At 63.2% G+C, this 54,380-nt stretch carries 55 protein-coding genes; 23 read left to right on the top strand and 32 right to left on the bottom strand.

All coding sequences use genetic code 11. The annotated features are described in order from the left end of the window. The first annotated feature begins 315 nt into the window (after positions 1-315). From AC0L3J_RS08020 to AC0L3J_RS07980, 9 genes are all read left to right on the top strand, one after another. Entirely contained in the window at positions 316-1,464 is a 1,149-nt protein-coding gene (locus tag AC0L3J_RS08020) for an ABC transporter substrate-binding protein (RefSeq protein ID WP_027569289.1), read from the top strand. Between the two features lie 241 nt (positions 1,465-1,705). Continuing rightward, positions 1,706-2,410, top strand: a complete 705-nt coding sequence (locus tag AC0L3J_RS08015) for a GntR family transcriptional regulator (protein ID WP_473346741.1) — start codon at positions 1,706-1,708, stop codon at positions 2,408-2,410. 51 nt (positions 2,411-2,461) lie between these two features. Continuing rightward, positions 2,462-3,430 carry an ABC transporter substrate-binding protein gene (locus tag AC0L3J_RS08010; RefSeq protein ID WP_456764976.1) on the top strand — a complete coding sequence of 323 codons (969 nt, stop codon included), beginning with the start codon at positions 2,462-2,464 and terminating at the stop codon, positions 3,428-3,430. A gap of 2 nt (positions 3,431-3,432) precedes the next feature. Further along, positions 3,433-4,188 carry an ABC transporter permease gene (locus AC0L3J_RS08005; protein ID WP_027517148.1) on the top strand — a complete coding sequence of 252 codons (756 nt, stop codon included), beginning with the start codon at positions 3,433-3,435 and terminating at the stop codon, positions 4,186-4,188. Further along, positions 4,167-4,973: an ABC transporter ATP-binding protein gene (locus AC0L3J_RS08000; protein WP_456764975.1), complete on the top strand. Its 807-nt coding sequence runs from the start codon at positions 4,167-4,169 to the stop codon at positions 4,971-4,973. Before AC0L3J_RS08005 ends, AC0L3J_RS08000 begins: the two co-directional genes overlap by 22 nt. Positions 4,974-4,980: 7 nt before the next feature. Continuing rightward, positions 4,981-5,817, top strand: coding sequence for an ABC transporter permease (locus AC0L3J_RS07995; protein WP_456764974.1), 837 nt, complete (start codon positions 4,981-4,983; stop codon positions 5,815-5,817). Positions 5,818-5,828: 11 nt separating this feature from the next. Beyond that, a complete protein-coding gene (locus AC0L3J_RS07990) occupies positions 5,829-6,488 on the top strand; it encodes a polysaccharide deacetylase family protein (RefSeq protein ID WP_456764973.1) in 660 nt (219 codons plus the stop codon). A gap of 3 nt (positions 6,489-6,491) precedes the next feature. After that, positions 6,492-7,361, top strand: coding sequence for a fumarylacetoacetate hydrolase family protein (locus AC0L3J_RS07985; RefSeq protein WP_456764972.1), 870 nt, complete (start codon positions 6,492-6,494; stop codon positions 7,359-7,361). Positions 7,362-7,397: 36 nt separating this feature from the next. Then, a complete protein-coding gene (locus AC0L3J_RS07980) occupies positions 7,398-8,441 on the top strand; it encodes a uroporphyrinogen decarboxylase family protein (protein ID WP_473346740.1) in 1,044 nt (347 codons plus the stop codon). A gap of 49 nt (positions 8,442-8,490) precedes the next feature. On the opposite strand, the gene AC0L3J_RS07975 is transcribed toward AC0L3J_RS07980, so the two are convergent. Further along, entirely contained in the window at positions 8,491-9,249 is a 759-nt protein-coding gene (locus AC0L3J_RS07975; RefSeq protein WP_456764970.1) for an SDR family NAD(P)-dependent oxidoreductase, read from the bottom strand. 163 nt (positions 9,250-9,412) lie between these two features. Between AC0L3J_RS07975 and AC0L3J_RS07970 the strand changes: the two genes are divergently transcribed. Genes AC0L3J_RS07970 through AC0L3J_RS07945 form a run of 6 tightly spaced genes read left to right on the top strand, consistent with a single transcriptional unit; the run spans position 9,413 to position 15,278 of the window. Then, entirely contained in the window at positions 9,413-10,672 is a 1,260-nt protein-coding gene (locus AC0L3J_RS07970) for an extracellular solute-binding protein (protein WP_456764969.1), read from the top strand. Between the two features lie 2 nt (positions 10,673-10,674). Then, complete coding sequence (locus AC0L3J_RS07965; protein WP_456769661.1) at positions 10,675-11,616, top strand: carbohydrate ABC transporter permease; 942 nt, start codon at positions 10,675-10,677, stop codon at positions 11,614-11,616. After that, positions 11,609-12,457, top strand: a complete 849-nt coding sequence (locus AC0L3J_RS07960; RefSeq protein WP_456764968.1) for a carbohydrate ABC transporter permease — start codon at positions 11,609-11,611, stop codon at positions 12,455-12,457. Before AC0L3J_RS07965 ends, AC0L3J_RS07960 begins: the two co-directional genes overlap by 8 nt. Before the next feature lie 22 nt (positions 12,458-12,479). Then, positions 12,480-13,577 (top strand): Gfo/Idh/MocA family protein, encoded by a 1,098-nt coding sequence (locus tag AC0L3J_RS07955; protein ID WP_473346739.1) that lies wholly within the window; start codon positions 12,480-12,482, stop codon positions 13,575-13,577. 10 nt (positions 13,578-13,587) lie between these two features. Beyond that, complete coding sequence (locus AC0L3J_RS07950) at positions 13,588-14,232, top strand: ThuA domain-containing protein (RefSeq protein ID WP_027517159.1); 645 nt, start codon at positions 13,588-13,590, stop codon at positions 14,230-14,232. Beyond that, on the top strand, positions 14,229-15,278 hold the full coding sequence (locus AC0L3J_RS07945) for a LacI family DNA-binding transcriptional regulator (protein WP_473346738.1): 1,050 nt from the start codon (positions 14,229-14,231) through the stop codon (positions 15,276-15,278). The genes AC0L3J_RS07950 and AC0L3J_RS07945 overlap by 4 nt, the downstream gene beginning before the upstream one ends. Before the next feature lie 23 nt (positions 15,279-15,301). On the opposite strand, the gene AC0L3J_RS07940 is transcribed toward AC0L3J_RS07945, so the two are convergent. From AC0L3J_RS07940 to AC0L3J_RS07820, 25 genes are all read right to left on the bottom strand, one after another. Beyond that, positions 15,302-15,928, bottom strand: a complete 627-nt coding sequence (locus AC0L3J_RS07940) for an FMN-dependent NADH-azoreductase (RefSeq protein WP_473346737.1) — start codon at positions 15,926-15,928, stop codon at positions 15,302-15,304. Between the two features lie 3 nt (positions 15,929-15,931). Continuing rightward, positions 15,932-17,506, bottom strand: a complete 1,575-nt coding sequence (locus AC0L3J_RS07935) for an isochorismatase family protein (RefSeq protein ID WP_473346736.1) — start codon at positions 17,504-17,506, stop codon at positions 15,932-15,934. Between the two features lie 18 nt (positions 17,507-17,524). Beyond that, positions 17,525-18,373, bottom strand: a complete 849-nt coding sequence (locus tag AC0L3J_RS07930; protein WP_473346735.1) for an MBL fold metallo-hydrolase — start codon at positions 18,371-18,373, stop codon at positions 17,525-17,527. A gap of 42 nt (positions 18,374-18,415) precedes the next feature. Continuing rightward, entirely contained in the window at positions 18,416-19,300 is an 885-nt protein-coding gene (locus AC0L3J_RS07925; protein WP_473346734.1) for an amidohydrolase family protein, read from the bottom strand. Further along, positions 19,297-20,418 carry a vWA domain-containing protein gene (locus AC0L3J_RS07920; protein ID WP_473346733.1) on the bottom strand — a complete coding sequence of 374 codons (1,122 nt, stop codon included), beginning with the start codon at positions 20,416-20,418 and terminating at the stop codon, positions 19,297-19,299. Before AC0L3J_RS07920 ends, AC0L3J_RS07925 begins: the two co-directional genes overlap by 4 nt. After that, a complete protein-coding gene (locus tag AC0L3J_RS07915) occupies positions 20,415-21,296 on the bottom strand; it encodes an AAA family ATPase (RefSeq protein ID WP_027569309.1) in 882 nt (293 codons plus the stop codon). Before AC0L3J_RS07915 ends, AC0L3J_RS07920 begins: the two co-directional genes overlap by 4 nt. A gap of 7 nt (positions 21,297-21,303) precedes the next feature. Continuing rightward, on the bottom strand, positions 21,304-22,326 hold the full coding sequence (locus tag AC0L3J_RS07910) for a xanthine dehydrogenase family protein molybdopterin-binding subunit (RefSeq protein ID WP_007593027.1): 1,023 nt from the start codon (positions 22,324-22,326) through the stop codon (positions 21,304-21,306). A gap of 1 nt (position 22,327) precedes the next feature. Beyond that, positions 22,328-23,923 (bottom strand): xanthine dehydrogenase family protein molybdopterin-binding subunit, encoded by a 1,596-nt coding sequence (locus tag AC0L3J_RS07905; RefSeq protein ID WP_473346732.1) that lies wholly within the window; start codon positions 23,921-23,923, stop codon positions 22,328-22,330. Positions 23,924-23,934: 11 nt separating this feature from the next. Then, on the bottom strand, positions 23,935-24,411 hold the full coding sequence (locus tag AC0L3J_RS07900) for a (2Fe-2S)-binding protein (RefSeq protein WP_473346731.1): 477 nt from the start codon (positions 24,409-24,411) through the stop codon (positions 23,935-23,937). Positions 24,412-24,416: 5 nt separating this feature from the next. Further along, positions 24,417-25,235 carry an FAD binding domain-containing protein gene (locus tag AC0L3J_RS07895; RefSeq protein WP_473346730.1) on the bottom strand — a complete coding sequence of 273 codons (819 nt, stop codon included), beginning with the start codon at positions 25,233-25,235 and terminating at the stop codon, positions 24,417-24,419. Next, entirely contained in the window at positions 25,232-25,681 is a 450-nt protein-coding gene (locus AC0L3J_RS07890; protein ID WP_456764956.1) for an SRPBCC family protein, read from the bottom strand. The genes AC0L3J_RS07895 and AC0L3J_RS07890 overlap by 4 nt, the downstream gene beginning before the upstream one ends. Positions 25,682-25,686: 5 nt before the next feature. After that, positions 25,687-26,124 carry an SRPBCC family protein gene (locus AC0L3J_RS07885; RefSeq protein ID WP_007593021.1) on the bottom strand — a complete coding sequence of 146 codons (438 nt, stop codon included), beginning with the start codon at positions 26,122-26,124 and terminating at the stop codon, positions 25,687-25,689. A 9-nt stretch (positions 26,125-26,133) separates the two neighbouring features. After that, positions 26,134-29,037, bottom strand: coding sequence for a flotillin family protein (locus tag AC0L3J_RS07880; protein ID WP_473346729.1), 2,904 nt, complete (start codon positions 29,035-29,037; stop codon positions 26,134-26,136). Positions 29,038-29,062: 25 nt separating this feature from the next. Then, the gene (locus AC0L3J_RS07875) at positions 29,063-29,896 is read right to left on the bottom strand and encodes a phosphoenolpyruvate hydrolase family protein (RefSeq protein ID WP_027517172.1); all 834 of its coding nucleotides are present in this window, start codon (positions 29,894-29,896) and stop codon (positions 29,063-29,065) included. A gap of 3 nt (positions 29,897-29,899) precedes the next feature. Next, positions 29,900-32,113 carry an ABC transporter permease gene (locus tag AC0L3J_RS07870; RefSeq protein ID WP_456764953.1) on the bottom strand — a complete coding sequence of 738 codons (2,214 nt, stop codon included), beginning with the start codon at positions 32,111-32,113 and terminating at the stop codon, positions 29,900-29,902. After that, positions 32,106-32,888, bottom strand: a complete 783-nt coding sequence (locus tag AC0L3J_RS07865; protein WP_007593014.1) for an ABC transporter ATP-binding protein — start codon at positions 32,886-32,888, stop codon at positions 32,106-32,108. The genes AC0L3J_RS07870 and AC0L3J_RS07865 overlap by 8 nt, the downstream gene beginning before the upstream one ends. Then, on the bottom strand, positions 32,881-34,014 hold the full coding sequence (locus AC0L3J_RS07860) for a branched-chain amino acid ABC transporter permease (RefSeq protein WP_456764952.1): 1,134 nt from the start codon (positions 34,012-34,014) through the stop codon (positions 32,881-32,883). Before AC0L3J_RS07860 ends, AC0L3J_RS07865 begins: the two co-directional genes overlap by 8 nt. A 1-nt stretch (position 34,015) precedes the next feature. Beyond that, a complete protein-coding gene (locus tag AC0L3J_RS07855) occupies positions 34,016-35,026 on the bottom strand; it encodes a branched-chain amino acid ABC transporter permease (protein ID WP_247282348.1) in 1,011 nt (336 codons plus the stop codon). 201 nt (positions 35,027-35,227) lie between these two features. After that, positions 35,228-36,055, bottom strand: a complete 828-nt coding sequence (locus AC0L3J_RS07850; RefSeq protein ID WP_027569321.1) for an AraC family transcriptional regulator — start codon at positions 36,053-36,055, stop codon at positions 35,228-35,230. Between the two features lie 129 nt (positions 36,056-36,184). Further along, positions 36,185-37,435, bottom strand: a complete 1,251-nt coding sequence (locus AC0L3J_RS07845; protein WP_007593010.1) for an ABC transporter substrate-binding protein — start codon at positions 37,433-37,435, stop codon at positions 36,185-36,187. Positions 37,436-37,774: 339 nt separating this feature from the next. After that, positions 37,775-38,740, bottom strand: coding sequence for an ABC transporter ATP-binding protein (locus AC0L3J_RS07840; protein ID WP_473346727.1), 966 nt, complete (start codon positions 38,738-38,740; stop codon positions 37,775-37,777). Then, complete coding sequence (locus AC0L3J_RS07835) at positions 38,737-39,681, bottom strand: ABC transporter ATP-binding protein (RefSeq protein ID WP_473346767.1); 945 nt, start codon at positions 39,679-39,681, stop codon at positions 38,737-38,739. The genes AC0L3J_RS07840 and AC0L3J_RS07835 overlap by 4 nt, the downstream gene beginning before the upstream one ends. Before the next feature lie 33 nt (positions 39,682-39,714). Then, positions 39,715-40,575 (bottom strand): ABC transporter permease, encoded by an 861-nt coding sequence (locus AC0L3J_RS07830; RefSeq protein WP_473346726.1) that lies wholly within the window; start codon positions 40,573-40,575, stop codon positions 39,715-39,717. After that, complete coding sequence (locus tag AC0L3J_RS07825) at positions 40,572-41,516, bottom strand: ABC transporter permease (protein ID WP_007608695.1); 945 nt, start codon at positions 41,514-41,516, stop codon at positions 40,572-40,574. The genes AC0L3J_RS07830 and AC0L3J_RS07825 overlap by 4 nt, the downstream gene beginning before the upstream one ends. 79 nt (positions 41,517-41,595) lie before the next feature. Next, the gene (locus AC0L3J_RS07820; protein WP_473346725.1) at positions 41,596-43,137 is read right to left on the bottom strand and encodes an ABC transporter substrate-binding protein; all 1,542 of its coding nucleotides are present in this window, start codon (positions 43,135-43,137) and stop codon (positions 41,596-41,598) included. A gap of 319 nt (positions 43,138-43,456) precedes the next feature. Here AC0L3J_RS07820 and AC0L3J_RS07815 point away from each other — a divergent pair, with 319 nt between their 5' ends. After that, a complete protein-coding gene (locus tag AC0L3J_RS07815; protein ID WP_473346724.1) occupies positions 43,457-44,335 on the top strand; it encodes a MurR/RpiR family transcriptional regulator in 879 nt (292 codons plus the stop codon). A 149-nt stretch (positions 44,336-44,484) separates the two neighbouring features. Here the strand turns inward: AC0L3J_RS07815 and AC0L3J_RS07810 are convergent, their stop codons facing one another. The 4 genes from AC0L3J_RS07810 to AC0L3J_RS07795 all read right to left on the bottom strand — a co-directional run bounded on the left by AC0L3J_RS07810 (position 44,485) and on the right by AC0L3J_RS07795 (position 46,094). Further along, positions 44,485-44,760, bottom strand: coding sequence for a hypothetical protein (locus AC0L3J_RS07810; RefSeq protein WP_456764946.1), 276 nt, complete (start codon positions 44,758-44,760; stop codon positions 44,485-44,487). Positions 44,761-44,926: 166 nt separating this feature from the next. Further along, positions 44,927-45,100: a hypothetical protein gene (locus AC0L3J_RS07805; RefSeq protein WP_007609968.1), complete on the bottom strand. Its 174-nt coding sequence runs from the start codon at positions 45,098-45,100 to the stop codon at positions 44,927-44,929. 90 nt (positions 45,101-45,190) lie between these two features. Further along, positions 45,191-45,523 carry a hypothetical protein gene (locus AC0L3J_RS07800; RefSeq protein ID WP_473346722.1) on the bottom strand — a complete coding sequence of 111 codons (333 nt, stop codon included), beginning with the start codon at positions 45,521-45,523 and terminating at the stop codon, positions 45,191-45,193. A 280-nt stretch (positions 45,524-45,803) separates the two neighbouring features. Beyond that, complete coding sequence (locus tag AC0L3J_RS07795) at positions 45,804-46,094, bottom strand: hypothetical protein (protein ID WP_473287418.1); 291 nt, start codon at positions 46,092-46,094, stop codon at positions 45,804-45,806. Between the two features lie 403 nt (positions 46,095-46,497). Between AC0L3J_RS07795 and AC0L3J_RS07790 the strand changes: the two genes are divergently transcribed. The 3 genes from AC0L3J_RS07790 (at position 46,498) to AC0L3J_RS07780 (ending at position 48,583) form a co-directional block, all read left to right on the top strand. Then, positions 46,498-46,932 (top strand): hypothetical protein, encoded by a 435-nt coding sequence (locus AC0L3J_RS07790; RefSeq protein WP_473346721.1) that lies wholly within the window; start codon positions 46,498-46,500, stop codon positions 46,930-46,932. Positions 46,933-47,375: 443 nt separating this feature from the next. Beyond that, entirely contained in the window at positions 47,376-47,651 is a 276-nt protein-coding gene (locus AC0L3J_RS07785; protein WP_473346720.1) for a hypothetical protein, read from the top strand. A gap of 176 nt (positions 47,652-47,827) precedes the next feature. Further along, complete coding sequence (locus tag AC0L3J_RS07780; RefSeq protein ID WP_007592988.1) at positions 47,828-48,583, top strand: outer membrane protein; 756 nt, start codon at positions 47,828-47,830, stop codon at positions 48,581-48,583. Positions 48,584-48,897: 314 nt separating this feature from the next. Here AC0L3J_RS07780 and AC0L3J_RS07775 read toward each other — a convergent pair whose 3' ends face one another. Then, positions 48,898-49,254, bottom strand: a complete 357-nt coding sequence (locus AC0L3J_RS07775) for a hypothetical protein (protein WP_473346718.1) — start codon at positions 49,252-49,254, stop codon at positions 48,898-48,900. 438 nt (positions 49,255-49,692) lie between these two features. Here AC0L3J_RS07775 and AC0L3J_RS07770 point away from each other — a divergent pair, with 438 nt between their 5' ends. The 4 genes from AC0L3J_RS07770 (at position 49,693) to AC0L3J_RS07755 (ending at position 53,609) form a co-directional block, all read left to right on the top strand. Next, a complete protein-coding gene (locus AC0L3J_RS07770) occupies positions 49,693-50,538 on the top strand; it encodes an HD domain-containing protein (RefSeq protein ID WP_473346717.1) in 846 nt (281 codons plus the stop codon). A gap of 83 nt (positions 50,539-50,621) precedes the next feature. Next, positions 50,622-51,737, top strand: a complete 1,116-nt coding sequence (locus AC0L3J_RS07765; protein WP_473346715.1) for an AI-2E family transporter — start codon at positions 50,622-50,624, stop codon at positions 51,735-51,737. A gap of 155 nt (positions 51,738-51,892) precedes the next feature. Further along, positions 51,893-53,005, top strand: coding sequence for an acetate/propionate family kinase (locus tag AC0L3J_RS07760; protein WP_473346714.1), 1,113 nt, complete (start codon positions 51,893-51,895; stop codon positions 53,003-53,005). A 145-nt stretch (positions 53,006-53,150) separates the two neighbouring features. After that, positions 53,151-53,609 carry a potassium channel family protein gene (locus AC0L3J_RS07755; protein WP_473346713.1) on the top strand — a complete coding sequence of 153 codons (459 nt, stop codon included), beginning with the start codon at positions 53,151-53,153 and terminating at the stop codon, positions 53,607-53,609. On the opposite strand, the gene AC0L3J_RS07750 is transcribed toward AC0L3J_RS07755, so the two are convergent. After that, complete coding sequence (locus AC0L3J_RS07750) at positions 53,587-54,270, bottom strand: helix-turn-helix domain-containing protein (RefSeq protein WP_473346712.1); 684 nt, start codon at positions 54,268-54,270, stop codon at positions 53,587-53,589. The two genes, AC0L3J_RS07755 and AC0L3J_RS07750, sit on opposite strands and share 23 nt — an antisense overlap. Between the last annotated feature and the right edge of the window lie 110 nt (positions 54,271-54,380).

The raw sequence follows: 54,380 nt of genomic DNA, 5'->3' as shown, positions 1-54,380 counted from the left end.
TTTTCGCGCAGCGGACCGCGGGTGCCAGCCGGCACCCGGCCTTCCCTGCGCCCTCTTGGATTTGAGGGTGACGTGACGAAGCAAAGCTCGGGCGATTTGCGCCGCGAGGATGCGGCGGTGCGTCCGCCTACTTCTTGTCCCTAACGCTAGGGACAGACTCGTTGCTGCGATCCGCTTAGCATGATCCGCCTGGTTGCTCGGGACCGCGGGACGCCTTCTGGGCAGCGACGGCGCCTCCTGGGGAATACTGCAAGCCGAGCCGGGGCGCCCGATGTACCCGGCGGAGCCATCAAAGCGGACAGGGAGGAACAGGACATGAAGATCGGTTTCGCGCGAGCCTCGCTTCTTGTGGCATGCGTCCTTTATGGACATGCTGCTCACGCGGACATCAAAATTGGAATCGTGATTTCGGCAAGCGGCCCGGGATCCGCACTGGGCCAACCGCAGCTCAAGACGGTTGCAGCTCTTCCGAAAGAGATCGGTGGAGAGAAGGTCACCTATATCGTCCTGGACGACGAGTCGGATTCGACCAAAGGAGTCCAGAACGCACGCCGGCTGGTGATCCAGGACAAGGTCGACGTGCTGGTCGGCTCCTCTCTGACGCCGGTGACCATGCCGATGCTGGATGTCGCGCTCGAATCGAAGACGCCGCTGCTGTCGCTCGCTGCCGCTACCGCCATCGTCCAACCGATGGATGAGAAGCGCGCCTGGGCTTTCAAGGTCGTTCCCAATGACGACCTCATGGCGGCCGCCATCCTCAAGCATATCGCGACATCAGGGGTAAAGACGCTCGGCTATATCGGTGTTTCGGATGGCTACGGCGAGGGCTACTACAAGGAGGTGAGCCGCCTCGCGCCCGCGCTGGGCCTGACCGTGACCACACACGAGGTCTATGCACGCGCCGACACCAGCGTCACGGGTCAGGCGCTGAAGGTGATGTCGACCAATCCCGATGCCGTCTTCATCGCGTCCGCAGGAACTCCGGCGGTCCTGCCGCAGCAGGCGCTCCGCGAGCGCGGATACGCCGGCAAGATATTTCAGACACATGGCGTGGCCAGTGAGGAGTTCATCAAGCTCGGTGGCGCGAACGTCGAAGGTGCGGTATTCGCGGGCGAGGCTTTTACCATTGCCGCCGATCTTCCCACGGGAGATCCGTTCCGTCGCTCGACGGAGGAGTTCGTGACCGCGTATGAAGCGGCGAACGGGCAAAAGCCCAACATGTTTGCTGCTCACCTCTGGGATGTCGTCGCGCTGATCGGAAAAGCCGCGCCGGATGCGCTGAAGACGGCAAAGCCTGGCACAACCGAATTTCGCGCGGCTCTGCGGGACGCACTTGAGCGAGGGCAGAACATCTATCTCAACAATGGGCTGTCGAACATGAGCAAGGCCGATCACAACGGCTATGATGAGCGCTCGGCCTTTCTGATCAAGGTCGAAGGCGGGAAGTTCCGCCTGGCAAAGTAGCGGCGCGCCAATCCGCTTTGTACGAGCGCAGTGGGCGGGGGACACCATGCCTGCGCCCATCTGATCCGGTGGTCCGTTTTGGGCTCCAGGGATGGCTGATCGCGGATGAAGCCGCTGCATTTGCCGGGGCGTCCGACAGGGCGTGAGACAATTTCGGCCAGAAAAATCGATTTTCGATTTTCTATTGACCCCTCCGCGTTGCCTTGTCATCATTCGACCCATGGGTCCGCTTCAGTTTCATATGACCGGAAGCCCCGGGGATGGTCCGCGCAGCCTGACATCGGCATTGCACGAGCGCTTGCGCGCCGACATCCTGGCGACGCGGCTGCTTCCGGGCCAGAAGCTGCATATCGCCGGCCTCGCCAAGCAGTTTTCCGTGAGCCTCGCCGCCGTACGTGAGGCACTTTCCCGACTGGTCGCCGACGGGCTCGTGCTGGCGTCCGACCAGCGTGGCTTCCGGGTGAGCCCGGTGTCGCTCGCCGATCTCGCCGACGTGACGCAGACCCGGATCGACATCGAGGGCCTTGCGCTCCGTCGCTCGATCGAGCGGGGCGACGATGCCTGGCTTGCCTCGGTGAAATCCGCCTGGGCGGACCTGAAGGTCGTTCCCTATCGCTATCCCGACGATCCGACGGTGCATTATGAGGAGTGGGTGGTCCGCCACCGCATCTTCCATCGTGCACTGGTCAATGCCTGCGGCTCACCGTGGCTGCTCGGCTTCCGCGACGTGCTGCACGAACAAAGCGAGCGATATCGCCGCCTCTCGATCCGCAGGGAGGTCGGCAAGCCGCGCGACGTCGAGGCGGAACACAAATCGATCGTCGCTGCCGTCGTCAAACGTGACGCGGATGCGGCGGTTCGCGCCTTGGCAAAGCACTTCGGCATCACCAAAGAGTTTGTCGAGCTCGCCGCGCCTCGCATTGCGGAGGTGAACGGCGCGAACTGACGATCCGGAAAAATCCGGCAAAGAAAAACAGAGACCGGGAGGAAACAGATCATGAAAACAACTCGCCGCAAGGCGCTATTGGCGTCGCTCTTCGCAGCCGGCGTGCTCGCCGGCCCTGCCGCCGCCGCCGAAACTATCCGCGTCGGCCTGCCGACCAAGACCTACTGGCCGACGACGATCGCCGAGACGGCCGTGCGGCAGAAATTGTTCGAGAAGGAAGGCATCCAGGCCGAGCTGACAATCTACCGCAGCGGTGCAGAGACGTTCGAAGGCATGGCTGCGGGCGCGGCCGATATCATCCTCGATCCGCCCTCGCTGGTCTCCGCGGGACGCAAGAAGGGTGTGATGTCACGGATCGTGGCCAATGCCGCGATGGGAAATTTTGGCTGGCAGTTGATGGTCCCGGCCAAGTCGACGCTCGACGTCAAGGGCCTCAACGGCAAGAAGGTCGCGATCACCGCCGCCGGCTCCGGTTCCGACCTGCTCGCACTGTGGACACTCCAGGACAAGAAGATTGATTTCACGCGCGTCCCGGTTGGTGGCGGCGGTCTGGTGCCGAACCTCCTGGCAGGCAACGTCGAGGCCGCCGTGGTCTATTCGCCGCTGAGCTTCCAGATCGCGAAGTCGGGCGAAGCCAAGTCGATCCTCGATTACGCCACGGCGGTGCCGCCGAACCTCACGGCAGGCTGGATCGTGCTCGACAAATTGGCGGAGACAAAGCCTCAGCTGGTTCAGAAGGCGGTGAACGCCCTCTATGGCGCGGTTGCGTTCATGCGCGCCAATCGCGACGTGACCGTCAAGCTGATCGCCGAGCTCTACGAAATGCCGGCCGAGATCGCCGCCCTGGAATACGACAACACGATCATGAAGCTCGAGACCAGCGGCGACATGGGCACGCCTGACGTGAACGCGGCCGTGCAGCTGTCGCTGGACCTCGCCAAGCTCGGCGGGCTCAAGGACATCGTGCCGGTCGAAGACGTCATCTCGACCAGGTTCAAGCCGGTTCCAACCAAGCCGTAACGATGCAGAACTCGCTCGCCATCAAGCTCGCACGGATCGCGATCGTCATCGCGGTCCTGGCGCTATGGGAGTTGCTGTCGCGCACCGGCATCGTCAATCCGCGCCTGCTGCCCTCGGCGTCCGACACGTTTGCGACGCTAGGCGACCTCCTGCAGCGCGCGGCCGTGCGGAAAGACCTGATGGTGACGGCGACCGAAGTGCTGGCTGCGTTCGCGCTAGCCGTCCCCTTCGGCGCCGTGATCGGCTTCCTGGTTGCGGAGAACCGCTACTTCGCCGACGTGGCCAAGCCGCTGCTGTTCTTTGCCTTCAGCATCCCGAAGTCGATCTTCCTGCCGATGTTCATCCTCGTATTCGGCGTCGGCTTCGCCCAGAAGGTCGGCTTTGGCTTCTTCTCCACGATCTTCATCGTGATCATGTCGACGACCACTGCGGTGGAGTCGGTCAAGGTCGAGCATCTCACGGTGGCGCGCTCCTATGGTGCAACTCCGATGCAGACCGCGTTGCGGGTCTATCTGCCGAGCATGCTGCCGGTGCTGCTGGAGGCCCTGCGGATCTCCATGATCTTCAACCTCACCGGCGTGATCCTTGCCGAGATGTACGCCTCGCGCGACGGCATCGGCCACCAGATCGCGACCTGGGGCGAGAACTTCCAGATGAAGCAGCTCCTCGCCGGCGTCGTGATGGTCGCCGCGATCGCCATGACCTTCAACGAACTTGTCAGGTGGGTGGAAACGCGATGCAGCCATTGGCGAACGTGACCCCGTTGAAGCCTCCCGCGCGCGCCGGCGCGATCGAGGTGAAGAATGTCGGCCAGGTCTTCAAGACCAGGTCTCAGGACGTGGTCGCCCTGGAAGACGTTTCGCTCGATATCAAGCCGGGCCGCTTCGTCGTGCTGGTCGGCCCGAGCGGTTGCGGCAAGTCGACCCTTCTGATGATGATGGCGGGCCTACGCCAGCAGACCTCGGGCACGATCACGATCAATGGCGCGCCGATTCCGCAGCCCGATCCGGACAGGGTCGGCGTGGTGTTCCAGGAGGCGAGCCTGTTTCCCTGGCTGACGGCCGAAGACAATGTCGAGTTTCCGCTGGCCCTGCGTGGCGTGCCCAAGGCGGAGCGCCGCGCCAAGGCGCAGGATGCGCTCACGCTGGTCGGCCTCGACGGATTCGGCAGGCGCCATCCGCACGAGCTCTCGGGCGGCATGAAGCAGCGCGTCTCGATCGCGCGCGGGCTGGTGCAGGACCCGCCGGTGCTGCTGATGGACGAGCCGTTTGCTGCGCTCGACGAGCAGACCCGCATGACCATGGGTGACGAGCTTCTGCGCATCTGGGCGGCGACCGGCAAGACCGTGGTCTTCGTCACGCACAGCCTCACCGAAGCGGTCTATCTCGCCGACGAGGTGATCGTGATGTCGGCGCGGCCCGGCCGCATCGTCGATCATCTCCAGGTCCAGCTGCCGCGGCCCCGCACCTACGAGATGCTGAGCGGCGATGCCTTCGGGAGTTTGCGCGACCGCATCTGGCGGCATATCCGCAAATCGGCGTGAGGCGGAGATGAGCGCCGAGATGACTGCGAAGAAGATTACCCCGAAGATAAGTGCCAAGACACTGCGACATCTGATCGTGATCGGCATGATTGCGCTGTGGGAGCTGCTGCCGCGCACCGGTCTCATTCCCGAGCTGTTCCTGCCGTCGCTGTCGTCAACGCTGATGGCCGGATGGACCGAGGCACCCGAATACGGTCATGCGCTCGCGGTGACGCTTTACGAGGTCGTGGTCTCCATGGCCTTCGCCTGCGGCGGCGGCATCCTGCTCGGCGCTATCGTCGGCAGCCTGCCGCGTCCGCGCGTCCTGATCATGCCGATGGTGTCGAGCCTCTATGCGGTGCCGCTCGTGATCCTCTATCCCGTCTTCACAGTGTGGCTCGGCATCGGCTCGGAATCCAAGATCGCCTTCGCCTCGATTTACGGTTTCCTGCCAACGATGCTGGCCACCGCCGCCGGCATCCAGACCATCGACCCTCAGCTGCTGCTCGCGGCACGCAGCATGGGCGCCACGCTGAGCCAGCGGTTGGTTCGCGTCATCATTCCCGCGGCGATTCCGACCGTGCTGTCGGGGCTCCGCGTGGGAGGCGCGCTGGTCATCGTTGGCGTCGTCGTCTCGGAGATGCTGATTTCCTCGGCCGGCATCGGTTATCTGATCTCCCGCTACCGCACGATCCTCGACAGTCCGCACGTGTTCGCCGGCGTCCTCCTCGTGCTGTTCATGGCGATCGCCTTCAATGCCGCGATCCGGGGGATCGAGCGCAAGGCGGCGATCTGGCAGACCGGCACGCGCGCTGGTCAGGCCAACGATGACATCGCATCGGGCGCGATGCAGCCGGCGACCTGAGGAAACTCCGCGTGTTCGATCTGACCTTGACATTCGACAACGGCCCCGATCCCAACGTGACCCCGCGCGTGCTCGACATTCTCGGAGAGCGCGGCATCAAGTCCACGTTCTTCGTCATCGGCGAGAAGCTCGCCGATCCAGCGCGACATCGCCTTGCGATGCGTGCGCACGGGGAGGGGCACTGGATTGGCAATCACACCTTCACCCACAGCATCCCGCTCGGTGAGCAGCCGGATCGCGATACAGCAAAGAGCGAAATTGGCCGCACGCAGGCCGCGATCGGTGATCTCGCCCATCCGCAGCGCTGGTTCCGGCCGTTCGGTGGCGGCGGCAATCTTGATACGCGGCTGCTGAAACCATCCGTCGTCGACTATCTCACCCGCAACAAGCACAGCTGCGTGCTCTGGAATGCGATCCCCCGCGACTGGGACGATCCCGACGGCTGGAGCGAGCGCGCCGCTGTCCAGTGCAGCCGGCAGCTCTGGACGCTGATGGTCCTGCACGATCTTCCAACCGGTGCGATGGACCATCTGGAGCAGTTCCTCGACCGCGCGGAGGCGGCCGGTGCCCGCTTCCGCCAGGATTTCCCACCGCAATGCGTTCCGATCCGCAACGGCGCGATCGCACTCCCGATCAACGACTATGTTTCCTCCATCGAAGAGAGCATTTGACTGATGAAAATCGCAAGTTTCACGATCGCCGGCACCGCGAGCTTTGGCATTGTCACAGACAACGGCGTCATCGATGCCAGCAAGCGTCTCAAGGCCTATCCGACGCTGAAGATGCTGCTTGCCAAGGGATCGCTCGACGAACTGAAGAAGCTTGCCGGCGAGAAGCCCGACTACGCGCTGCAGGATGTCACGCTGCTGCCGACGGTCCCCGATCCCGACAAGATTTTCTGCATCGGCGTCAACTACGCCTCGCATCTCGCCGAGAGCGGCCATCCCACTCCGCCACACCCGATGATCTTCACCCGCTTCGCCAACAGCCAGGTCGGACATGGCCAGCCGATGATCCGGCCGCTCGAATCCGAGCGATTCGACTATGAGGGCGAGATGGCGGTTGTCATCGGCAAGGCCGGCCGCCGCATCTCGCGCGAAGCCGCGTTGAGCCATGTCGCCGGTTATGCCTGCTACAATGACGGCAGCATCCGCGACTGGCAGCGCCACACCTCGCAATTCGCGCCCGGCAAGAATTTCGCCGGCACAGGCGGCTTTGGGCCATGGATGGTCACGACCGACGAATTGACCGACGTCAGCAAACAGACCTTGATTACCCGGCTCAACGGCGTCGAGGTACAGAAGGCCCCGATCTCCGATCTCGTCTTCGACGTGCCGGCGCTGATTGCTTACTGCTCGACCTTCACCGAGCTCGCGCCAGGTGACGTCATCGTCACAGGTACGACAGGCGGTGTCGGCGCTTATCGCAATCCGCCGCTGTGGATGAAGGGCGGCGACGTCGTGGAGATCGAGATTTCCGGGATCGGGATTCTCCGCAATCCCGTCAAGGACGAAGTGCCGGCTAAGGCGACGCGGGCAGCCTGATTGGCTGCGCTCGATAACAAGAAGAAGGAGACCCTCATGCCGACGCCAACGCATATCCTCCCGACCACGGTGGTCGGAAGTTATCCGCAGCCGGAATGGCTGGTGAATCGCGCCATGCCGTCGAAGGTGGTGCCGCGCACGCGCCTGCACGACATGTGGCGGCTGCCAGCGGAACATCTGGAGGAGGCCCAGGACGATGCGACGATCGTCGCGATCCGCGACATGGAGCGCGCCGGCATCGACATCGTGACCGATGGCGAAATCCGCCGCGAGAGCTACTCCAACCGCTTCGCCACGGCGCTCGACGGGATCGACGGAGACAATCCCGCGATAATCGTTGCGCGCACCGGTAACACCCAGACCCCGGTGCCGCGCGTCGTCGGCCCGGTGAAACGCAAGGGACCGGTCGAGCTGCACGACATGCAGTTCCTGCGCAGGAATACCGATCGTGCAGCGAAGATCACCCTGCCGGGTCCGTTCACCATGAGCCAGCAGGCCAAGAACGAGTTCTACAAGGACGACGAAGAGCTCGCGATGGCCTTGGCGGAGGCCGTCAATGCCGAAGCGCTCGATCTGCAAAGAGCAGGCGCAGACGTGATCCAACTCGACGAGCCTTGGGTGCGGAACAATCCGGAGTCCGCCAAACGCTACGCCGTAAAGGCGATCAACCGCGCGTTGGAGGGCATCACGGTGCCGACCGTCGTGCATCTCTGTTTCGGCTACGCGGCGGTCGTGCCAGGCTCGAACAAGCCGGCCGGCTATTCGTTCCTCGCCGAGCTCGACGATACGACTGCCGACCAGATCTCGATCGAGGCGGCGCAGCCAAAACTCGATCTCGGTGTTCTGAAGGACCTCTCCTCAAAGAAAATCATGCTTGGCGTGCTCGACCTCGCAGACCCCCAGATCGAGAGCGTCGACACGGTCGCCGACCGCATTCGCAATGGCCTGAAATATGTGTCGCCCGATCGTCTCGTTCCGGCGCCCGATTGCGGCATGAAATACATGCCACGCGCCGTCGCGTTCGGGAAATTGAAGGCGATGTGCGATGCGGCGGCCAAGGTTCGGCAGGAGCTTGGTTGACGAGGTTCGAGCCGTTCGCCAGCGATTGCACGATCCAGGCTGGTTCGCCTCAGACCCAGCCGCCATCGACGATGTAGTGCTGAGCTGTGCAGGCGGAGGCCTCGTCGGAAGCGAGGAAGATGGTGAACTTCGCGACCTCGTCCGGCACGAGCTTGCGCTTCAGGCATTGTCGTTGCATCAGCTCGACCTCGCCCTGTGGCGTCATCCATTTATCGAGCTGGCGCTCGGTCATGATCCATCCCGGCGCGATTGCGTTCACGCGGATGTTGTAGGCGCCGTAATCGCGCGCCAGGGAGCGCGTGAGACCGATCACGCCTGATTTGCTGGCGGTGTAGGCGGCCATGCCGCCTTGTCCGGCGATCCACGACACCGAGCCGAAATTGATGATGGCGCCGGCGTTCGCCGCCTTCATGTCCGGCAACACGGCCTGCGCAGCAAAGAACTGGTGCTTCAAGTTGACCGCGACACGGTTGTCCCAATATTCGGGTGTCATTTCCTCGGTGCTGTGCCGCTCGTCATGCGCGGCATTGTTGACGAGGATGTTGATTGCGCCGTGCATGTTGCGCGCCTCCGCGACGCCGGCACGTAACGCGGCGATATCGGTCAAGTCGACACGCATGAAACGCGCGCTAAGACCTTGATCCGACAGCTCGCGTGCCAGGGATTGGCCCTCGTCGACTTTGATGTCGAAGAACACGACATTGGATTTCTGCTGGGCGAAGCGCCGCACGATCGCAGCGCCAATTCCGGATGCGCCCCCGGTGACGAGAACGACCTTGCCGGCGAGGTCGGAATAAACGGCAGTCATGGATATCCCTCGATTTGCGTTGGGGCAGCGCGACGCGCCGCCCGACTCTCCCGCGCACCTTAGCGATCTCCTTCGTGAGGTGCATAGATCAGAATTTCAGTTGCGTACCTCAAAAATCGAAGGCAGGATTGCACCAAGAATAAGAGCCGTTGGGAGGAATGTGATGAGACTGCTCGGGAAACTGGGACTGGCCGTTGTCGCATGCCTGTTCGGAGCGAAACTCGCTGCGGCCGATACGACGGTGAAATGGCTGCACATCGAGGCCAACCCGGCCCAGGTCAAAATCTGGGAGGAGGTCGCGCGTGCCTATGAGGGGTCGCATCCGGGCGTCAAGGTCGAGATGCAGTTCCTCGAGAACGAGGCCTACAAGGCCAAGCTGCCGACCATCCTGCAATCCAAAGATCGGCCCAATATCATCTACAGTTGGGCCGGCGGTGTCCTGAAGACGCAGATCGAGGCCGGCGTGCTCGACGACATCACCGATTCTGTGAAGGGTTACAGCGACAATCTCACACCCGCGGCACTCGCCGCCTTCACCAGCAACGGCCGGGTTTATGGTCTGCCCACGGCGCTCTCGCAGGTCGGCTTCCTCTGCAACAAGGAGCTAATGGCCAAGGCGAAGGTCGATCCTGCCGGGATCAAGAGCTGGGACGATCTGCTTGCTGCCGTGAAGGCGTTGAAATCCGCCGGCGTGACCCCGATCGTGGTCGGCGGCGCCGACAAATGGCCGCTGCACTTCTACTGGACGCATCTTGCGGTGCGCATCGGCGGCAAGGCGGCGTTCGATGCGGCGCTGCGCGGCGAGAACGGCGGCTTTGCCGGGGAAACCTTCCAGAAATCCGGCGAGCTGTTCAAGCAGCTCGTGGATCTCCAGCCGTTCCAGAATGGCTTCCTCGGTTTCAAGAACCCGCAGGCGGTCGGCTATTTCGGGGACGGCAAGGCGGCGATGACGCTCGCGATCAGCACGGTCTATCATCTGCAGCGCGCTCTCGCCGCCGACAAGGTCGGATTGACCGAGGACAAGATGTGCTGGTTCGACTTCCCGGTCGTGACCGGCGGCAAGGGTGCGCCCACCGATACGCTCGGCGGCATCACCGGTTGGCTGATTACGAAGGGCTCGCCGAAGGAGGCTGTCGATTTCCTGAAATACTTCGTCTCCAAAGAGGTGCAGACGCGGCTTGCCGCCGGCAACTTCATCATCCCGGTGGTGCAGGGCGCGGACGCAGGGCTGAACAACAGCTTCATGAAGCTGATTGCCGCCAATCTGGCGAAGTCGAACTACCACCAGAACTTCTATGACCAGAGCCTGGGTCCGTCGGTCGGCCGCGTCGTCAACGACGTCACGGCCGAAATCGCCGGCGGCAGCATGAGCCCGCAAGAGGCTGCCAAGGCGATCGAGGCGGCGTGGAAGCAGGGCAACTGACGGTGGCGCGGCGGACCGCGAGCGTGTCGGCGATCGGCGCTGCTGGCGAGATGGTGCCCCAGGTCACGGTCCGTGGCCCGAGTTGGGACGGCAGGCTGACGGTGCTCATCCTGTTCCTGCCGCCGGCGCTGCTGTTGTTCACGTTGTTCGTTGTGCTCCCGATCGGCGAAGCAGCCTGGTATTCGGGCTTCAACTGGAACGGGTTCGGCAGGCCGACCAACTGGATTGGCTTGGACAATTACCGCTTCGTGCTCGAGACCCGCGCCTTCTGGCTCGCGCTGCGTAACAACGGGCTGATCATCGCTGTTTCGCTCGCCATCCAGCTGCCGCTTGCGCTCACGCTGGCCTTAATGCTCGCCGAGCGCTTTCGCGGGGCAGTGGCGCTGCGCATGCTGTTCTTCATGCCCTATATCCTGGCGGAGATCGCGACCGGGCTGATCTTCAGCTTCGTCTATGACGGCGACTACGGCCTTGTGGCTTCGATCTGGCGCAGCTTCGGCGCCGAGCCTCCGCATCTGCTTGCCTCCACGGATACGGCCATGCTGGCGGTGCTGATCGTGATCGTCTGGAAGTACTTTGGCTTCCACATGATGCTGTTCATCGCAGCGCTCCAGGGCCTCGACAAGAGCCTGGTCGAGGCGGCGCGCATCGACGGCGCGACCCGATCGCAAGCCTTGCGGCATGTGGTCATCCCCTTGCTCTATCCAACGATAAGGCTCTCCGTGTTCTTCGCCATCGTCGGCTCGCTGCAGCTGTTCGATCTCGTCATGCCCTTGACGCGCGGCGGGCCGGCAGATTCCTCGAACACGATGGTGAGCTTCCTCTACAACAACGGCATCTCGCGCATGCGGGTCGGCTACGGCAGCGCCATCGGGGTGATCCTGTTTGCGATCTGCGTGACCTTTGCCTTCACCTACAAGCGATGGTTCATGCGCGATGAGTAACGCCAAGGCCATCCGCGCGCCGTTCGACCCCTCAATGCTGTTCAAGATGGTGTTCCTCGCCGTCGTCGCCATCATCGTGGTGGTGCCGCTGCTCGCGACCTTGTTCGGTGGCTTCAAATCGCTCGGCGAACTGCGCGTCAATCCGTTTGGCTTGCCACGTCACTGGGAGTGGCAGAACTATGCTGATATCCTGTTCTCTGCACGCTACTGGCAGCTCTTGCGCAACTCGCTGATCATCTCGACACTCACAGTGGCCTTGACCCTGATCATCGCCTCGATGGCCGCGTTCACCTTTGCCCATATCAGGTTCTATGGCAGCTCGATGCTGCTGAGCTACCTAACGCTGGGCCTGCTGTTTCCGGCCGCGACGGCGGTGCTGCCGCTCTTCATTAAGGTGCGCGATCTCGGGTTGCTCGATACATATTTTGGCGTTGCCCTGCCGCAGGCGGCCTTCAGTCTTGCGATGAGCGTGCTGCTGCTGCGGCGTTTCTTCAAGGACATCCCGTACGAACTGCTGGAGGCCGCGCTGGTCGACGGCTGCAGCTATATCAAATTCTTCCGCTATGTGACGTTGCCTTTATCCCGGCCGATCCTGGCGACCGTCGGTACCATCACCTTCGTCAACAGCTGGAACGCCTATCTGCTGCCGCTAGTGATGCTCAACACCGACGCGCTCTACCCCTGGCCGCTCGGTATCATGGTTTATCAAGGCGAGTATTCGTCCGAGTGGCATCTGATCCTGGCCTTCATCACGTTGACCATCCTGCCGACGATCATTCTCTTCCTCCTCGCGCAGAAACACATCGTTGCAGGCCTCACCGCCGGCGCGGTCAAGGGATGAACGGTACCTCACGGAGATCACAATGAGAAAAGTCGGCATCGGCATCATCGGCTGCGGCAATATCAGCACCGCTTATCTGAAGGCGGCCCAGCGCTTTCCGGTCATGGAAATCAAGGCGCTCGCCGATATGCGCAGCGATGCGGCAGAGCGGCAAGGCGCCGCCTTCGGCCTGCCGGCCATGCGGGTTGATCAACTACTCAAGCGGGACGATGTCGAGATCGTCATCAATCTCACCGTGCCACTCGCCCACACTGACATCAGCCTGGCGGTGTTGACCGCCGGCAAGCACGTTCATTCCGAGAAGCCGCTCGGCATCAACGTCACGGAAGCCCGCAAGGTGATGGACCTCGCCGCGCAAAAGAGTCTTCGCGTCGGCTGCGCGCCCGATACGTTCCTTGGTGGTGGGCACCAGACCGCGCGCAAGCTGATCGACGATGGCGCGATCGGCACGCCTGAGGCCGGCAGCGCGTTCTTCGGCTGCCCCGGCCACGAGCGTTGGCATCCGGCGCCGGGTTTCTACTATTTGCGCGGCGGCGGGCCTATGCTTGACATGGGTCCGTACTACATCACCGATCTCGTGCAGCTGCTCGGCCCCGTGTCGAGCGTGATGGGCTCGACCGCGCGTCCGAAATCCGAGCGGCTGGTCACCAGCCAGCCGATGAACGGAACGCTGATCCCGGTCGAAGTTTCGACCCACGTCGCCGGCACGCTCGAATTCCAGAGCGGGGCGGTCGTCTCGATCGCGATGAGCTTTGATGTGCCCAAGCACCGGCATGCGCCAATCGAGATCTATGGCGACAAAGGCAGCATGCTTGTGCCCGATCCGAACCGCTTCGGCGGCGAGGTGCAGGTCGCGAAGACCGGCGGCGAATGGGAGCCGGTGCCGCTGACTCACGGTCATGTCGACGGCGAGTTCCGTTCCATCGGCGTCGCCGACATGGCCTCCGCGATCCTGAACAACCGGCCGCATCGTGCCAGCGGTGCGCTCGCGTTCCACGTGCTGGAGGTGATGGAAGCGTTCCAGACCTCTGCCGACGAAGGGCGACGCGTCAAGATCGAGAGCTGCGTGGAGCGGCCGGCGATGCTGCCGGCCGGGCGTGAAACCGGACAGATCGACTAAGGACAGAAACATGCGCAAGGCAATGATTGTATGGGGCGGTTGGCCGGGGCACGATCCCGATCTCTGTGCTTCGATGATTCGTGGCTGGCTGAAGGCGGAAGGCTTCGAGGTGCGGACCGAAACCACCACCGCCGCGTTCGCCGATCCCGCGATTCACGACCTGTCGCTGATCATCCCGATCTATACCATGTCGACAATCGAGAAGGCGGAAGCGCTCAATCTCTGCGCTGCGGTCCGTAGCGGCGTCGGGCTCGCCGGCCATCATGGCGGCATGGGCGACGCGTTCCGCGATTCTGTCGACTACCAATTCCTGTGCGGCGGGCAGTGGGTTGCGCATCCCGGCAACATCATCGACTACAAGGTCGACTTGACGAAGCCGGATGATCCCATCATGAAGGGCTTGAAGAGTTTCGAGCATCGTTCCGAGCAGTACTACATGCATGTCGACCCCGCCAACGAGGTGTTGGCGACGACGACCTTCACCGGCGAGCACGCGCCCTGGATCGAGGGCGTGGTGATGCCCGTGGTCTGGAAGAAGCGATACGGCGCGGGCAGGGTGTTCTATTCCTCGCTCGGCCACCGCGCTTACGAGCTCGACGTACCGGAGATCCGGACTTTGATGACCCGTGGCATGTTGTGGGCGGCGCGCGAATGAATGCTGGGGCGACCCAGCAAATGATTCGCGCCACGCTCGAGGACGTCGCGCGCACGGCGGGTGTTTCGCTCGCCACCGTCGACCGCGTCGTCAACCGGCGCGAGGGCGTGCGCGCGAAGACCGTGGCGCGGGTCGAGGCCGCGGTTGCAAAGCTCGGCTATCGTGCCGACGTCGCGGCCGCTCGGCTTGCCCGCGGGCAGACGTTCCGCTTTGCCTTCGTGCTGCCGACCGGTAGCAACAGCTTCATGACCAACCTGACCGAGCAGGTCGAGCGCACCGCGGACTGGCTCGCCGGCCAGCGCGGCTTCATTGATATCCTCCGTGTTGACGTGTTCGATCCGGACGTACTCGCCGCCGCGCTGGAAAGTCTCTCGCCCGCCTATCAGGGCGTCGCCGTGATCGCGCTCGATCATCCCAGGGTGCGCGCGGCGATCGACGAACTCACCGCGCGCGGGGTTGCTGTGGTGACCCTCGTGTCGGACGCGCCGAGCTCGCGCCGCCTGCACTATGTCGGCATCGACAACCCGGCGGCAGGCCGCACCGCTGCAACGCTGATGGGACGGTTTCTGACCGGTCGCGAGGGGACGGTTGCCGTGATCGCAGGGTCGTTGTCGCTGCGCGATCACACCGAGCGGCAGTTCGGCTTCCACCAGATCCTGTCCAGCGAGTATCCGAACCTGCTCGCGTTGCCGGTGATCGAGGGCCGCGACGACAGCGAGCGCACCCGGGAGCTGACTGCGGCGCTGCTCGCGCGCCAGCCCGATCTGCGCGGCATATACTGCTGTGGCGCCGGGAACCGTGGCATCGCCGATGCGCTCGAGGCCTCGGGACGGGCGCGTGAGGTAGTCTGGATTGCCCACGAGCTGACTCAATACACGCGGCGTTTCCTGGTCCGCGGCACGCTCGATGCCATCATCAACCAGGATCCCGGCCACGAGGCACGGTCTGCGGCGCGAGTTCTGCTCGCGCATTGTTCGGGTGAGCCCATCAGCCCCGACCAGGAGCGCATCCGCATCGACATTTTTCTGCGGGACAATCTGCCGTAACTTCGACTCGCTTGCGGAGCGCATCAGAAGCTCGCGGCCATTGCTGCCAGGCGTTGATGGGCTCGTTCGCGGGCCGCCTCAATGGGCTCTGGCGGTCCGGTGGTTGGTCCGATTGGAATGAAACGGACATCGTTGATACCGACAAAACGCAAAATTTCGCGCAGGTAAGGCGTTGCCATGTCGATGCGCCCGCGGTTCATTCCGGTGGCGAAATCGCTGCCGCTGGCAATGATGACGATAGTCGGCCGGTCCTTCAGCAACGGGACATACCCTACCGAAGGGTCGAACCGAAAGGTGAGCCCGGGCTGGACGATGACGTCGAAGAATTGCTTGAGCTTATAGGGAATGCTGAAGTTCCACATCGGCGTCGAAATCAGCACCCGCTCGGCGAGCGCTAAGCGCACCGCCATCCGCTCGGCTTCCGCGAAACTGTCCCGCTGCGCGTCGCTAAAGGCTTGCGCCTTCATCCGTGCATATTTGGCTTCGACAATCGGGCCTGAAAATTCCGGCAGGCGCTCGCGCCAGAGATCCATGACGTCCACGTCCCAATCGGGCCGAGCTCGGCGAAAGCCATCGAGGAAAACGCGTGCGCCGGCGCTCGACCAGGAGTCGTCGCGGGGCGAGCAGGACAGGTGCAGGAGCTTCGCCACCGCTCATCCCAGCGCTTTGATGACCGCATCAGCCTTGGTCACGACGGCGACATTCTGCATGGCGAAGTTGATCGATGCAGCGTGCCAATCCGCATTCATGGTCGAGCAGCAATCCTCGGGGACGATCATGAAATAGCCCTTGTCGGCACCGGTCCGCGCCGTGTGCTCGACCGACATGTTGGTCCAGGCGCCGGTGTTGATGATCATATCGCGACCGGTGGCTTTCAGAATCGTTTCGAGCCTGGTGCCTTCCCAGGCGCTCATTCGCACCTTCTCGACGACGAAATCGCCTGGCCGTGGTTCGAGACCTGACACCGGTGCCGCCCCCCAGCTTCCGCGCACCATCGCCTTGCTGTCGACGAGACCCTCGAACAGCGGCGCATTCAGCGTCACGCCGGGCGCGCCGGGCTCGACGACGAACCAGACATGAATGATGGCGACGCCGCGCGCTCGCGCGGTTTCAGCCAGGCGGTGGACATTCTCGACGACGTGCTGCTGGCGCGCATGCCCGGGCGCGCCGGAATCGGCAAAGGCGCCACCGTCCATGATGACGTCGTTCTGGAGGTCCTGGATGATCATGGCACAGCGTCGCGGATCGATCTGCATCTCGCCGTCGGCAAGGACGGGTGCAGCGGAAGCCGCGCCGGCGGCCGCTGTGCCGCCGCCTCGCTTGCCGCTCATATAGGGCTCGTGGCGCGGTCCGACCTTGGTGGGAATGGCATAGACGGAGTGCGTCGAAGTCAGGTACAGCGTGCGGAAATCCGGCCCGCCCCAGGTAAGGTTCGCCACAAGCTCAGGAAGGCGGAGCTTGCCGAGCAGCTCGCTCCGCGGCGAATACACCCAGACCCCGCCGGGTGCCGTAACCCAGACGTTGCCGTGCTGGTCGCACTTCATGCCGTCGGGCAAGCCGGGCTCGAACTCGGAGCGGATGCCGCTCGCGAACACACGCGCACTCGACAGCGAGCCGTCGCCGTTGACGTCGAATACGCGGATCTGTGCCTGCACGGTGTCGTTGACATAGAGCAGTTTCTCGTCGGGCGAAAAGCACAGCCCGTTCGGCTGGTCGAACAGATTGCGCTCGACGACGAGCTTCGGTTCGGCGCCGGGCACCACGCGATAAACGCCTTGGAAGCCGAGCTGCCGTGGCCGCTCGACGCCATAGACCGGCATGCGGCCGTACCAGGGATCCGAGAAATAGATCGCCCCGGAGGAGTGCACGCAGACGTCGTTGGGGCTGTTGAGCTCCTGTCCCCCAAAGTGCGAGGCCAGCACCTCGCGCCGCCCGTCAGGCCGCTCGCGGATCAACGACGATGTCGCGTGCTCGCAAACGATCAGATTGAGCTCGGCGTCATAGGTCATGCCGTTGCACTTGTTCGAGGGACGCTTGACCTCGGCGACGCCGCGCCGCGCATCCCAGCGCCGGCGCACGTCGCCCGGCATGTCGGAGAACAGCAGATAATGATCGACCGGATGCCAGATCGGTCCCTCTGTGAAGTCAAAACCGGTGCCGATCTGCGCGACTGGCGCGTAGGGGTCGATCAAGGTCTCGAATTCGGAACGCAAGGTGACGTGCGTCATCGGTCGATCCTCTGGCGTCTAGGCCGGAAACCAGTTGCGCTGGGGCAGGGATTGCACGATCGGTCCAGGGACCTGGTCGTGCAGCCGGCCGACGACGTTGCCGCCTTCGATCTTGGCGGGACGGTCGTGGACCGGCAGCAGATAGCGCGAATTGCTGAGTAGTTTTTTGATGGCGGCCTTCTCGGCGCGCTTGGTGGTACCGTGGTTGCCGGTGGTGCGCGGCTCCCAGTCGTGGATCTCGTTGAAGGGCGTCACGATCTGATCGTTGAAATCATAGATCACGTCGCCGCAGATCGTGGCGATGCCGTCGGCGGTTTCGACGATAATGTTCATCGAGCCCTCGGTATGCGCATTCGCGGCGTCGCAGTAGACGCCTGGCATCAGCTCGATGGGACCTGTGATCTCGAGGTCGAGAAAGCGCAGCGCACTCTTGGTGTGCAAGCGGTCGATCAGGTGCTTGATATCCGGTGCCGGATATTGCGGATGCATCAGGCCGGACACGGAATACTCGAGCTCGCGGCGGTTGAGAACGACGGTCGTGTTCATCGGAAACAGATCGTCCTTGCCGGCATGGTCGATATGCAGATGGGTGTGGCAGACGAAACGCACATCGCCCATCCGCACGCCGTGCCGCGCAAGCTGGTTCTCGATCATGTGCTCGTGATACTGCAGGCCGCGCATCCCCAGCGTTTCCATGATCTGGTTGGAGCGATAACCCGTATCGACCACGACAGGATATTTGCCGCCGAGGATCAGGAAGCCGAGGGTGAGGACACGGCGGGTGCGGCCGCAATCGCGGCCCAGAACCAGAAAGCTCGATTCCAGCTCGATATCGCCATAGTCCAGGATCTTGATTTCCAGCGGCATTCCGTCCCTCCCTATGTCCGTTCTTGTTCGTTTCCTCGGCGCTCAGAGCCGATAGACGCGCATGGCAGTGGTTCTGAAAATGGCTTCGCGCTGATCATCGCGCAGCGACGCCGCGGCGGCACGGAATGCATCGATCAACTCGCGGTAGCTGGTCCACAATTTCTCGATCGGAAAATTCGAGCCGAACAGGCAGCGTCCGGCGCCGAAGATCGCAATCGTATCGGTCAGGACGGATGCGATATGCGCGGGATCGTTGCGGTGGATGAAGGTTCCGAGCCCCGACAGTTTCGACACGACGTTCGGGCAGGCTGCGAGGCGGGCCATCCCGGCGCGCCACGCGGCGCGGCCTGAGGGTGAAAGGTCCTCCGGCATGCCGGCGTGTTGGAGAATAAAGGTCACCTTGGGGCAGGCTTCCGCAAGGTGTGCGGCGTCCGGCATCTGCGGCGTGAACACCTGAAGGTCAAAGCTCCAGCCATAGTCCGCAAGGCGGGCGATATTGCGCTGGATCACGGGATCGGTGCAGAGGTCCGGCCGCGCGGCAAAGCGATAAAGCGGGTTCTCGTGCCAATGCAGTTGCATGCGAACACCGCGTACCAGGGCATAGCGCTTCAGGCGGTCGAGCTGTGGACGCACGTCGCCCACTGAAAAGTCGGCGTAAGCCACGATGGCATGCGGCCAGCCGTGCGCCTCGGCGGTCTGCTGCACCCAAGCCGCCTCGTCCTCGAAGCGGTCATTGGCCCAGTTGGTCTGGACATAGACCGAGCGGGTGATGCCGCTGCCGTCGAGGTCGCGGAGATACTCCTCGATCGGGTAATCACGCCGGATCGGCTCGTATGGACCGAAGATGCGCGGCTGCATCGGACCCACCAGCCAGGGCAGGTCGGCCTGACGCCAGATATGATGGTGCCCATCGACGATGTCCGTCACGCAACTCTCCTTTGTCCCAGCGCCAGCACATGCGCGACGATCGAGGCGCTCGATCCGCCATCGACGAGGTCGTCGACGAAGCGCTCGATCGCGACCAGCGCTTCGGTCTGCGGGCGAAAGCCGGGACCAGACGCGAGCGGCGTCAGCCAGCTCACGCGCCACGCGCGGCGCGATAGTTTCGCGACCGCATCGCGTAGCGCATCGGGTTCGCCCCGCTCCAGGCCGTCTGAGACGATGATCACCGCGGCGCCCCGCGCGTATCCTCCGAAGCGGGGCACGGCGAGAAAGGCCTGAAGCGCGTCGCCGATTCGGGTGCCGCCGTCCCAGTCGCTAACCACATAGGCTGCGGCCTTGAGCGCCTGCTCTAGGCGTTTGAGATGCAACGGGCGGGTGATGCGAGTCAGCCGCGTGCCGAAGGTGAAGACCTCGACGTTGGGCGCCGCCTGCACCAGCGTGTGCGCGAACTTCATATTCTCTTCGGTCCGGGTCTTCATCGATCCGGAGACGTCAATCAGGAGCAACACCTTGCGTGGGCGCTGCCGCCGCTTCAAACGCCCCAGCCGGAGGATTTCGCCGTCGCTGCGAACGGAGTCGCGTAAGGTGCGGCGCAAATCCGCGTAGGGCCCGCTGCGAGCCCGCATGCGGCGATGGCCGTGCCGCTTCGGCAGGCGCCTGAGCGCCTCGCGGGCAAGCCGGCGCAGCGCATCGGTCGTCGAGAGCTGCGCAAAGCGGCGCTCGACCAGGGCTTCGGCGCGTGCAGCTGCGAGACCTGACTCGTTGGCCTCGTCCGACAACAGTGGCTCGTCGTTGCCACGGGCCTCTTCCTGCAGACGAACTGTCTCGTCGTCCTCACCGTCGTCGACGCGCTCGATGGCCTCGTTTCCGCGAAAGTGCAGATCGAACAGCCGGTCGAACGTTGCGCGACGCTCCGGTGGAGGGGCCAGTGTTGCGAGGGCTGCCTGCCGAATGTCCTCCAGGCTGTGGGGGCCGAGCAACTGGATCGCGGCCAGGAACGAGGTCGTCTGTTCCGGTGCGACGGCAAACCTGTTCGTTCGCAACAACCCGACGAAGGTGACGAAGACGCGCGCAGCGCGCGGCAGTTCGGGTTCGGCGCTCATGCAGAGGCCTCCGCCAGCAGGGCGTCCAGGCGCGGCGAAATGAAGTGCAGATCCTCCTCGTCTTTCAGGGCAACGCCGATCGAGCGCCTGAAGGCATCGGGCCATCGCGCACCGCCCTTGTGCAGCAGCGTGGCGGCCTCAGCCCAGTCGACCGCCTCGGCGATCCCGGGCGCCTTGCTGAGCGGCTCGCGTCGCAGCTTCTCGACGGCCGCGACGACGGCGCGCGCGGTCCCCTCGGCGACGCTGGAGGCCCGCATCATCACGATGCGCGCTTCGCGCTCCGCCGAGGGATAGTCGATCCAGTGATAGACGCACCGCCTCCGCAACGCTTCATGAAGATCCCGGGTGCGGTTTGAGGTCAGGACGACAACCGGGCGCTCCGAGGCGCGCACCGTGCCGCGCTCCGGGATCGAGATCTGAAAGTCGGATAGGAACTCGAGCAGGAAGGCCTCGAACTCCTGGTCGGCGCGATCGATTTCGTCGATCAGCAGCACAGTCGAGTCAGGCGCACGCAGTGTCGCCAGCATCGGTCGCTCGATCAGAAACGTTTCGCCGTAGATGTCGATGCTCTCATCGCCGGCCTGGCGGATGGCGAGCATCTGGCGCGGATAGTTCCATTCGTAGAGTGCGGCGGACGCGTCGATGCCTTCGTAGCATTGCAGGCGGATCAGGCGGCGGCCGAGGACGGCGGCAATGGCTTTGGCGGCCTCGGTCTTGCCGACGCCCGGCGCGCCCTCGAGCAGCAATGGCTTGCCCAGCGCCAGCCCGAGATAGGCGGCGGTCGCCAGCCCCTCGTCGGCGAGGTAATAGGCGGCCCGAAGCGCCTTCTCCAGTGCCTCGGGGCTGTCGATGCCGACGATGTTGCTGCGGACGGCCATCGCGACCTCAGCGCCGCGCCTGAGGGCGCGCACCGCCCTCGGCCTTGATCGCGCGCAGCACCTTCTCCGGTGTAATCGGCAGATCGTCGATACGGACGCCGACAGCGTTGAAGATGGCGTTCGCAACGGCCGGCAATACCGGATTCGCACACATTTCGCCGGGGCCCTTGGCGCCGAAGGGACCATCGGGAGCGGGGCGTTCCAACACTGCGATGTCGTGCGGGCAGATGTCGCCAGGACCTGGCATCACATATTCGACGAAGTCGCGAGGGCCGTGGACAGGATCGGGATAATAAGGCTCAGGCGTCTCGTAGAGCGCGTGACTGACGCCCATCCAGGCGCCGCCGACGAGCTGTTGCTCGACCAGGCGCGGGTTGAGCGCACGGCCGAGCTCATAGGCGGAGTCCATGCGGATCATCGTGACCTCGCCGGTCTCGTCGTCGACCTCCACCTCGGCGACAAGACAGGCATGAGCGTAGCAGGTCGCCGGCGACATCTCGCCGGTTTCGGGATCGACATTGGACAGAGGAACCAGGAAGATGCCACGGCCAGAGATGGTCTTGCCCTGTTTGAACTGCGCCGCGATGGCGACGTCCTTGGTGGAGATCGAGCGGTGCGGGGCGCCTTTGACGTGGATGTTGCCACGCCCGTCGGTTTCGAGATCGGCGGCGTTGACCTCGAGTTCCTCTGCGGCGGCCTCCATCATCACGCCGCGCGCCTCCCGCGCCGCCGCCATCACGGCATTGCCGACGCGATGGGTGCCGCGCGAGGCGAACGAACCCATGCAATGCGGGCCGGTGTCGGAATCGGCGGTGTCGACGTAGACGTCCTCGACGGGTACGCCGAGCGTCTCTGCGCAGATCTGCCGCGTGACCGACTTCATGCCTTGGCCGAGATCGATCGAGGATAGCGCCACGGTGAACTTGCCGCTCGGATTGGAATGAACCAGAGCCTGGCTAGGATCGCCGCCGAGGTTCATGCCGATGGGATAATTGACCGACGCGATGCCGCGTCCGCGATGTCGGGTCATCTCAACGCCTCCTGGTGCCGAACACGGATGAGAATCGACCCGCCCCATGCGAGGGCGATGCTGGTCGCGGTGACGGCGGCGGGGAGGGCGCGGGCGGTGGGGGCTCGCGCGGCGGTTCGCGCGACGCGGCCGTCGGCAGGCGATCATAGCTCGTGCGCTGCTGCGCTGGAGCGGTCGTCCTCGCCGGGGTCTCGGCAGGTGTCCGCGGGATGGCGGCACGGCTGCCGCCGCCGTCCTTGCGGGAAGAGGCGCGCTTGAACTCGTCGCGGATCGGCCATTTGGCTTTCTCCGCGGCGACCTGGACGCACTCGATCAGCGCCGTGTTCTTGGCCTCGCGCCGATGCGCCTTCATGTCACCGTCACGATAGGCATTGAGGATGCGGAACTCCATCGGATCCATGCCGACGAGGTTCGCGAGCTTGTCCATCTGGCACTCGATCGCCAAATCCATTGCGGTGACGCCGAAGCCCCGCATCGCGGTTGCCGGCGTGCGGTTGGTGAAGACGCAGTAGACGTCGCCATAGACGTTCGGGATGGTGTAGGGCCCGGGCAGGTGGGCTGCGCATTTCACCGCGGCATAGCTCGAGAGCCGCGTATATGCGCCGCTGTCGAAATATGCGCGGATCTTCCTCGCGACGACCCGGCCGTCGCGCATCACGCCATCCTTGATATAGATGCGCTCGGCGCCCCGCGGCGGGCCGTATTGCATCTCTTCTTCGCGTCCGAACACGTAGCGCACGGGACGTCCCGTCAGCATCGCACCCAGGATGCATAAAGGTTCGGTCAGCGTGTCCACCTTGCCGCCAAAGCCGCCGCCGACGGTGCCGCCGATGAAATGGAAGGTGTTGGAGGGGACGTCGAGAATCTTGGCGCAGGTGTCGACGGAGAAGAACAACGCCTGCGTCGATGTATAGACGACGTACCGCCCGTTGGTGTCGGGCGCCGCGATCGACCCGTTGGTTTCGGTCGGCGCGTGCTCGATGGGCGACATCTGGTAGCGCTGTTCGAGCACGTGATCGGCGGTCGCGAGTGCGGCATCCGCATCGCCGAAGCGGAGTTTTTGGTGATCATATGTGTCGTGATAAATGAAGGCATTCTTCGGATAGGTATCGTTGACAACCGGCGCGCCGGCCTTCAGCGCATCTTCTACGTCGAACACGGTTGGCAACGGTTCATAGTCGATCCGCACCTTTGCGATCGCCTCGAACGCCTCGCGCTCGCTGTCGGCGACGATGGCCAGGATCGGCTCCCCCTTGTAGCGGACCTTGTCGACGGCCAGCGACGGCTCGTCGTCCTTGCCGAAATTGATCAGGCTCAAGAGCGTATTGAGATTGCGGGGTACGTCGGAGCCGCGGATGATCCGGCGCACGCCGGATGAGCGCTCGGCGTCAGCGGTGTCGATCCGCCGGATCCTTGCATGCGAATGGGTCGAGCGGACGACTTTCAGGTGCAGCATGCCCTGGAGTTTGTGGTCGTTGAAATAGCTCGATGTGCCCGTGACATGGCCGAGCATGTCCTGGCGCTGGGTGCCCTTGCCGATCTCGTTGAGATTATCGTCGCGCTCGTCGGCGAAGATGTCCTTGCGTAGTTCCAGCATGATCTGGTCCTTCAGGCGCTCACCCGGCCGCCGGAGGCGGCGAGGATAGCGTTGATGATCGGCTCGTATCCGGTGCACCGGCAGATGTTGCCGGAGATCGCCTCGACGATCTCGGCGCGACTCGGAGAGGGATTGCGGTCGAGCAATGCCTTGGCAGCCATCAGCATGCCGGGCGTGCAATAGCCGCACTGGGCGGCAAAATTCTCGGCGAAAGCGCGTTGCAGCGGGTGCAGGTTCGGTCCCTGCTTCAGGCTATCCAGCGTCTCGACGGAGCGGCCGGCGGCGGTCTCGGCCAGCGTCAGACAGGAGAGATGGAGCTCGCCGTCGATCAGGACGCTGCACGTGCCGCAGCCGCCCTGGCCGCAGCCGAACTTCGGCGTCATGTCACCGATCAATTCGCGAAGCGCGACGAGCAGGTTGGTGCCGCCATCGACGAAAATGGCAACATCGCTGCCGTTGTGACGAAATTGCAGGGCAGTCTTGGCCATACGATCTATTCCTGACCCAAAAGAAGACGACGCAGATGGACGCCGACGATCTCGCGGCGGTACCAGGCGCTGCCGAGCGCGTTGTCGGACGGCGATGTTCCCTCCGCAGCTGCGGAGGCTGCGGCCGCAACGGTCGCGGCATCGAGCGCGCGGCCTTCGAGAGCGCGTTCGGCCGCCCGCGCACGTATTTGCGTTGGCGCCATCGATCCCAACGCGATTCGTGCTCCGGCGATCCGTCCGCCGCTGATGGGCAGATGTGCGGCGAGCGTGATGACGGAGCCGCCCTTGGGCTTGATCCGTGCGATCTTGCGGTAGCGGAAAGCCTCCGGGCTTGTCGGTCGCGTGCAGGACACCGACAGCACGAGCGTGCCCGCCTGCCTTTCGCGCGACTGCAAAAACTCCTCAATTGCAATGTCGCGCGATCCAAAGCCGCCTTGCAGGGCCACGGTGGCATCGAGCGCAAGCAGGGCGACGGTGAAATCGCCATAGGGGTTGGGCGCGAACAGATTGCCGCCGACCGTACCCATGTTGCGCACCGCCGGGCCACCGATCGAGCGGGCAGGAGCGTGCAGGAAAGCGAGGTCGCGCTCGCCTAGAATCCGGGCGAAAGTGACGCCAGCACCCAAGGTGATCCGCGGACCGGCTGGGTCAATCCGGGTCAAGGCTTGGTCGTTGGCGCGCACGACGGTCGAGACCGAGATGTCGCCTTCGTTCAGTGCGCGCATCACCAGCGTGCCGCCGCCGAGATAGCGCGCGTTGCGATCGGACGACAGCGCGGCTGCGGCCTCGCTCGAACTCGTGAAGGTCTTCACCGTCACAGTCATGTTGACACAGCCTCCTTGAGGTGCCGGCGGATCGCGTCGAATCCTGCCTGGTAGATATCTTCCGCGACCATGTGGGTGATCCGGTCCTTGTCCTCCGGCCGTGTCGAGAAGCGGGATTCCCAGTGCCAGAAGGTGCGGTCGCCGTCCGTCACGGGCAGCAGGCGGACGTGGGCTACGTAGTTGAACATCGGGACCGGCGTATCGAGCAGGCAATAGCTGAAGGTCTGCTCCAGATCCGACAGCGTCAGCAATTGCTCGCGCAGCTCGGAGCCGTCCTGCAGCTTGAAGCGCCTGACACAGCCGATCTTGTCCGAAGCGTGCGCGCGCTCGATCGTGGAGGTCGCAACCGCAGGATGCCAGCGATCGTGCCCGTTGAAATCGCGCAGCACCGCCCACACGGAGCCGGTCGGCGAATCCAGGATCGTGCTCTTGACGATATGCGGCACGGCGCTCAGCCTCCGAACTGGCGCTTGAGGGCGTCGAAGCCGCCCTGGAACACGCCACCGCCGATATTCGCGACGAGCTCCGCCTCCCGCTCGGGTGCGCAGTCGAACTCGGCGGTCCATTCCATGAAGGTCTGGTCGCCATCCGTGACCGGCGTCAGCCGAAGCGTCGCGACGTAGTCCTCGACCCCCATCGGGGATTCGAGGATCGAGTAGGTGCAAAACATGTCGTAATCGGACAGGCCGAGCAGCTTTTCCCGGATACGATCGCCGTTGCGCAGGCGAAAATCCCTGACGCAGCCGATCTTGTCGGAGGGCTCGCCACCCTCGATGCGGCTTTCCGCAATCGCGGGATGCCAGTTCGGCAGACCGTTGAAGTCGCGTACCCGCGCCCAGACGCGATCGTTGCGTGCGTTGACGACGGTTGAGACGTAGACCCGGGCCATGGTGCCACCTCAGCTCTTCTTCCGGGGGCTGCGCTCGGGGGGCGGCTCGCCGTCGGGCGGGGGCGCAGCAGCTGGCTTCTCGCCACCGCCACCGCCGCCGCTCTTGCGCGCGGAGTCCTTGATGCCCTGCATGTCGCGAGCTTCCCGGATCAGGCCTGGCATCTTGGCGAGGCTGCCGCCTTCGACGCCGATGTCCGCCAGAAGCGAGTCGATCAGCGGCGCCTGGACGCGGTAGCGCAGCGCCGAGTCGATCACCTCGTCGGTGGCGCTGCGGCCGCCATTGCCGCCATGGCCGTTGCCGTTGAGGCCATCGACCTGAAGGATGCGGATGCCCTCGATCTTCTCCATCGGCTTGACGCTCTCACGGACGATACCCTCGATGCGGTCGAGCAGCTTTCTGCGGAACAGCGAGTAGCGCGCCTGGTCGGTCAGCACGTTCTCGGCCTCGTTGAGCATACGCTGCGCCTCGGCCTCGACTGCAGCGCGGATTCGTTCGGCTTCCGCGGCAATTCGCGTCTCCTCAGCCTGTTTCTCGGCGATCAGGATCTCCACGGTCTTGCGGCGCTTCGCAATCTCACTCTCGCGCGCGGTAATGACGCGCTCGGTGGCTTCAGTGGCATGCACCCGCGCTTCCTCGGCCGAGGCCTTGGCCGCGGATTCGTCCAATGACTTGAGGTGGATGGCAATCGCCTTTTCCATCAAGACGGTCTCGACCTCCTTCTCGCGATTGATTTCGAGCTTGCGCAGCTCGCGCTCGCGGCCGATGCGGGCCTCGTCGAGGCCGCGATCGGAGGCAATGCGGGAGCGCTCGACCTCTTCGCGCGCGGCAATCTCGGCTTCCTGGAGCGACTGGACGCGAGCGACTTCGAGCTGTTCGATCGAACGGCGACGTTCGATCCGCGCCGCCTCCAGCGCATGCTCGCGCGAGACGTCGGTGGTCTCGACCTCCTTGCGCGCGACAATCTCGGCCTGCCTGACCTGGCGGTCGGCGTCGATGCGCTCGGATTTCTTGGTCGAGAGCGCAATGACGCGGTCCTCGTCCGCGATCTCGATCGCCTTCTTGTGCTCGATGTTGAGGACTTCGCGCTTCCTGGAGGAGGTGATGCGCTCGGCTTCGAGCGCGAGATCGACGCCAATGCGCTGGCGCTCGATGGTGTCGCGACGCTTCAGCTCGGCGGCCTCGAGCACGGCTGTACGCTCGATCTCGAGCGCGCGCGTGTCGCGCTCGGCTTGGATACGCTCGGCTGCAACGGACTTCTCCTGCGCGATCCGGGCGGCTTCGATGGCCTCGCGTGAGGCAATGTCGGCTTCCTCGACGGCGCGGTTGCGGGCGATCTCCAGGGAGCGCACGCGTTCTTGCTGGGTGATGCGAGCAGCTTCCGTGGCTTCGCGCGCGGTGACCTCTGCGACTTCCAGCGTCTGGTTGCGTTCGATCTCCAACTGCCGCGTATTCTGCTCGACTGCGATGCGCTCGACGGCGAGCCTGTGCTCGCGGGCGATGCGCGCCGCCTCGACCGCGCGCTGCGCCTCGATCTCGGCTTCCTGGATGTTACGCACCTGCTGGATCTCCAGCGCACGGGTGCGCTCATCGGACGCGATGCGCTCGACATTGACAATCATAGTCTGGGCGATGCGGGCCTTTTCGGTCGTCTCGCGGGCAGCAATCTCGGCTTCGTCCACGGCGCGGGTCCGGTCGATCTCGCGGCGCCGGGTCTCCTCTTCGTTGGCGATGCGGGCGTCGGTCACGACGCGGTCCTGTTGGATACGCGCTTTCTCGATCGCCTCGCGGGCGGTGATCTCGGCTTCCTCGACGGTCTGCATCCGCTCGATTTCGCGCTGGCGCACCTCGCGCTCGGAAGCGATGCGGCTGGTATCGATCGAGCGCTGGTTGGCGATCCGGGCCTTCTCGATTTCCTCCCGTGCGAGCAGCTCCTTCTCTTCGATGGTGCGGGTGCGCTCGATCTCCCGCTGGCGGGTCTCACGCTCCGAGGCGATGCGGGCTTCGGCGATCGCCTGGTCGTTGGCGATTCGCGCCTTCTCGATGGTTTCACGGGCGGAAATCTGGGCCTGCTCGGCTTCAGTCTCGCGCAGGGCCCGCTCGCGCGCGACCTCGGTGCGTTGCAGGGCGCGGCGCATTTCGATGTCACGCTCCTGTTCGAGGCGCGCCGTTTCGCTTTCGCGCTCGATTTCGAGCGCCTGCCGCTCGGCCTCCAGGTTGCGGGAGCGGATCTTGATCATCGAATCCTGCTCGATGTCGTTGCGCAGTTTGCGCTTGGCCTCGATGTCCTCCATCAGGCGGGTCAGACCTTCGGCGTCGAAGCGGTTCGAGGGGTTGAAGAATTCGAGATCGGTCTGGTCGAGATCGGTGATCGCGACTGACTCCAGCTCGAGTCCGTTCTGGGCAAGTGCCTCTGCCGCGTTCGCCTTGAGGCGGGCGACGTACTCGCCGCGCTGCTCGTGCATCTGCTCGAGGGTCATCTCCGAGGCAACGGACCGAATGGCCGAGATGAATTTGCCGGCGAGGAGGGCGTGGAGCTGTTCGGGCTCCATGGTACGGCGGCCGAGCGTGGCGGCCGCGATAGACACGGCTTCCCGGGTCGCCTGCACTCGGACATAGAAATCGGCTTCGATGTCGACGCGCATGCGGTCACGGGTGATCACGGCGTCCTGGCGGGAGCGCACGATGCCCATCGGCTGCACGTTCATGTTGACCGGCGTGTAGTCGTGGATGAACGGCAGCACGAAGGCGCCGCCGTTGATCACAACGCGCTCGCCGAGCAGGCCGGTCCGAACGAATGAGGTCTCCTTGGACGAGCGGTGATAGAGCCAGTTCACGATGTAGACGCCGACCACGATCACCACGATGGCGACGATCAGCCAAAGGATCAATTCACCGACCAGAGTCCCTGACATGTTTCTCTCCCTCGACCTTTCGGCGTTATCGCGCGCCGATCGCCTTGAATTTGCGAACCTGATCCGTCAGCGCCCGTTCGACCGGCAGCCGCTCCATCGAGGAGGCGCCGTAGAAGCCGTGGCAATTTCGTGTGTTCCTCATGATGAAATCGGCATCGTCCGGATCGGAGATCGGTCCGCCATGAGCGAGCACCAGAATGTCCGGATTGACGCCGAGCGCGGCGGAGGCCCAGGTGTCGATGTGCGCTGGGCAATCCGTCAGCTTGAGTGCGGTCTGCGCGCCGATGGTGCCCCCGGTCGTCAGGCCCAGATGACAGACGATGATATCCGCGCCCGCGATCGCCATCGCGGCCGCTTCCTTCTCGCTAAAGACGTAGGGCGTCGTCAGCAGGTCCTTCTCGCGCGCCTTTGCGATCATGTCGATCTCGAGCGCATAAGACATGCCGGTCTCTTCGAGATTGGCGCGGAACACGCCGTCGATAAGGCCGACGGTCGGAAAGTTCTGCACACCGGCGAAGCCGAGCGCTTTCAATTGGTCCAGGAAAAGATCCATGTCGCGGAACGGATCCGTGCCATTGACGCCGGCGAGCACTGGCGTCCTGGTCACGACGGGCAGCACTTCGCCGGCCATCTCCAGCACGATGGCGTTGGCGTCGCCGTAAGCCATCAATCCCGCGAGCGAGCCTCGGCCGGCCATGCGGTAGCGGCCGGAATTGTAGATGACGATGAGATCGACACCGCCAGCCTCCTCGCATTTGGCCGAAAGGCCGGTGCCGGCGCCGCCGCCGACGATGGGCTCGCCGCGCCTTGCCATGTCGCGGAAGCGCTTCAACAGTGCCGCGCGTTCAAACCGGGCCATCGGTCACCTCGCTAGTCTCCGGCGCGCCCCGGTGCGGCCGAACAATGTTCGGAACGCGCTGACAATGGTGGAGGCGAACTCGGGATCATTGATGTTCTTGGGAACGCGGATGAGCTGACGGTTGGCGGTCTGCCGCACGTTCCGTTCCAGCGTTCGGAACAGCGCCGCATCGGCGTCCGGATCCCAGAATGGCTGTCCTCGTGCGTCGAGCGCGGAGACGCCGCCCTCGGGCAGGAAGAAGCGCACCGGGCCATCCATCCGGTTGAGCCGATCGGAGATCCAGTGCCCCATGCGCTCGTTCTCCTCCGCCGTGGTCCGCATCAAGGTAACCTGCGGGTTGTGGACGTGGAATTTCCTGCCGCGGTAGCGCTCCGGGATGGTCTCGGGCGCGCCGAAATTCACCATGTCCAGCGCGCCCGCCGAGCTGACATAGGGCACCCGGCTGCGGATGATGGCGCCAAAGCGGTCGTCGGTGGCCGGGAACACGCCGCCCATCAGGAGGTCTCCGACCTCCGTGGTCGTGAGGTCGATGACGCCTGCGAGCTGCCCGGAATCGACGAGTGCCTCCATTGAGCGCCCGCCGACGCCGGTGGCGTGGAAAACCAGGCACTCGAAATCCTCGCGCAAGTCCGCCGCGATCTTCTGCACCGCCGGCGTGGTGACACCGAACATGGTGATGCCGACCGACGGCAATCCGCTGTCGTCGCGACCCTTCCGTGCATGCTGATCTAGGCGCGCCTTGACCATGCCGGCGAGCGCGTTGGCGCCGTTGGCCAGCACGGCGCGCGAGATCGAGTTGAGGCCCTGAACGTCGGTGACCGAATGCATCATGGTGATGTCCGCGGGGCCGACATAGGGCCCGACGTCGCCAGAGGCGACGGACGAGACGATGAGCTTCGGCACCCCGACAGGAAGCATCCGCATACCGGGCGCGACCAGCGACGCTGCGCCCGAGCCGCCGGCCGAAATCACACCGGCAACATTGCTCTGGCGCCGCAGCCAGCTGGCGAAGGCCTCGGCCATCGCAGTGACGGCGGCGCCGCGGTCGGGTCCGAATACCGCCGATCCGCCGCGACCATGGTTCAAGGCGATCTCCTGGGCGGAGACGTCGCTGGCCGCGTGCCTGCCGCTGGTGGAGACATCGACCAATCGGGTTCGCAGGCCGGTCCCGGCGATGATGTCGCGGATGAAGCGGAGCTCGGCGCCCTTGGTGTCGAGCGTACCGACGACGAGCACGACCGGAGAGCCCTGCGTTTGCGCCGCGACCGGTTCGCGCCGGCGTCGTGCCGTCTCGTCGAGACGCATCACCTGTGTCGAGAACGTGCGGGCCGCGGCCTCGATGCGGGCGATCGGCACCGGTTGCGACCAGCGTGTCGGCGGCGTCGGGTTGGACATGTAGATGCGGATCGCGCCGCCTGGCCGCGTCTGCTGCGGAGAAGGCTTCGCCTCCGTATCCGCCGGCGGCACGTCGAGGTCGAGCTCGAGTCCGGCGTGCATTCCGACACCGAGCAGGCGCTGCTGCAGTTCGCGATCGGCGGCAAGCCGCACCGAATCGATGATGCGGTTGACGCGGCCGTTGACCATGATCGCGACGTTACGCGACACGGCCGTTGCGACGCCGATATTCTGCTCGATCACGAGCACGGACATCTCGCCGTCCTCGCCAAGCCGTAGCAGCATCTCCTCGACCTGGGCCACAATGACCGGCGCGAGCCCCTCGGTGGGCTCGTCCATGATCAGGAGCCGCGGGTTGGTGAGCAACGCGCGGGAGATCGCAAGCATCTGTTGCTCGCCGCCGGAGAGCTGGCCGCCGCCGTGATCCTTGCGCTCGGCCAACCGCGGAAACGTCTTGTAGATGCGCTCGACCGTCCAGGCGCCGCGGCGCAAGCCGGCGGCAAGCTGCAGATGCTCGTCGACGCTGAGCGATCGCCACAGCCGCCGTCCCTGCGGAACGTAGCCGACGCCGAGTCGGGCTATGTGGGCGGGCGGCTGCCGGGTGATCTCATCGCCGCGGATGCGGATCGAGCCGCCGCTGACCGGCACCAGCCCCATGATGGCCTTGCACAGCGTGGTCTTGCCCATGCCGTTGCGGCCGACGACCGAGAACACGCCGGCCTCAAGGGTCAGGTCCACGCCCTGCAGCGCATGCGAATGGCCATAATAGACGTCCAGGCCGCGGATTTCGAGCGCGGCGGCGGTACGACGGACCTCATTCATGGCCGCCTCCGAGGTAAAGCTCCTGCACTTCGGGATCGGACTCGATCTCCTGCGGACGACCTTCCTTGAAGATCCGCCCGTTGTGCATCATCGTGACGCTCTCGACGACGCGCAGGGCCACGTCCATGTCGTGCTCGATGATGATGTAACCGATATGCGCGGGCAGGGAGGTCAATATCTCGATCAGCTCGGCACGCTCGGTCGGCGACAGTCCCGCGGCGGGTTCATCGAACAGGACGAATCGCGGCGCGCCGGCAAGCGCAAGTGCAATCTCGAGCTGGCGCTGCTGGCCATGCGCGAGCTCGGCAACGCGCTGATCCTTCACGCCGGAGAGATGGACGGCCTGCACAAGATTTTCGGCCGCGTGCATCAACGCATCGTTCTGACCGGGGCGGAGAAACGAGAAGCGTCCCCGTGAGACGCCACGGCAGGCGAGGTAGACATTGTCCTGAACGGTGAGGCCTGGAAACAGCGCGGAAATCTGGTAAGTCCGACGCAGGCCACGGCGGATGCGCTCATAAGGCGGGAAGTGCGTGACGTCCTCGCCGAAGAAGCGGATGGTGCCGGAAGAGGGTGGGAAGTCGCCGGTGATGCAGTTGAACAGCGTGGTCTTGCCGGCGCCGTTGGAGCCAAGCACGGCGCGCCGTTCGCCGGGGCGGACGGTAATGGTGATGTCGGTGAGTGCCGCGAGCGCGCCGAACAGACGTGTCACCCCGCGCAGCTCCAGCGCCGCGCCGGCGCCCACGACAGAGAGGCGTTGCGCGACGCTATCCATGGCGAGATCCTTGGGTGGATCCTTGGCCAGAGTCTCGGCCAGGTTCTCGGCCATGTCGTTCACTTGAACTTGCCGCGCCGGAGCGTTGGCGGCGCCGCCAGCTCTGCCAGAGCCCGATGACGCCGTCCGAGGACCAGAACACGATCGCGAGGAAACCGAGGCCGATCAGGAGGCGAAAGCGGTTGCCGTCGAGCCCCAGCTTGACCAGGAAGTCGAGTGCGAAGGTGCGCAGCAGCACGAAGATCAGCGCGCCGATAAAGGGTCCGACGGGACGCGTGATGCCGCCGACGATCGCGATGATGAGGATATCGATGCACGCTCCAACGCTCACCGATCCCGGCGAAATCTGCCGGTAGTTCCAGACCTGGAGTACCCCAGCCAGCGCCGCGACGAAGGACGCGAAAGCGTAGGCCGCAACGCGATGCGCATTGACGTTGAAGCCGAGCGCTGCCATGCGGCGGGGATTGTCGCGTACGCCTTGTAGCGCGAGGCCGAACGGTGCGCGGGAGATGTAGTCCACGGCGAAGTAGCACAGCGCGGCTACCGCGAGGACGATATAATAGAAGGGAATGTCGGCACGCCAGTTGACGCCCCAGAAATGCGGCGTGGCAACGGTATTGATGCCGGTATGGCCGTTGAAAATCGCCCAGTTCTGGTTGGTGAAATAATAGAACGCCGCGCCGATCGCGAGCGTGATCATGATGGTGTAGATGCCCTCGGTACGCACCGCCAGCGCGCCGCCGAGCGTGCCGAAGATGGTCGCGAGCGCGAGCGCCATCGGCACCGCAAGCCACCACGGCCATCCCAGGCTGATATTGGCGTTGCCGCTGACGCCAAACACCGCGACCATATAGGCGGAGAAACCGGCGATGGTGAGCTGCATCAGGCTGACCATGCCGCCATAGCCGGCAAGAAACATCAGACTCAGCGCCATGGTTCCGAGGATCAGCGTGGTCGCAAAGATCTCGATCAGGAAGAAGCCGTTGGCGATCAGGGGCATGATCAGGAGAATGGCCGCGACGGTCCAGGCCGCCGGATTGTCGATCTCCGGCCATCCGCGCAATCTGGAGCGTTGCACAGCAGTGGTGGGACGAACCGGGACGCGGACGTCGTGAGCGAGGGACATGTCAGCGCCTCGCCAACAGGCCCTGCGGCCGAATTGCCAGCACCAGAACCATGATCAGGAAGGTCACGACGATGGCGTAGGTTGGGATGTAGACCGAGCCGAGCTGCTCGGCGAGACCGATGATAAGCGCGCCCAGCGCAGCCCCAGGAATCGAGCCCATGCCGCCGACGATCACGACGACGAGGGAGGCGAGCAGGAAGCGGATGTCCTCGCCGGGCGAGAGCGACTGGAACGTTCCGCCGACGACGCCGGCGACGCCGGCGAGGCCGGCGCCGAGCGCAAACACCACCACGAAAACGAGTTGGATCCGCACTCCGGTCGCAGCCAGGATGTCGCGATCGTCGACCCCGGCGCGGATGATCATGCCGATGCGCGTGCGGTTGAGCGCCAGCCACATCGCCACGCCGATCACGACGGAGGCGGCGAAGATCACGAGTCGGACCATGGGATAGCGGAGATAGACCGGCTCGCCTGAGGATTTGACCGCGGTGACCAGCGGCAGCTCCACAGGTCCGATCAGCCAGTTCGGGGTCTGGATCTGATAGAAATCGCCGCCGCAGGCCCACAGCATCAAATCGGCGAACACGATCGAGAGACCGATCGTCACCATGGTCTGGCGCAGGTCCTGGCCCTCCATGCGGCGGAAGACGAGGACCTGGAGCAGGACGCCGACCAGCGCCGTCAGGATGAAAGCGACGATGAAGCTGAGGACCCATGAACCGGTTGCGGCGCTGATGGCGTAGCCGACATAGCCGCCGAACAAATAGAGCGAGCCGTGTGCGAGGTTGACGTTGCGCATCAGGCCGAAGATCAGCGTAAAGCCGCTGGCGACGAGGAAATAGAGACCGCCGAGCGTGATGCCGTTGAAGAGCGCGTTGAGGAAGACCCGCTTGCGGCCGAACGCATCTTCAACGCCCTGCGGCCAGACCGCGAAAATCAGCCAGAGCGCTAACGCGATCGCGATGATGACGATCAGGGCCCAGGCGGGATGGCGTTCGACAAAGCGGGTCATGATCGCCGTTCCGTCTTCACGTCACCCCATCTCTCTCCCCGCAAGCGGGGCGGAGGGGCACGCAGACCGTTGCCGGCCGCAAGCCCTGCCATGAACGTGCGCTCCCTATCGCGCGCGATCCTCGTTTCGGGATCGCGTTTTGGCGCATCCTAATGCGGCCGTAAGGGAGGCGTTTGATCGTGAGTATCTTTTCGCGTGCTGTCAGGCCCGCAAAACCTTGGCCGCGCGGCGATAATCGGTCGGCGCCATGCCGACATTGGCAGCGAAGAAGCGGGTGAATCCGCTCTGCGACGAAAAACCGAGATCGAAGCCGATATCGGCGATCGGCGCTTCGCTCGCCACCAGCGCCTCCAGCGCCTGCTCCATCATCAGCGTGTTGAGATAGAGGTGTGGCGTGACGCCGGTCTGGGTGCGGAAGAGCCGGTAGAAATGCGGTCGCGACAGACCGGATTCGCGCGCGATAGTGTCGAGCTCGATCTCGGCGCCAGGACTCTCCGACATCATCTTGATGCACTTGCGCACGCGAAAATCCGTGACCGAACCGTTTGCGCGCGGATCGCGCGCGGTCGCCGCCTGTTGCCAGCTTTCGTCATAACAGATGTCGATCAGGCTTCTCAGCTCGCCATCGAGGCTGTTGAGCGAGGGAGCGCCGCACACGAGGGCGGCTGCGTGTCTGATATGCTTGTCCAGCGCAACGGACCGCGTGAACTGGGTGCGGCCGAAGCGCAGGCGGTCGGCGCCGGGCGCATCGGGCGCAAACCACTCGGCATTGACGTAGAGCACGAAGAAAACGGCGCCGCCTTCGAGATCGGACGGCAGGAAATTATGCGGCTCCCACGGATTGACCGCGACGACGGAACCTTCGGTGAGCTCGTAGCGTCCGTCGCTGACATCGATGCATGCGGAACGCCCGCCGACATGGAAGATCAAATGACCTTCGCGATGTGCGTGGATGTTGAAAGGGCGGTTCAACTGATAGACCGTCGCCCGACCAAAGCGGCCGTGGAAGACGGCGAGCGCCCGGCTCATGCCTCTCCTCCCAAAAGCTCTTGTATTTTTTGGTAGCGTTCAACAACCGGGGAGAGAATGCAAGGGCGCACGTGTCGCGCTTCTGGCAAATCTCTCCCCGGCCGGTCATCGTTCGCGAATGAGACTAGGTCAGTATTTCTTACATTCCGGTACTGTGCGGCTCGGTAAACCGATTTTGGCGAACACCGCGGGATCGTAGCCCAGGGTTTGGTTGACGTTCGGGATCACGTTCACGACCTTTGAGAACAGCGCGCCCTTGCCGTCGTCGACAACCTCGGTGACGAAGTTCGTGCCGATCGCCTGGCGGTTGGAGTCCAGCTTGATCTTTCCGTTGGGTGCGTCGAGTTCGATCTTGGCAAGGGCCTCCTTGTACTTGGCTTGATTGTTGGAGAGATCTCCGTTGACCTGACGCAGCGCTAGGATCAGCGCCATTGTCGAGCCATAATAGTTGGTGGCGAGCAGCGATGGGCTCGGGAAGCGCTTGTTGGGCGGGAAGGCGTCCTGATAGTCCTTCACGAACTTCTGCCAACTCGGGTTCTCCCAGGTGTCGGCCTGGCCGCTCGCGGCCAGCGTGCCAATCAGGGCATTCTTGGCGTTGCCCTTGGACGACAGGATGGTCTGGTCGATCATGATCGAGCCGCCCATCAGATGCGCCTTGCCGCCGGCCTGCTGGTATTGGTTCAGGAAGTTGACGGCGTCGGCGCCGCCGAGGCCGAGATAGATTGCATCGACGTCGTCGGGCAGTGCGGCGATAACCGAGGCAAAGTCCTTGGTGCCGAGCGGCACCCATTGCCGGTTGGTGACCTGTCCGCCAGCACCGCAGAACTCGAGCACGAGGCCGAACACCTGCGTATAGATGAAGGAGTAGTCTTCGCCGACGGTCGCGATCTTGCGATACTTCTTTTGGTCATAAGCGTATTTGCCCAGGCCCACCTGCCACTGCGCGCCGTCCATGTTGTAGCGGAAAAAGTTCGGAGCGGGATCGACATAGGTCGTTTCCTGGGCACCCGATGCGGCGTTGATGAAGGTCAGTTCAGGATGGGTCTTTGCAAAATTCTTGACCGCGATGCCTTCGTCACCAGAGAGCGGCGACAGCAGGATCTGCACCTTGTCCTGCTCGATCAGCTTGCGCACGGCTCGCACGGCGGAGTCCGGCGTCGCGTCGGTCGAGGCGATGACAAATTCGAGTTCCTTATCGCCGACCTTCTTGCCGAGCACGTTGAGGGCCGTCTGGAAGCCGCGGATGCCGTCCTCACCGAGTACGGTGTAGGTGCCTTCGAGCGTCGCGGTGACGCCGACCTTGATCTTCTCCTGTGCGAAGGCGGTGCCCGAAAGTAACAGGCTGCTCAACGCGATCAGTCCTAGACTGCCTTTCAACATTGCTCTCCTCCCAGGGCGTTCTTGTCGCTGTTTTTCACCGCGCCCTGACGCGTCCACCGCGCGATGCGTCGTTCGGACAGGGCCAACGGTTCTTGAAAGGGAGGCTATCCGAACTCGGATGCAGTGCACGTGTCGGAGCCGTGCGCGGCTTAACAGGCAGTCTCATTTTGAATGTTGCGTCGCGATTAACATCGCGGTGCAACAGGCGTCAGGCTTCCCGAATTGGCACCCGCCAGCCGCATGGCGGTTGCGACTGCGGCCGCGTGAATGGGATCGCTCGAATAGAGGGGAAATCAATCGTAGGCGTTGCGTGATTTCGCCGCGCGCGGCACTCGCTGCTTATACGTTGTGGCAGGCGATCGTCCGACCGTCCGCACCGACAGATCGAAGTTGTGGCACATCGACGAGACAGCGATCGCTGGCCATTGGACAGCGGGGCGCATACGCACAGCCGCGCGGCCGCGTGAAGAGACTTGGCGGTTCACCCATTTCGATCGCGCCCAGGATCCGCTGCGATGGATCCGGCTTCGGAATTGCTGCCACCAACGCGCGCGTATAGGGATGGAGCGGATGATCCAGGACCGTCCGCGTGCCGGCCTGCTCCACGATCCGGCCCATATACATGACAGCAACACGGCTGCTGATCTGTCCGATCACGCCAAGGTCATGCGAGATGAAGAGCATCGACAGTCTCAACTGGTCACGCAGATCCATCATCAGATTGAGCACCTGGGCCTGCACGGAAACGTCGAGGGCCGAGACCGGCTCGTCGGCGACGATGATGGACGGGGTGGGAAGAATGGCGCGTGCGATTCCGACCCGCTGCCGCTGCCCGCCACTCAGCTCGTAGGGATAGCGAGCGGCGAAAGGCGGGTTCAACCCGACGGCCGTCAAGGTGGCAGCTATGGCCGCGCTGCGCTCGGCGCGGCTCTTGAAGAAGCCGCTGATGTCGGCCGCCTCCGCCACCGAATCTCCAATTGCACGTCGTGGATTGAGCGATGCATTGGGATCCTGGAAAACCATCCGGACGCTCAGACGCTTCTCACGGAGGCCGGAGCCGCCGGCTCCGATCAATTCGATTCCCTTCAATTTGATGTTGCCGCTGTCGGGCTGGACCAGCCCGACGAGGGTGCGGCCCAGTGTGGTCTTGCCGCAGCCGGACTCGCCGACAATCCCGAGGACCTCGCCTTCGGCCAGCGACAGCGATACACCGTCCACCGCCTGCACCCGGTATTTCCGACCGGCACGCCTCGCACTGAACGAGACCATCATGTCCCGGACGTCGAGAATGGCATTGCCGCTCATGTCAGCTCCCCGCGGGCAAGCGGAAATGCACAGAGCACCTCGTGCCCTTGGGAGGCCTCCAGGCGAGGCGGGGTCGCCACGCGGCACTCATCGCGCACCGCTGCGCAACGCAAGGCAAACACGCAGCCAGCAGCGACCGAACCTGGCAGTGGCGGCTGACCAGAAATTGTCGGCAGCCGGCGCGCGCCGGAATTTCGCGACGGCATGCAATCCATAAGTCCGCGGGTGTAATGATGACGGGGTGCGCCGAACAGCGCATCGACTGCCGCGGTTTCCACAATCCGGCCGGCGTACATGACAGCCACGCGATCGGCGAGCTGCGCAATGACTCCCATGTCGTGGGTGATGAACAATATCGCCATATCGAGCCGATTGCAGAGCTCGCGCAAGAGCCCGAGAATCTGAACCTGTATAGTGACGTCCAGCGCGGTGGTTGGTTCATCGGCGACCAGCACCTGTGGCCTGCAGGCCAGCGCAATCGCGATCATGACCCGCTGGCGTTGGCCTCCGGACAACTGGTGTGGATACGCGGACAGCTGCATTTTTGGGTCGGGCATACGGACAAGTTCGAGCAGTTCGCGCGCGCGGACGAGCGCCGCCGCGCCCGAAATTCCCTCATGTACGCGCACGGCTTCGGCGATCTGATCGCCGATCCGACGAACAGGGTTGAGTGAGGTCATCGGCTCCTGAAAGATCATTGCCATGCGGCCGTGGCCTGCTTCGACACGTTGCCAGGGCTGCAACTGCGTTACGTCGCAGCCCTCCAACAGCACCCGTCCGGCGCGAACTCGGGGACCGGGCTGCGGCAGCAATCCCATGACCGCAAGCGAGGTCATGCTCTTTCCACAACCGGACTCGCCGACGAGACCGAGGATCTCGCCCTTGGCCAAGCCGAAGGACACGCCCGCGACGATGTCGACCGGCGCGGTTTCCGGCCCCACTGACACCGTAAGGTCGCAAACACTCAGCACGGTCTAACCCTTCTCACCAAAGACTTGACGGAACCGCGGATCGAGTCGATCGCGCAATGCATCGCCGACCAGGTTCAGAGAAAATGCCGTCGCCACGATCATCATGCCCGGGAAGAAGAGCAGCCACGGAGCGCGCGTGATGAAGGTCCGCGATTCCGCTAGCATATTGCCCCAGCTCGGAATGTCCGGCGGGGCGCCGAGGCCCAGGAAATCGAGTGAAGCCGCGCCGAGCTGCGCGAACGCGAAGACGAAGCTGGCCTGCACGAGAAGTGGTGAGACCAGGTTCGGCAAGATGTGCCGACTGATGAGCCATCCCGCTCCGGCGCCCATGCTGCGGGACGCCTCGACGTAGGTTTCCGCGCGCAAGCGCAGTGTCAGTCCGTAGACGATGCGGGTCGTCGTCGTCATGTAGCCGATCCCGATGGCCAGAATGACGGTGGCCACACTCGGGCTCAAGATGACAATCAGGCCGAGTGCGAGAAGCAGAGTCGGGAAGGCCATCAGCACGTCGACCATGCGCATCAGCAGGTGACCCAGCCGCGGGAACAGAGCGGAAAGTACGCCGGCCGGAACGCCTGTCGCGAGAGCGAAGACGACCACGCCGGAGCCGATCAGAAGTGCCATGCGTGCTGAATGAATGGTGCGCGAGAGGGTATCCCGGCCGAATTGGTCGGTGCCGAACCAGTGGGTCACGTTCGGGGGCGTCAGGCGGATCAGCGGATCGATGGCATACGGATCGTAAGGTGACAGCCAGGATGCGAAGACCGCGGCGAGCACAGTCGCCAGAAGGACCCCGAGTCCGGCCAGCGCGATCGGGCGGGCGAGGAACGGCTTGAGCCACAAGGTCACGCTGTTGCTGCTCATTGGAGTTCGACCCGCGGATCGAGCAGACGATAGCTGAGATCGACGATCAAATTGATCAGGAGATAGACCACCACGATGACCAGGATGACGCCCTGGATCACAGGGTAATCTCGACGAAGGATTGACTGAACGACGAGGCGGCCGATGCCGGGCAGGGCAAACACGGTTTCGGTCACGACCGCTTCTGACAGCAGCGCGGCGAAGGTGAAGCCGAATGCCGAGACGACCGCCAGGAGTGCATTACGCCAGATGTGGCGGCGCACGACCTGCCACGGCCGGATTCCCTTTGCACGCGCCGTGCGTACATAGTCCTCCCGCGAGACGTCGAGCATGCTGGCGCGCGTCAGCCGCAGGATCAAAGCGGCATTCGGAGCCGCAAGCGCCAGGCTGGGGAGGACGAGATAGCGGAGATTGACGACACCACCTTCGAAGATCGACGGATAGCCGGAGCTCGGAAACCAACCGAGCCAGGCGGCAAAGATCAGGATCAGATAGAGCCCGACCCAGAACGTGGGTATCGAGGCCATCAGCATCGCCCCGCCGGACAATCCCTGATCGAGCCACGTGCCGTGCCGGACCGCCGCAATCATGCCGATCGGCACCCCGATGACCGCAACCCAGATCATCGTCATGGTGGCGAGCAAGGTGCTGGTCTCGGCGCCATCGGCAATCACCGACAGCACGGGTGCCTGGAAGAAGATCGAGCGCCCGAGGTCGCCCTCGAGCACATGGCCGGCCCAAGTGAGATATTGCAGGATGATCGGTTGGTCGAGACCGAGTTGGTGTCGCAAGGCGTCGATCTGGTCGGGGGTCGCGGTGTCACCGAGCAGAACATAAATCGGGTCACCCGGCACGATATGGATGAACGCGAAGATGATGATGGACGCTGCCAGCAGCGTCACCGCCGTCGTTCCTGCGCGCTTGAATGCGTAAGACCACATGTGATTGAGCGCCTGGTCAGCGGCAACGATGCGCGCCGGCGCCGGCGCTCGACAGTCTTCGCGGCTTCATTGCCCGTCCTTATTTCGTCGATACATTCCAGAACACGGGACCGTTTGGGTTGAGCCCCTTGAGCTTGGGAGAAGCAATGTCATAGGTGTAGGCGTCGCCTACTTTCATCACCGGTACCTGCTCGTAGATCAGCGACTGGATCTTGCCCCAAGTCGACTTCCGCGCAGCTGGATCGGTCGTGTTGATCAACTCGGCCCGAAGCGAGCCGATCTCGGGGCTGTCCCACCAGCCGGGATAGCTCGCATTCAAGAACGTGAGCAGCAGCGGGTCGGGGGCGAAGGAATGGTGGGTGACGAAGATGTCCCATTGTTCCGGCTGGCCGCGCATCTTCAGAAGGGTAGCCCAATCGACGACCATCATCTGAACATTGATCCCGGCATCTGCCAGCTGGCGGGTGAAGACCGAGGCTTCGTCATAGTGTGCCTGGTAGTTCGTCGAGACCAGCAGGCGGATCGGCGTCCCCGTGTAGTCCGCCTCCTTTGCGAGCTCCTTGGCCTTCTTCGGGTCGTGCGCACTATAATTTGAGGCGCCTTCCGTCGAGTACCAGGGTGTGCCGTTGGGAAAGATCGATCCTTCGGCATTCCACAGGTCCTTGGGACCGAAGGCGACGCGCAGCGCCTGCGACTTGTCCAACGCGGTCTGGATGGCGCGGCGGAGCTTGTAGTTGTCCTTCAGAATCCCCTGCTTCGAGTTCATGAAGAAAAGGCCGAAGATCGGCGCGTTGGTACGCTGCACCTGGACCGATGGATCTTTGCTCAGGGACTCGTACAGATCACCGGAGATCATTTCCGCATAGTCGTAGTCGCCCGCCTGCACGCCGCTTACGCGCGTGCCGACGTCGGGCACCGGAATGAACCGGATCTTGTCGAAGCTCGCCACGCGGGCGCCGGCGAAGCCGTCGCCCTTTTCCTTCACCGGCTTGTAGCCGTCGAACCTCTCCACCTCGACATAGCGGTTCGGCCGCCACTCCACGAACTTGTAAGGCCCGGTGCCGATATAGTCCTTTTGCTCGATCGGCCGGTTTCCCGCTTTGGCGGCTATGTCTTCCGGATAGATCGCAAGACCGCCATTGACGTCCGCAATGAGAGCCTTCCAGGCGCCGTTCGGCGCGGACAATTTCAGCGTGACTTCATACTTTCCAGTCGCCTCGACCGAGGTCGCCGCCGCCATCAGGAGCTTGCCGCGCGCACCGAAACTGCCCCATCGCGTCATCGAGGCGGCCACGTCCTTGGCGGTCATCTCCTTGCCGTTGTGGAAAAGGACACCTTCGCGGAGCTTAATGACGATGGTCCGACCGCCGTCTTCCGTGCGATCGCTCTCGGCCAGCATCGGACGCGGCGTATAGGTCGAGTCCAGCGCATACAGGGTCTCGAAGATGTGACGGCCGATGACCGATGCGACGTCGGCTGTCGTCAGCATGACGTCGAGCGGCGGCGGTTCTCCGATGGTGGCTTCGCGCAGCAGGGTGGCGGCATTGGCCTGCGCAAACAAGAATGACGCGGTAACCAGCCCCACGACGCCACGCATCAAGACACTTGGACCGTATCTCATGATCGCCCTCCCGCCTTGTTGAACCGCCTGCTTCCCGGAGCAGGGGATGTGCCTTTCAGCTGCTTGGGCTGACGGCACGCTATTGCTTGTTTGAAAGTTACATACACAATTTAGCAATTATCAAGCGGAAAATGCTGTTCTTGATGGGGCGGGCCGATATACGTTTGGTCGATGCTGAAGGTTTCTTACGGCAGCTTCTTGCCAAGAGCGCAGGTTGATCTGACCTGGGGAAGGGCGGGCAATGGCGCGTGCAAAGCGAAATCATCCGGCGAGAGCCGTTGGTGCAGCAATCTCGAAGCCGCCGGGCGACGACAATGTCGTGGCCGGCGACATCATCTCCCTCATCAGGCAGAGCGCTCCAAGCCTCAGCCCGTCCGAGCAGCGCGTTGCCACGGTGCTGCTGGCCGATATGGAATTTGCCGTTCACGCCAGCAATTCCGAGCTCGCCCGCCGGGCGCGCGTCAGCGAGCCGACGGTAACCCGGTTCAGCCGCTCCGTCGGTTGCCGGGGCGTCCGCGACCTCAAGGTGAGGCTGGCTCAAGCAATGGCGGTTGGGCGGATTTACGTTGAGCCTCCCCCGCATGTCGGGACCGATCTGGCGCGCCCCGCGCTCTGGCGGTCGGTGTTTCAGGAAATTCGCCGTGCAATTGCCGCCGCCGAGGAGGGACTTCGTAAGGACGACATCGAGAGGGCTGCCGAAGCGATCTCCCGCTGTTCGAAGCTTGCAGCGTTCGGGGTAGGGGGCGGTTCCACTCTTGCGGCGGCGGAAGTTCAGAACCGGTTCTTTCGTCTTGGGATCGCCGTCTCGCATGCCTCCGATCCGAGCTTGATGCGCATGATCGCCGCGACTTTCGGGCGGGATGACGTCGTCGTTGCCATCTCGACCACCGGTGCGGCGAACGAAGTGATCGAGGCAGCCACTATCGCCAAGCAATACGGCGCCTTGGTCGTCGCAATCACCAAGCCGCAAAGCAAGCTGGCCTCGATTGCCGATATTGCACTTGGGGTACACGTGCCCGAAGCGCCCGACGCGCTCAAGCCGACGGCGTCGCGCTATGCATTTCTCGCCACCATCGACCTGCTCGCAGCGTCAACCGCCTATTGCAAGCCGCTCGAAGCCCAGGCACGCATGCGGCGGATCAAATACGAGTTGCTGAAGGGAAGCGACGGGGACGCCAAAGGGCCGCTGGGAGACTGAAAAATCTCCCAGTGGCCCGACGAGGATTTGTTCGGTGCATCGCCGCTCGCATGTGGCAACGCCAATCGCGCTCCCAAACCTGAACCGCACATCCTGCCGAAAAAAATTATCTGGCAGGATGCGATGTTCGGAGCCGGCAACGAGGGCTATCAGCGGCAGACGTAGCTGCCATTGACCAGAACGCGGACACATCCGGTACCGACAGCGGCTGCACCGACTGCCGCGCCGCCGACGACCGCGCGCCTGGTGGTGCGCCGTGCTACGCCGGCGACTGATACGGGTGTCAAGGGCCGCCCGACTCGTGCTTCAGCCCGGCCGAGCGAGAGCGAAAGGCCTTCCTCCGCCGACCAGTCGATCGAGCCGGACACTCCGAGGGCTACCACGGCAACCGCGAGTGATAGTTTTGTGACCAAGCCACGCTTCATGATAGTCTCCGCCTGTGAGAGTGAATTTGGATCGCTCCATGGACTGGCGCTCTGACCCTTGATCAAGATCAAGGAACCGTCGAAATCGTAAGCTGGTAACCGAAGGCGAACCACCAGAACGATTCAGTCGGGTTCGGGTACATGCGTCACCCATTTCGCCTCGTTTTTACTTCTGTACGCAGAGCGGCCTCAGTGTCTCGTCGCTGCTGCGCGCTTTCGCGTATTCCATCAGCGCCGTCCGGGCTGCTTCGCAACGCTCTGCGCTTGAAAATTCTTGTGTCGATATGACGGCGCCATTCGCGACGCCGAGCCAGCTGATGACGACCAGAACATAGGTCATGATATCCTCCCCTCAGCCGTCGATCTCCTGAGCGCAGATTAGCGCGACAGGCGGCTTAATGGGCGCCGCCCATCGCGCCATCATGAAGCTCTATTGGCACACGTACATGATGCCATCGCCGCCCTTCACCAACGAGCCTGGGACGCAACCGATGCCGTTGCGTGCCGCATAATCGGTCCAGCCGCTATAGCCGTAGCTCCACGGTCCGCCGAAGTAATAGGCTCGCACGGCGTACCAGGGCAGACTCTCGTTAGTGTAATAGTGTCCGCGATTATAAGGAGTGACGTACAACCTCGTCGCCGCTTGCGCCTTGTCGAGCCTCAGCGAAACTCCGCCTTGGTCGGTCCAGCCGATGGACAGCGTCGTGCCGCATACGAGCGCGGCGACGGCAACGGCAATCTTCCTTGCGCTTATCGACTTCATGGACGTTCTCCAAAAATGAACTTCAACGCCACAACACCAATGCAGCAACAGGGCGGCGGCTTGCTTTAGATCAAGGAATCAAACAAATCGAATTCGGTTCGTCCTCGGCTTTGCCGGTCAAGTTCGGATCAAGTTAAGTGAATCTGGATGACAATGCTTTAACGTCTGATAAGTGCAGCGCGCGGGAATGCATCGGAAGCGCGTTGTCACGTGGGATCTCGGCCCTCTCTACACCGAGGCCAAGTATGTAATCGTGCGAAACGCTTCTCGCGGGAATGCGTCATGCAGTCGGCGACAAGCTCCGAGACGGCATGATGCCTCTTGATCCGCTCTTCATCATCTCTGCCGGTTCGTTCGTGGGCTCGTGTTGCGCCTCGATCAATTTGGTGAACGCGAAGAACAGTCGGGCGGTGATGCCACCTTTCAATCTGTGCTCATCATGAAGCCTCTCCGCCGCCATGCGTGACCAGCTTCTTGCCTCGGCCATCCAGACCGTTTGGTTTGCCGGATCCTGGCTTGCAAGCCTCCGACAAAGGGCCGCGCGCGAACTCAGCTCGAATTGACTCATCATCGGCCCTCCCTGCCAGAAGCTCGATGTACGCGGTGAGAATTCTGCGTTGCGTGCCACACCTCTGCAATTGCCCTTCCGGTCATTGTACCAAGGGGCAGGTCACAGCCACTGACCAAGCCGCGCGATACTACGCGAGGCGGTGTTGCGAAAATTCGATTCGTTGATCTGGCTCAAGCGACGCCGCATTCGAACGCGGTGAACATTAGCCTGCTGCAGCGTGCGTGGCGCTTACCAGTGAAGCGCCGCCCATGCCGCAGCAAGTGCTCACCAGGCGCGTCGCGGCGGAAGCAACGGCGGCTCGATTTAGGCAGCCATGCCCATGCAGGTTGCATTCCTTCGCCAATCCTGCCGCCGTGGCCCGTTGCTTGCCAGACGAAGATCTGCGGCGGCAATGGCGCCGACAATGCCCATCTCGCGATATCTGTTCTATGTCGGCGGTGCGTTGCTCGCGATGCTCTTCGTTGCGGACGCCCTGTTGCGGGATCGGCCCGCCATCCACGGTGGAGCTGCGCGCTCCGCCACCATCCGCATCCATTCCGATTGGAAATTGCCCGAGCGGGTCGTTCTCGACACTAGCCTGCCCACGATTGTCGCAACCGACATCGCCAAGGTCGAGCTTGGTGCCCTGCCAGGCGCCGACCTCCCACAGACGCGCGTGCGCGAGGCCTTTGCTCAGCTAGGACCGCTCGATGCCGAACGACCGGCAGCGCGTCCGTCGACAAAGGCTGATGTGAAGCCGCAGCGTCAAAACAAAAATGCGAGGAGGCACATCGAAAAAAATATCCGGCTCGTCGCGCGGCCGCCGCAGTACGGCTGGTTTGGCAACCAGGTTTGGTGAGCGTGTCCGATCGCATCTTCGGAGTGGGACGTCCGCCATCGATACTAGCAACGAGTGCACGTCGAGGCATTGCCCAATCAAATGTCCTTAGATCGGGAGTAACTGACATGAGTGAAACGTCAAGGTCTGAACGAATCGATCGTCGCGGGGCTCTTTCATTGCTCGGATGGGCCGCTGTACTCGAATTGGCGGCATCCGGCACGGTGCTGTTAGGAACAGAAGCGCCGGCGCAGACGATCGGCATGGAGCGACGCCAGGAGAGGCGGGGAGCCCGTCACGAGCGGCGTCAGGAACGGCGCATGGGCCGGACTGAACGCCGCCAGGAAAGGCGTACAGGGCGCACGGAGCGCCGTGAAGAGCGGCGCAACTAGGACGTCAACATGCTCTCACCGATCATCGTTCGCCGGCAGATGTCTGCTTGATCGCGATCCGGAAGCTGGCGGATGCCGCAGACCTGGTACGTTACATTCGAAGTGCAGAAGCGTGGGACCTTGCCGAAGCGGCGAAGTCCACGGGAGACACGCACATTCGAGAGCGAAGCCGAGGCGCGGGCTTTCGCGCGAGAGAAATTCAATGAGGGATTGATCGTGTTTGCAGGCACGCTCAATCCCTTTTTGCCGCGACGGCTGATTCCCTCGAGCGACATTCCGTCCTGGATAGAGCAAGACCGAGGCGACGAGGTTGGCGGCCATGATGACAAGCGCGAACCGGAGAAATAGGCAGCATGTCTTGGTGCGTCATGCCGATGTCGCGTTCGAAATGTCTTGAGTGTTGCCATTATGGTACGTGGAGTTTGTGGCCTCGCCCGTAGAGTTTCAGCTGGAAGTTGGGGGATGATTGCAGTGCAACAAGCCGCCGTTCGAGCAAATCAAAAAGCGGCCGGCAAGGAGAGAGCATGATGAAAAGACTTCTACTAGCAACCGTTGGTCTGGTGGCGCTGTGCACGGCGGGGACCGCCATGGCTGCCGATATGGCCGTAAAGGCGCCGCCACCGGCACCGATCATTCCGATCTACAATTGGACGGGGTTCTACATCGGCGGCAATGGTGGCTGGGCGCAGAACCACAATTGCGTGGATTTCCTTGACGCGGCTGGAGTCGCCGTCGCCTCTGGCTGCCGCGATCGTTCCGGTGGTGTCATCGGTGGCCAGCTCGGTTATCGCTGGCAGGCCAGCCAGTGGGTGTTTGGTCTGGAGGCTCAGGGCGATTGGGCGGATCTCAGCAACCAGCGCGTCAGCCTGTTCAATCCGGCGCTCTCCACGCGCGCCAAAACGAGCGCCATCGGCCTCTTCACCGGCCAGATCGGCTACGCCTGGAATGCGTCACTGTTCTACGTGAAGGGCGGCGCTGCGGTAACAGACAATCGTCTCAGCGTGCTTGATACTGCGTCCGGCGCCGAGCTCGCGGCGCAAAGCGCAACCCGCTGGGGTGGTGTCATTGGTGTCGGATACGAGTATGGCTTCACCCCGAACTGGTCGGTGGGGCTCGAATACGACCATCTGTTCATGGGGCATCGGAATAATTCGTTCACGGCCGCCGATCCGCGCCTTGCCGCTTTTGTAAACGACCGGATCACCCAGGACGTGGATATGCTCACCGTGCGCTTCAACTATCGCTTCGGAGGGGCCAACCCGGTCGTCGCGAGGTACTGAACTCTCCCGGTCTGATGTCTTCAGGGGGCCGGCAGTCATGCCGGCCCTCATTTTTATGGTCTTATGCGCAAGCCAGTCAGCGTCGGCCGGCGCGATCGACCGGACCGCCGCGGTTGGTCGGAGTGCCGGACCGCACTGCTTCTCGTGCGGCAGCGCGTGCGACGGGACGCACTCCCACGACGACGCCCGGTCTTGCGATGCAATGCGCGCGCTAGTCCACATATTGGCAGTATACGACCGCGTTGGCGCTTTCAGGGCTCGCGAAGACGAGCCCGGGCACCAAGAGCGCGTGCTCAGGAAAATCCGAGGCAGATCTACCAGCCCGAATAGTAGCTCCGCCTTGCATAGTAGCCGCCATAACCGCCATAGCTACCGTAGGCGCTGTAGGCACTGGGCGGACAATAGTCATAGCCGTATCCTCCGCCGTAAGAGGAGTATCCGCCGCCGTAGGAGGGATATGCACCATAGTAGCCGGAGTTTGCGATTGCGCCACCGACGATGGCGCCCGCGACCACTGCGCCCGCGCCCCAGCCACGGTAGCCTCTGTATCCGTAACCTCTGTAGCCATATCCGGCGCCGCGATATCCCAAACCACGATAGCCCAATCCCGCTCCGCGGTAGCCTCCACCCCATCCGCCACGATAGCCCCAGCCTCCATAGCGCACTTTCACCACGTCGTTATCGAGCGCGGATCTCATCACGCCGACGTTGGTGGGCAAAGGCGCTGCTTCGCTCCCGGGCACAGAAATCATGGCGCTCGCGACAGTAAGACTTGCTGCAAATGCTCCTTTGATGAACCTCATAATGTCCTCCACCTGGTTGAAATCTCGATTGACCGGCGAGGGAAGGATTCCGTCGCGCCGGCGGCGTGACCGTGCACATGAAATGTTTGCGGTCGTTACCGGCTTGGCCTTGATTTGAATCAACGAGCGAGATTGGAGGCCGTGAGCGGCTCCGGCCGGTCACCGGTCCGCTTGCCCGAGGCGCGGCACCAGATGGATCGTCCTTAGGTCGTAGAGCGCGGCGGGCTTGAAGAACCTGCGAATATCGCGAACATTAATCGCAACGGCTTGATCTGCATCGTCGACAATACATAGCGGAGAGACCTGATGATCACAGTTCCGGAACTGGTGTCGCAAGCTCTGGGCGCGTTTCTGACGATGGAAACCAAGGACCGGTTCGGTGCCTCCCATGCCGGTCTGACCGAACTGCTTCCGTTCGCGGCCAAGCTCACCATGGAGTGCATCGGCAACAGCGATGCTCTCTATCATAACATCGAGCATACGTTGCTCGTGACCCTTGCCGGGCACGATATCCTGACGGGGCGCGCGCTGCTCCGGCCCACCACGGCAAACGACTATGCGAATTTCATTCTGGCGTGCCTTGCCCACGACATCGGATACGTCCGCGGCGTCGTTCAGGGCGATGAGGACGATCTGTTCATCGCGGACGTCACCGGCAACACGGTTCGTCTGACGCGAGGATCGTCCGATGCGGCTCTCGCGCCATACCATGTCGATCGGTCGAAACTGTTCGTGCTGGAACGGCTGGATTCCGTCGAGCAGGTGGATGCCGACCGGGTCGCTCGGGCGATCGAATATACCCGGTTTCCTTACACGATGTCTTCGAATGACAGCCTCATTGAAGAGGAGGGATTGCTGTTACGGGCCGCCGATCTCATCGGTCAGCTCGGCGATCCCAACTATCTGAAGAAGTGCAACGCGCTGTTCTACGAGTTCGAGGAGATCGGCCTCAATAAGACCTTGGGCTACGCGACGCCAGCGGACATCGTTTACAAATATCCACAATTCTATTGGAGTAACGTAGCTCCCCAGATCCAACCGGCGATACGTTATCTCAACGTGACGTCTCGAGGCCGGCAATGGATAGCGAGTCTCTACGGCAACGTATTTCGGGCCGAGCGTGAGCTGACTCTCTCCGGACCGCAGCCCTAGACCGGACCACAGCCCTAGAAGAGGCTCGACGCTTGATCTGGATCAAGCGTGCGGCGTGAGAGCAGGGGCTAGTTCGCCTCAGCATGCGCGGCATGACTGAAGGCGCGTCCGTGAAAACACTCCGTCAGATATTCTCCGGAGACGAGATCATCCAGCTTTTGATCCGGCTCGGATTGCTTGGGCTGCTGCTCGTCTGGGCGCTCCTCCTGGTCCGTCCATTCATCCCCATATTGGCCTGGAGTGTCGTGCTTGCTGCTGCGCTGAACCCGGTTTTTCGGCGCCTCAGCGACATTCTCGGTGGGCGGCCGAAGCTTGCGGCGACGATCCTCACGCTCGTCAACCTGGCTGTGGTGATCGGACCGGCGACCTGGCTGGGCATGGGCGCGGTCGACGGGATCACCGATCTTGCCGCCCAGGTGACGGCCGGTGAATTGCATGTGCCTTCGCCGCCGCAGTCGCTCAAGGAGTGGCCAGTCATCGGGCCTCAGCTCTTCGATCTCTGGGACCAGGCGACGACCAACCTCCGGTCGCTCTTGCGCGCGGTCGTGCCCTATTTGAAGCCATTCGCGACCACCTTGCTTGGGTTTGCCGGCAATGCCGGTGTGGGAACGGTCAAGTTTCTGCTGTCGGTGGCGGTGGCCGGCGTGCTGTTTCCGTATGGACCTCAGCTCGTGGCCGCAGGGCGCAGCTTTCTGTCGCGCATCGTGCCGGACCAAAGCGAGCATTTTCTGGACTTGGCGGGAGCCACGATCCGCGCGGTGGCTCAAGGCGTGATCGGCGTTGCTATCATCCAAGCCTTGCTGGCGGGAATAGGTTTCAAGCTCGCCGGCATCGCCAGCGCGGGCCTTCTTGCCTTCGTGGTGCTGTTGCTGTCGATCGTGCAGATCGGCGGGACCATCGTCATCCTGCCGGTTATCATCTGGATCTGGACCGACAAGGAATTTCCGATCGCGCTCCTACTGACGGTGTTTCTCGTGATCGTATCGGTTCTCGACAATATCCTGAAACCGCTTGTCATGGGGCGCGGCCTGACCACGCCGGCGCTCGTCATCCTGATCGGGGTGATCGGAGGGACCCTCTTCCACGGGATCATCGGCCTCTTCATCGGACCTATCATTCTATCTGTGGTCTGGGAGCTGACGGTGGCCTGGATTCGTGCCGAACGTGCTGTGCCGGCGAAACTGGCGATCGAGCGTTGACCTAAATGAGTTCGACCGAGCTTTTCAGCCAAAACGATACGACAACGAGGTCGGAATCTGGTGGTGGAAATGTCTGGCCCGCCTGGTGCCGTTGCAGTGACCGCCGGTATTGATGCAGGGATTCGGCATGCTCCAACGAGTGCGACGTGAGCGCCATGGATACCATCCTTGTCATCAATGCCGGCTCTTCTGATCTCCGATTCCAGATCTACTCTGTCGAAGGAGAAGGCAGGCTACGGCAGCGGCTCAAGGGGCGGTTGGACGGCATCGGGCGCTGTCCGCGCCTGCGGGCGAGCAAGGCTGGCGGCGGTCCGCTCGCCAATCGCGCTTACCCAGTCGAAGCAGTGCAGGATATTGCGGCCGCGATGGACATTGCCGGCGCCTGGTTGCGGGATGAGCTTCATATCCACCCCATTGCAGTCGGGCACCGCGTCGCGCACGGCGCTGCGGAGCATGATCGGCCAGTCCTCATCGATCAGGAAGTCCTGGCGTGCCTGGAGCGGTTGACCGCGTTGGCGCCGTTTGACCTACCGCACAATCTGGCGCCTATCCGTTCGATCCTGGTGAATTTCCTGGCGCTCCCGCAGGTCGCCTGCTTCGACACCGCATTTCACCGAACGCATGCCGCGGCCGCCGATGATTATGTCATTCCTCGTCAGCTCTATGCCGAGGGCGTGCGGCGCTACGGATTTCATGGTCTCACTTACGAATATATTGCGAAGGCCTTGCCTAGGATTGCGCCGGAAATCGCGATGAAACGGGTGATAGTCGCGCGTCTCGGGAGCGAGGCATCGATGTGCGCGCTCAGCGGTGGACTGAGCGTAGAGAGCACAATGGCCTTCACCGCGCTTGACGGATTGCCGATGGACGTGCGAGCGGGGCAAATCGATCCGAAAGTCGTGGGCCGCGGTGATATGCGTCAGCTCGAAGCAAGTAAGGACGCGAGCGCGAAGTTCGCCATCGATCATTTCGTTTATCGAATCGGTCTCAACGCGGGCATGCTCGCAGCTGCGTTGCAGGGTCTTGACGCGTTCGTCTTCACGGCAGAGGTCGGCGACAACTCCGCATTGCTCCGTTCGCGCGTGGCGGAGCAGCTCGCATGGCTCGGTGTCAAGCTCGATGCGAAAGAGAACGCGCTGCAATCGCGGCTGATATCGTCTCCAGCGAGCCGCATCCCAGTCTACATCGTGCCCTCCGACGAGGATCTCATGATCGCCAGGCACACGCTGGCGCTGCTGATGAAGGGTGGCTCGAGGGTGGCAAGCTGAGCGTCATGACCGGGGGTCTTGGCGGCCGCAGTGCCGAGCGTACACGCCCGCGGCACGTTGATCTGCGTCAAACGCCCGCATCATACCGCGGGCCGGATGGCAGGGCTGACCAACCAAACCCCGGCAGCGTCTGAGGGAGCTCGCAATGGCGGTCCAATTCCTGCTCGGTACCTTGATCAGCGTGATCAACATCATGATTCACGCGCTGGTGACCGTTGCGGCCATCGACATCGCTCGTACCGCTGGCTTGAAGCATACCGCGCGGCCCCGGTCGCACCTCATGGCCGTGATGGTCACCACTGCTGTCATTTTGATGGTCGCGCACACAGTCGAGGTTCTCATTTGGGCGCTCGCCTATGCGACAGTCGGCGCGGCGCCTCCGGGGAGCGATCTGCTATATTTCACCTTCGTGAACTACACCACGCTCGGCTATGGGGACATCACGCCCGTGGCGGGCTGGCGGCTGACGGGACCTATGACAGCGATGAACGGCATCCTGATGTTTGGTTGGTCGACCGCGGTTCTTTTCGAGGTCCTGCGCAAGACGGTTGAGCATCTTGCGGCGATTGCGGCGCCCGGGTCTAGTTCTGGAGATCGAGGCTAGCGAGCTTCAGCCTGTCCAGCAGCACGATCTGGCGCTGGGTGTTTCCGATGAAGCCGAGGATACCGAGCTCATGCAACCGCGATAGTGCGCGGGAGACGGTTTCCAACGTTAATCCGAGATAGTCGGCGATATCACGCCGCGACATCGGCAGCGCCATGATCCCGGCGGCGGTCAGCCGCTTGTCCATCTCGATCAGGAAGGCTGCGACCCGCTCCAGCGACGTCTTGCGGCCGAGCAGCAGCATGTGGTCTTCCGCATGCTGAAGGTTGATCGTGGTCATGCTCAGCAGGTTGCGAGCCACCACGGCGTCGTCCTGCGCGACCAGCTCGAGACTTTGGCGCCTCACCAAACGAACCGTGGTGTCGACGATCGCTTCCGTCGTGAACCTGTGCACGCTGCCGTTTTCCAGCCCGAAGATGTCGCCCGCAAGATGAAATGCGCCGATCTGGCGTCGGCCGTCCGATAGCAGCTTGTAGCTCCGCACAGCGCCCTTCTTCACCTGATAGACGTACTCTGCGGGCTCCTTTTCGCCGTAGACTTCGGAGCCCTTCTTATAGGTAAACTCGTTTAGGCTTATGATCGGATTTGAATCGGTGTTTAACCCTAGCTCGCGGAGCGAATGAAGCCGCGAGGAGGCGTCGGCAGCGGTGCGAACGAACATGGCCAACTCCCGAACTAATGGTGACGCGGTATTTCCATCGCGGGAATAGGGAGCCGCCGAAAATCCGCTTCCCGCGAAGGTTGTTTAGGCGATAATTGGGGTTTTCAACC

The organism is Bradyrhizobium sp. Kon37 (assembly GCF_055807535.1).
This window is presented reverse-complemented; position numbering and strand designations above follow the sequence as displayed.

Bases quoted from the DNA above. Each gene is read 5' to 3' on its own strand.
- AC0L3J_RS08020 (WP_027569289.1), top strand. From the start codon at position 316: ATGAAGATCGGTTTCGCGCGAGCCTCGCTTCTTGTGGCATGCGTCCTT.
- AC0L3J_RS08015 (WP_473346741.1), top strand. From the start codon at position 1,706: ATGACCGGAAGCCCCGGGGATGGTCCGCGCAGCCTGACATCGGCATTG.
- AC0L3J_RS08010 (WP_456764976.1), top strand. From the start codon at position 2,462: ATGAAAACAACTCGCCGCAAGGCGCTATTGGCGTCGCTCTTCGCAGCC.
- AC0L3J_RS08005 (WP_027517148.1), top strand. From the start codon at position 3,433: ATGCAGAACTCGCTCGCCATCAAGCTCGCACGGATCGCGATCGTCATC.
- AC0L3J_RS08000 (WP_456764975.1), top strand. From the start codon at position 4,167: ATGCAGCCATTGGCGAACGTGACCCCGTTGAAGCCTCCCGCGCGCGCC.
- AC0L3J_RS07995 (WP_456764974.1), top strand. From the start codon at position 4,981: ATGAGCGCCGAGATGACTGCGAAGAAGATTACCCCGAAGATAAGTGCC.
- AC0L3J_RS07985 (WP_456764972.1), top strand. From the start codon at position 6,492: ATGAAAATCGCAAGTTTCACGATCGCCGGCACCGCGAGCTTTGGCATT.
- AC0L3J_RS07980 (WP_473346740.1), top strand. From the start codon at position 7,398: ATGCCGACGCCAACGCATATCCTCCCGACCACGGTGGTCGGAAGTTAT.
- AC0L3J_RS07975 (WP_456764970.1), bottom strand. From the start codon at position 9,249: ATGACTGCCGTTTATTCCGACCTCGCCGGCAAGGTCGTTCTCGTCACC.
- AC0L3J_RS07970 (WP_456764969.1), top strand. From the start codon at position 9,413: ATGAGACTGCTCGGGAAACTGGGACTGGCCGTTGTCGCATGCCTGTTC.
- AC0L3J_RS07960 (WP_456764968.1), top strand. From the start codon at position 11,609: ATGAGTAACGCCAAGGCCATCCGCGCGCCGTTCGACCCCTCAATGCTG.
- AC0L3J_RS07955 (WP_473346739.1), top strand. From the start codon at position 12,480: ATGAGAAAAGTCGGCATCGGCATCATCGGCTGCGGCAATATCAGCACC.
- AC0L3J_RS07950 (WP_027517159.1), top strand. From the start codon at position 13,588: ATGCGCAAGGCAATGATTGTATGGGGCGGTTGGCCGGGGCACGATCCC.
- AC0L3J_RS07945 (WP_473346738.1), top strand. From the start codon at position 14,229: ATGAATGCTGGGGCGACCCAGCAAATGATTCGCGCCACGCTCGAGGAC.
- AC0L3J_RS07935 (WP_473346736.1), bottom strand. From the start codon at position 17,506: ATGACGCACGTCACCTTGCGTTCCGAATTCGAGACCTTGATCGACCCC.
- AC0L3J_RS07930 (WP_473346735.1), bottom strand. From the start codon at position 18,373: ATGCCGCTGGAAATCAAGATCCTGGACTATGGCGATATCGAGCTGGAA.
- AC0L3J_RS07920 (WP_473346733.1), bottom strand. From the start codon at position 20,418: ATGAGCGCCGAACCCGAACTGCCGCGCGCTGCGCGCGTCTTCGTCACC.
- AC0L3J_RS07915 (WP_027569309.1), bottom strand. From the start codon at position 21,296: ATGGCCGTCCGCAGCAACATCGTCGGCATCGACAGCCCCGAGGCACTG.
- AC0L3J_RS07910 (WP_007593027.1), bottom strand. From the start codon at position 22,326: ATGACCCGACATCGCGGACGCGGCATCGCGTCGGTCAATTATCCCATC.
- AC0L3J_RS07905 (WP_473346732.1), bottom strand. From the start codon at position 23,923: ATGCTGGAACTACGCAAGGACATCTTCGCCGACGAGCGCGACGATAAT.
- AC0L3J_RS07900 (WP_473346731.1), bottom strand. From the start codon at position 24,411: ATGGCCAAGACTGCCCTGCAATTTCGTCACAACGGCAGCGATGTTGCC.
- AC0L3J_RS07895 (WP_473346730.1), bottom strand. From the start codon at position 25,235: ATGACTGTGACGGTGAAGACCTTCACGAGTTCGAGCGAGGCCGCAGCC.
- AC0L3J_RS07885 (WP_007593021.1), bottom strand. From the start codon at position 26,124: ATGGCCCGGGTCTACGTCTCAACCGTCGTCAACGCACGCAACGATCGC.
- AC0L3J_RS07880 (WP_473346729.1), bottom strand. From the start codon at position 29,037: ATGTCAGGGACTCTGGTCGGTGAATTGATCCTTTGGCTGATCGTCGCC.
- AC0L3J_RS07875 (WP_027517172.1), bottom strand. From the start codon at position 29,896: ATGGCCCGGTTTGAACGCGCGGCACTGTTGAAGCGCTTCCGCGACATG.
- AC0L3J_RS07870 (WP_456764953.1), bottom strand. From the start codon at position 32,113: ATGAATGAGGTCCGTCGTACCGCCGCCGCGCTCGAAATCCGCGGCCTG.
- AC0L3J_RS07865 (WP_007593014.1), bottom strand. From the start codon at position 32,888: ATGGATAGCGTCGCGCAACGCCTCTCTGTCGTGGGCGCCGGCGCGGCG.
- AC0L3J_RS07860 (WP_456764952.1), bottom strand. From the start codon at position 34,014: ATGTCCCTCGCTCACGACGTCCGCGTCCCGGTTCGTCCCACCACTGCT.
- AC0L3J_RS07855 (WP_247282348.1), bottom strand. From the start codon at position 35,026: ATGACCCGCTTTGTCGAACGCCATCCCGCCTGGGCCCTGATCGTCATC.
- AC0L3J_RS07850 (WP_027569321.1), bottom strand. From the start codon at position 36,055: ATGAGCCGGGCGCTCGCCGTCTTCCACGGCCGCTTTGGTCGGGCGACG.
- AC0L3J_RS07845 (WP_007593010.1), bottom strand. From the start codon at position 37,435: ATGTTGAAAGGCAGTCTAGGACTGATCGCGTTGAGCAGCCTGTTACTT.
- AC0L3J_RS07840 (WP_473346727.1), bottom strand. From the start codon at position 38,740: ATGAGCGGCAATGCCATTCTCGACGTCCGGGACATGATGGTCTCGTTC.
- AC0L3J_RS07830 (WP_473346726.1), bottom strand. From the start codon at position 40,575: ATGAGCAGCAACAGCGTGACCTTGTGGCTCAAGCCGTTCCTCGCCCGC.
- AC0L3J_RS07825 (WP_007608695.1), bottom strand. From the start codon at position 41,516: ATGTGGTCTTACGCATTCAAGCGCGCAGGAACGACGGCGGTGACGCTG.
- AC0L3J_RS07820 (WP_473346725.1), bottom strand. From the start codon at position 43,137: ATGAGATACGGTCCAAGTGTCTTGATGCGTGGCGTCGTGGGGCTGGTT.
- AC0L3J_RS07810 (WP_456764946.1), bottom strand. From the start codon at position 44,760: ATGAAGCGTGGCTTGGTCACAAAACTATCACTCGCGGTTGCCGTGGTA.
- AC0L3J_RS07805 (WP_007609968.1), bottom strand. From the start codon at position 45,100: ATGACCTATGTTCTGGTCGTCATCAGCTGGCTCGGCGTCGCGAATGGC.
- AC0L3J_RS07800 (WP_473346722.1), bottom strand. From the start codon at position 45,523: ATGAAGTCGATAAGCGCAAGGAAGATTGCCGTTGCCGTCGCCGCGCTC.
- AC0L3J_RS07795 (WP_473287418.1), bottom strand. From the start codon at position 46,094: ATGATGAGTCAATTCGAGCTGAGTTCGCGCGCGGCCCTTTGTCGGAGG.
- AC0L3J_RS07790 (WP_473346721.1), top strand. From the start codon at position 46,498: ATGCCCATCTCGCGATATCTGTTCTATGTCGGCGGTGCGTTGCTCGCG.
- AC0L3J_RS07785 (WP_473346720.1), top strand. From the start codon at position 47,376: ATGCCGCAGACCTGGTACGTTACATTCGAAGTGCAGAAGCGTGGGACC.
- AC0L3J_RS07780 (WP_007592988.1), top strand. From the start codon at position 47,828: ATGATGAAAAGACTTCTACTAGCAACCGTTGGTCTGGTGGCGCTGTGC.
- AC0L3J_RS07770 (WP_473346717.1), top strand. From the start codon at position 49,693: ATGATCACAGTTCCGGAACTGGTGTCGCAAGCTCTGGGCGCGTTTCTG.
- AC0L3J_RS07765 (WP_473346715.1), top strand. From the start codon at position 50,622: ATGCGCGGCATGACTGAAGGCGCGTCCGTGAAAACACTCCGTCAGATA.
- AC0L3J_RS07760 (WP_473346714.1), top strand. From the start codon at position 51,893: ATGGATACCATCCTTGTCATCAATGCCGGCTCTTCTGATCTCCGATTC.
- AC0L3J_RS07755 (WP_473346713.1), top strand. From the start codon at position 53,151: ATGGCGGTCCAATTCCTGCTCGGTACCTTGATCAGCGTGATCAACATC.
- AC0L3J_RS07750 (WP_473346712.1), bottom strand. From the start codon at position 54,270: ATGTTCGTTCGCACCGCTGCCGACGCCTCCTCGCGGCTTCATTCGCTC.